Raw genomic sequence first — 56,917 nt, forward strand, 5'->3', positions numbered from 1 at the left:
CGGCCGGCACGCTCGCGTAATCGAAATGCCACATGGCCGTCGCGCCGAGCGGCAGCATCAGGCACAGGCCGAACAGGTGCGTGTACGCGCAGATGTCGATCGGCGCGAGCGTTTGCGTGAGGCGGCGCGACAGGATCACGTAGATCGATTCGCAGCACACCGCGCCGAGGATCAGCAGGTTGCCGGTCAGCGACGACGTGCCGTGCCCGGCCGCGCTGCCGTTCGCGAGGTTGATCGTCACGACGCCGGCGATCGCGAGTGCGATCGATACCAGCGCCCGACCGTTCGGTTTTTCACGCAGGATCAGCCACGCGAACAACGCGACGATCGCCGGGATCGTGCTGGTGATCACGCCGGCCGCGACCGCGCTCGTGCGCTGCACGCCGTTCAGCATCAGCAGCGTGAACATGAAGGTGCCGAAGAACGCCTGCAGGAACAGGTTCAGCCATTCGCCGCGCTTGACCGTGCGCATTTTCACCGGGCTGAACAGCGGCCACAGCACGGCGATCGCGATCACGAAGCGCAGCGTGGCGAGGATGGCGACGGGAACGAAGACGACGATCGATTTACCGATACCGACATTGCTGCCGACGAACAGCATCGACAGCACGAGAAAGAAAGCGTAGCGATTCAAGCTGGAATCCGGAAGGCGAGTTCAGTTAGGATTGTAGGGTCGCGCTCGTTACAGCGTAAAGCTGCACGCGGGCGCCGCCCGAAGGGCGAAACGGCCGTGCCGCGTAAGTGACGGGTAAGTTCGAGCGCTTATCGTGGAAACTGTCGGGTCGCCCGGTCGCCATCGTGTGACGTGGTGCGGCGCAGCATCGCGCAGCGGCCTTCGGGCCGTGCGCGGGTGGTGGGTAGGAGACAGCGGCGCGCTTGCGCCGGCCAAGACGCGCGGCGCGCACGATCGCGCCGCCATGCAGAGGATTCATGTTCACCAAGGGGTAGTCGATGTCTGCGATTGAATCGGTTCTTCACGAAACCCGTCAGTTTGCGCCGCCCGCGGCGCTCGAACAGGCGGCGACCATTTCCGGCATGCCGGCCTATCGTGCGCTCGCCGCCGAAGCCGAAAACGATTACGAAGGATTCTGGGCGCGGCTCGCGCGCGAGGGTCTGGCGTGGCACAAGCCGTTCACGAAAGTGCTCGACGAGTCCAACGCGCCGTTCTACAAGTGGTTCGACGACGGCGAGCTGAACGCGTCGTACAACTGCCTCGACCGCCACGTCGAAGCCGGCAACGGCGAGCGCGTCGCGGTGATCTTCGAAGCCGACGACGGCACCGTCACGCGCGTCACCTATGCGGATCTCCTCGCACGCGTATCGCGGTTCGCGAATGCGCTGAAGAAGCGCGGGATCGGCAAGGGCGACCGCGTCGTCATCTATATCCCGATGTCGATCGAAGGCATCGTCGCGATGCAGGCCTGCGCGCGCATCGGCGCGACGCACTCGGTCGTGTTCGGCGGCTTCTCCGCGAAGTCGCTGAACGAGCGGCTCGTCGACGTCGGCGCGACGGCGCTCGTCACGGCCGACGAGCAGGCGCGCGGCGGCAAGACGCTGCCGCTGAAGAGCATCGCGGACGAAGCGATCGCGCTGGGCGGCTGCGAGGCCGTGAAGAGCGTGATCGTCTATCGCCGCACCGGCGGCAAGATCGACTGGCATGCCGGGCGCGACCTGTGGATGCACGAACTGACGGCCGGCGAATCCGACCAGTGCGAGCCGGAATGGGTCGGCGCAGAGCATCCGCTGTTCATCCTGTATACGTCGGGCTCGACCGGCAAGCCGAAGGGCGTGCAGCACAGCACGGGCGGCTACCTGTTGTGGGCCGCGCAGACGATGAAGTGGACCTTCGACTGGAAGCCCACCGACGTGTTCTGGTGCACGGCCGACATCGGCTGGGTCACCGGCCACACGTACATCACGTACGGCCCGCTCGCCTGCGGCGGCACGCAGGTCGTGTTCGAAGGCGTGCCGACCTATCCGGACGCCGGGCGTTTCTGGAAGATGATCGGCGACCACAAGGTCACCGTGTTCTACACCGCGCCGACCGCGATCCGTTCGCTGATCAAGGCGGCCGAGGCCGACGACAAGGTCCATCCGAAAAGCTACGACCTGTCGAGCCTGCGCATCATCGGCACCGTCGGCGAGCCGATCAATCCGGAAGCATGGATGTGGTATCACAAGCACGTCGGCCAGGAACGCTGCCCGATCGTCGACACGTGGTGGCAGACCGAGACGGGCGGCCACATGATCACGCCGCTGCCGGGCGCGACGCCGACCGTGCCCGGTTCGTGCACGCTGCCGCTGCCGGGCATCATGGCCGCGGTGGTCGACGAAACCGGCCAGGACGTGCCGAACGGGCAGGGCGGCATCCTCGTCGTCAAGCGCCCGTGGCCCGCGATGATCCGCACGATCTGGGGCGACCCGGAGCGTTTCAAGAAGAGCTACTACCCCGAGGAACTCGGCGGGCGCCTGTATCTGGCCGGTGACGGCACCGTGCGCGACAAGGACACCGGCTACTTCACGATCATGGGCCGGATCGACGACGTGCTGAACGTGTCGGGCCACCGGCTCGGCACGATGGAAATCGAATCGGCGCTCGTCTCGCACGAACTCGTGGCCGAGGCGGCCGTGGTCGGCCGTCCGGACGATACGACGGGCGAGGCGGTGGTTGCGTTCGTGGTGCTGAAGCGTTCGCGTCCGGAAGGCGAGGAAGCGGCGGCGCTGGCGAAGACGCTGCGTGACTGGGTCGGCAAGCAGATCGGGCCGATCGCGAAGCCGAAGGACATCCGCTTCGGCGACAACCTGCCGAAGACGCGCTCGGGCAAGATCATGCGGCGCCTGCTGCGTTCGCTCGCGAAGGGCGAGGCGATCACGCAGGACACGTCCACGCTCGAGAATCCGGCCATCCTCGAGCAGCTCGCCGAAGTGCGCTGATCGGGTACCGGTTGCGCATCACGCGCACGAGCCCCTGCGCGGCAATCCCGATTGCCCGCGCAGGGGCTTTTTGTTACATAACGGCATGACCGTTCCAACCCGTCCCGCGCCTGCCGCGCCGCCCCCCGTTCCCGAGCCGCTCGCGCGTGCCCACGCGCGCTACTGGCGCTTCAACGTCGCGCTGATCGCGGTGCTGATGGTGATCGGCTTTGCCGTATCGTTCATCGTGCCGTTCTTCGGGCCCGCGCTCGCAGGGATTCGTTTCGCCGGGTTCAGCCTGCCGTTCTACGTCGGCGCGCAGGGCGCGATTCTCGTGTACCTCGTGCTGATCGTCGTCTACATCGGGCTGATGCAACGCGCGGACCGCACGCTGCGCCGTGCGTACGACGATCATGCGGCACACGCCGGCTACGCGAACGGTGGACGCTGATCCATGCTGACGCATCGACTGATCCGCGCCTACGCGCTCTACACGCTGGGGTTTCTCGGGTTCGTGCTGCTGATGTGGCGGATCGAGCAGGCCACCGGCTCCGGCGTCTGGATCGGCTACGTGTTCCTGTTCGTGCCGATTGCCGTATATGCGGTGATCGGGCTGCTGTCGCGTACGTCCGATCTCGTCGAATACTACGTGGCCGGGCGGCGCGTGCCGTCTGCCTTCAACGGGATGGCGACCGCGGCCGACTGGCTGTCGGCCGCATCGTTCATCGGCCTGGCCGGATCGCTCTACGCGACCGGCTACGATGCGCTCGCCTACGTGATGGGCTGGACGGGCGGGTTCTGCCTCGTCGCGTTCCTGCTCGCGCCGTATGTGCGCAAGCTCGCGCGCTACACCATTCCCGATTTCCTCGGTACGCGCTTTTCGAGCACGGCCGTGCGCGCGCTGGCGGCCGGTGCGGCGATCCTGTGTTCGTTCGTGTATCTGGTCGCGCAGATCCAGGGGATCGGCCTGATCGCGACGCGCTTCATCGGCGTCGATTTCGCGATCGGGATTTTCTGCGGGCTTGCGGGCATCCTCGTGTGCTCGTTTCTCGGCGGGATGCGCGCGGTCACGTGGACGCAGGTTGCGCAATACATCATCCTGATCAGCGCGATCCTGATTCCGGTGTCGCTGATCGCGATGAAGAACGGGCTCGGCCCCGTGCCGCAGTTCAATTACGGCAAACTGATGGAGCGCGTCGCGGCGCGCGAGGCGCAGGTGCGCGATGCGTTCGACGAGCAGCGGGTGCGCGACGCGTACCGCCGGCAAGCCGCGGATATCCAGACGCGCCTCGACCGGCTGCCGGCATCCTATGCGGACGCCCGGCGGCATCTCGCCGACCAACTGGCCGACCTGCGGCGTCACAACGGGCCGCTGCGTGAGATCAGCCTGCGCGAGCGGGAACTGGCCGACTTCCCGCGCGATCCGGCGGCGGCGCGCGTCGCGTGGACGCAGGCGCGCGACGACCTGCTGGCCCGTGCCGAGCCGCCCGTGCCGATGCACGAGCCGTTTCCCGCCGCGAGCGAAGACGAACGCAAGCCGCGCGAGCGGAATTTCCTTGCACTGCTGCTGTGCCTGTCGCTCGGCACCGCGAGTCTGCCGCACATCCTGACGCGCTACAACACGACCACGTCGGTCGCGTCCGCACGGCGCTCGGTCGGGTGGACGTTGTTCTTCATCGCGCTGTTCTACCTGAGCGTGCCGGTGCTCGCGGTGCTGATCAAATACGAGATCCTCGCGAACCTCGTCGGGCGGCCGTTCGCCGAATTGCCCGCGTGGGTCACGCAATGGCATCACTTCGAACCCGACCTGATCAGTGTCGTCGAAGTGATTCGCGACGGCATCGTGCACTGGTCGGAAATCCAGATGCAGCCGGACATGGTCGTGCTGGCCGCGCCGGAGATCGCCGGGCTGCCGTATGTCGTGTCGGGGCTGATCGCGGCCGGTGCGCTGGCCGCGGCGCTGTCGACCGCGGACGGGCTGCTGCTGACGATCGCGAACGCGCTGTCGCACGACGTCTATTACTGCATGGTCGCGCCCGACGCGTCGAGCCAGCGGCGCGTGACGATCTCGAAGGTGCTGCTGCTCGGCGTCGCGCTGTTCGCGTCGTATGTCGCGTCGCTCAATACCGGGAAGATCCTGTTTCTCGTCGGTGCTGCGTTTTCGCTGGCGGCCTCGAGCTTCTTTCCGGTGCTCGTGCTCGGCGTGTTCTGGAAGCGCACGACGACGCGTGGCGCGATCGCCGGGATGGTGACCGGGCTCGCCGTGTGCGTGTACTACATCGTGTCGACCTATCCGTACTTCACGCAGCTGACGGGGTTTGCGGGGAGCACGTGGTTCGGGATCGAGCCGATTAGCTCGGGGGTGTTCGGGGTGCCGGCGGGTTTTGCCGTGGCGATCGTGGTGAGTTTGTGCGATCGAAAGCCGGATGAATATACGCGGGCGCTGGTGGATTACATCCGGCATCCGTGACGCAAGTGTCGTTCGGCATTGCTCAAATGCCGGGCCGCGTCCGTATTGGCGCCGTGACTCGCGGATCAGAGCGCTGAAATGCCGAGCTCGGCTCCCTTGGTCGTCTGCACCCGGCTGAAATCACAGCTTCCATCCGTCACGCCTTTCGCGTTCGGGATGGCGACGCAGACATAGGCACGGATGCCATGCGGCAAGGCCACATGGCGGAACTCGCCAACCTTGATCGTCGCGACCCGATCGACGGAAAATCGATCGTTGATCGGTGTCACGCCGGACGGGATCGACATGGTCACGTCCGACGTGGCGTTCCCGGCTTGCGATGTCAGCGTCTGGCTGCTGCCGATTTCTCCATTGACCGAGAAGCGTATCGCTGCCTGTCCTTCCGACACGCGCTGGACCGTGACCGCGAGCGTCGGCTTGGCAATTCCCGCCGCGCATTTGCCGGCGGCGCATTCGCGAACGGAAAGAAGCGTGCGAAATGGGGAGGCGGGCTGACCGATGACCGACAGGTCGGTCGACGAGCCGCCGTCTCGCAGCGATTTTTCGAGCGATGGGGGAGCGGTCACCGCGATGGTGGTGCTGATCGACGCGGGCGAAAATGCCGTCGCGCAAGCTGACAGCATCGTCGCAGCAATAGCCATCATGGCGAACCGTGGACTCAATCGCATGGAGCTGACTCGCGGTGATGAAACCCTGGATATCGTCAGGAGAATACACATCTTTAGCGTGCGGTGTTCGGGAGTTGCGGTGCGCCGCACGCTCAGATCAAGCAGGGAAGCGGGCCGGCTGCGCACGGCCCGAGCCGCTTCCTGGTGATCAGTTTGAACCGAATTTGTCGATCGGCAGATTAACTGCGCTCAGCTTCCAGGACCAGAGGCCGTCACGCTTGAGGATGAATGTCACCTCGTCGTCCGTTCCTTTTCGCGCAGTTGCGGTGACGGTCGACCAGTTCTTGTAGCCGGCCGAATAGTCGGCTTTCGGCTTGCTGCTCGTTGTTTGCGGCGCGGTGCCGCCGTCGGACCCCGATTGGGCCGTTTCCGATGGTTCGGGAGAGGAGGCCTGCACGCTGGAGCGTGCGGGCTTGGCTGCGCCCTGGGCCATCATGGTCATGACGCCCGCCGGCGTAACCATCGTGTCGATGGCTTGATTCACGAAACCCATCGCCATCACCATTCCCAGATCGGCGAATGGATTGCCGTTCATCTCGGGGGAATTCGCCATTTTCGCCTGCATCATGGTTATGAGTTGCGCACGCAGGCTTTCTCGCACCGATGGAAAATCGACATAGGAAGAAAACGAGTCGGCATCGTTGTCGGCCAAAGCCGATCGCATCTGATACAGGGTGATATACGGGCTCGCATAACTGGACGCCACGCCCGCGGCTATTGCGATTCCGGCGATCGCCAGCAGTTTCTTATTTTTCATGGTCTCTACACGCGTTCATATTGTTTATCGGGACGTTATTTTAACGGTCACATACCGGGAACTTGAGTGGCCGACAATCCGCGATGCGAATTTACGATCGTTATTCAATTTCGAATGACGGACTGAATGGGCGTCGTCTGGTCGAAAAAAGGCAATGCGGCGACGAGAAGCGCGTTGAATTGCCTGGCCGTCGCCCGCGCTTGATGCCTGATGACGAAATCGAGGTGAAGCGCCTGATGGCGAGCGTGTCTGCGTAGCGCGCATCGGGGGCGCGGCCAATGGTCGCCGCACTGACGATCGGCGGGCGCTTCAGCGTGCAGAAATGGAAAACGGGCCGAGCGGCCCGTTTTTGCGGATGTCCGGGGGGATGCGCCCACACGAGCGCGGGCCGCGGATTCGCTTGCAGGCGAATCCCTTCGAATCCCCCCGTGCGCGCCGACCTGTCGGCTGGCTTCTCTCCGGAAATGAAAATGCCCGCTGGCGCGGGCATTTTTGAATACTGGCGGAGAGAGGGGGAGTCTGGCCGGAAAAAGTAAAACCTATTAAAAACAACAACTTACGATTCAATCGCGAAGGCTATTTGTACCTAGGCAGAGCCAACATTGTGTACCACCGAAGCAATGTCGGCAAGCATCGTGGGCTGACTCTTGCCCAATGCGTTGTTGAATCCCGCTATCAGGCATCCGGACCTATGTTTACCTAATCGTCAAGGATGGCAATTCGCGCGCCGATGTCTTCCTTCGACAGCTACAGTAGCTTGCTTCGGCTGCCTACCAATCGATGCCTGTCTGGCATGCCGAGAGTCACCGGTGGGGTCGGTCCTAAATTGTTACAATATGTTAGCTACCGGAGGCCTCCTTGCAGCAGACTTACTAACACTAAAATCGTGTGGCGCTATTCAAGCAAAGGCGTATTTTTGTCGTTACGCGGCACACGTTTAGCAAGACTAGCTTTCCACTTAACCACCGTGCGAATATGGCAGCGAGAGAATTGGCAGAAATAGGTGATACAGAATTCGAGAACCTTACGTTTGACTTGATGGTCGCCCATGGCATGGTAAACGTGACTTGGCGAACACCGGGCGCTGATGGCGGGCGAGACATCGAAGGCAATATTATTCACAATGATTTTTCGCTGTCCCAGACCACGCAGAAATGGTACGTCGAGTGCAAGCGCTATACAGGCTCCGTTGATTGGCCCACGATATACAAGAAATTGGCATTTGCTGAATCGAATTCAGCGGATGTATTATTATTGTGCACCACCGCGAAATTCACCCCCACCGCAATAACTGAAGTTACAAAATGGAATAACTTAAAAAAGGGAGTCATAATTCGGCTGTGGCCAGGGCATCAAATCGAGATTCTTCTTAGCAAATATCAAGACGTCGCGTGGAAATACGGGCTTGAAAATGCGCCAACCCCAATAACCGGCTCCACCCTTGACTTAACTCTTGCGCTCAGCAAGTGCGTGAGTAGCCACCATTCAGAACTTTCTGTAAACGATGTGGAAATTTCCCCCATGCTGAAAGCCGCTCAGGCGCTTTCCGCACTATTGCAGATGAAAATGGAGAGCATTCAAGGCACCGGGAGATTTCAGATTATATCTTATGAACCAAGCCAATATCATTATTCCGGGCTTGCTCTCTCGGATGCAATAAAGAGTGTCGACGGTCCATCAATGAACGCTTTTCTTGGCTATCTGGCTGCTTTGCGAGTGGACTTAAAATCGGTGGACGCTTCTCCGCAGTGCACATGTTCGATTGCTTGTGGCAGTGAAATTACCCAAATTTTTGCGCGTTACAGAAAGACCTTCGACGCAATTGCTTTATGGGGCGATTTTGAATACGCCATCGAGGATAAAACCATTAAGATAACGCAGAGGTAGTCGCACCATGAACGACAAATCGACCGAATCGACACCCTCCGCAGAGGGGAAAGATGTTGGCTTGCTTTTTCTCGCAAATTTTGTACACCAAGTTGTCAACCCAATTAGTGGTGTAATTGGAAACCTAGATAACGTGGTCGACAATACATATCAAGGAGAAAAGGCAAAGCAGGTTATCAACGCAAGTCGCGCCCAATTGGTGCAATGCGTATCCCTAATACGTAATTTGGCATATTTATCAGATTTTTTCTTTGAGACATCGGAAAAAGATGAATTGCGCGCGGCTCGAGAATCGGCGACTTCCATCTTGCCTCAAATAATAATTGAGGCAATTCAATTTTTTCAAAGTTCAGCGGGAAGAAAAAATATCAAGCTAGAATTAAATAACCCTAGCGAACAATACAGAATATCTGCGCGCCCCGAGCTTTTGCGTCAAATATTTATTAACCTATTTGATAATTGGATAAAATACGGCCTCCCAGACCAAACCGTCGAAATAAATGTTTCGGTTAATTCAAAAAAAGATTTATGCATCGAATTGACCGGGGCAAGCATAGGCTTCAGCAATAGCGATGCCGAGAACATATTCAAAATGGGCTTCCGAAGTCGGGAGGCGCATAATAAGGTGGCGCAAGGCTCTGGAATAGGTCTCTTTATTTGCCGAAAAATCACCGAAGAAATATTGGAGGGCGAAATTATTGCCAGCCATTCCGCGAAAACCCAAAAAACAACGTTCCGAATTGCTATACCAAAGAAATTATGGCAACTGTAAAGCTTCCCAAGACCTATTTGGCCGATACGTTTCTTATAGTCGATGACGAGCCCGAGCATATCGAATGGCTATATAATTTTATTCTTGGAAAATCAATAAAAATCGATATTGCGCACAATGTCGAAGAGGCAATAAATTTGGCAAGCGAATATCAATATAGGGCATATATTGTCGATTTAAACATACCCATGGGAAATTGGACGCCGAATCTATTTGGGGTGAATGATGTCTACGAAAAATATAAGGGATTTTATGTTTTAAAATACATTCGAAGCCAGGGAAATTTGGGTAGAAATGTTAGCGCGTACTCATCGCACCACAATCAGCAAATCATAGCGGAGACGAAACAGTTGTATTGCGGATACTCGTCAAAAGATAAAGTTCAGGAATTTAAGAGGGAAATTCTAAACATCATTTCCACGCCAATCGGGCCGCACGAGATTCTGAAGTCGACAATGGGGTAAGGCTGAGAACGAATCGAAGGTGGTATTGGCACAGAGGTTTCGCGAGCAAGCAAACAAATGGTGAATAGTTTGCCGTCAACGCCGAAGACGTGAGAGCCCTCAAGCAGAGGAACTTTATCTAGCGTATGAAAAGACCAGTACCCGAATGGTTCACCGTCGCCGAAGAGGCTAGGCCAGAAGTGATGCGGCGCGTAGCTGACGCAGTGCAGGCAAGCTCGATGACAGTACAAGTCAGGTCATCGCCGATGTTGGCACACTGGTTCGTACTCGATTCCATGCTGATTGCAAACCGTGCGAATCGCGACGGTATGCACGCGAACGCCTTGGCGTTGACGCGGCAGTGCGTCGAAGCAATTGGCGTTATCGAACTCGGCCTATGCGGCCATCCTGAGGCGGAAGCAACCATGCTGCGTTGGGACGCCGACCAACTGAGTCCCGGGAAGTTGCGCGCTTGGCTCGAAACCAGCGTGTGGCCGAAGTATGGGTGCGGTCTCTGGAGCGAACCTTGGTCTGTCTTCATGCGGGAGTTTGCGGCTGCGATTCAGCCATATGCCCACTACAGTCCGAAGCTGGCCCAATGGCAACTTCGCCTATTGCAGGGAGCCCCACAAACGTCGGGCGACCCCGCTGCGAATTCGCATCTATTCGTTGAAATTCGCCCGCGTGCGTATGATGCCCAGAAGGCGACACGCATCACTCTCTATCACGCGCTTCTGACATACACGCTCGGCCGCATCTTGATGGCGGCGCGTCCCAATGAGGGGCGTTTTGAGGCACTTATGGACCGCCTTCGGCTCGCATTGGGCAAGTCAAGGTATCTTGATGGACACGAGACTGACTGGGGTAGCCAATTTTGGGCAATGCTCTGGTCCTACGATGGTGGAACGGTTTTGGAGTAGCCCCATGCGTTCATTCACCAGAAAGCTTGGCCAGTATCACAGGCTTGACGCGTTTGCGCTCGGATTTCGACAGACGCCCCCAAGCAAGAACAAATTCGGCAAGGTCGTCATCTTCACAAAAGAAGTAGGCCGTTGGCACACGTAACGCTTGAGCCAATTTGACAGCGATGCCGAACGGCGGCTCATGTGTCCCGGTCTCGTAACGGCTCATCCGCGCGCTCGCCGTACCCTCATCGAGACCAATTTCGACTCCCAGTTGGTCCTGCGGAATGCCGGCCTGCCGCCGCGCTTCACGGAGGCGACGACCGAACACAGTGCCGGGCTCTTTCTTTGTCATCCTACGATATTCGTAGGATTTCCTTGTTGATTCTCTACGAAATTCGTAGAATCAGGAAACTGGACGAGCACGGGCGAACGAATACCCCTCGTAAGTCTGGTCAAATCAACATTAAAGAAGCCGATAATGGATAGGGTGACTAGCACCACATGGCGCAAGCACCCCGACTCTCGTTGATTAACCTACCAAAATGCTCGACATACTCAATTCGCTGTTCTTGGTCGGCACCATCGCAAGCCAAGCTATCAATATTGTTGGCTTGGCTGAATCAGATATTAAGGCTCAAGAGGGCGTACGGGTTTATTCAATTTCGATGAAGCAGCAGGCTCCGTTGTGGGTCGAAAAATGCCACTACCAAGGAGTGATGGTGCAGTACGCGCGAGATTGGGAAGAAAATCAGCCAGTCACAGGGATGGCTCTGGCTCCAGAGCCCGATACGCCGATTGGCTATGCTTTGATTCTCACGAAGGAAAAATGTCCTGGTAAGGATGAGCGAGCAATTTTCAGCGTGGGTTCGAAGTATTTTTACCCCTTTAATAAGAGCTATGTCATCCGCGAGGGGCATCGGATGGACGCGGTAGATTACGCAAGCCAACGGGAGGATGTTCGCCCGAAATGGATGCCTCAAGTCCTGAGAACGATTGAAACCGACGCTCCGCGAAACGTAGCGGCTCAGAATTTCATGGTGGAAATGAAGGCTCGCACAGAGACAGTTCGAGCCACTGAACCAGCGCAACCCAGGTCCGCCGCGTCAGCACCTGATGCCGCCAATGAAACCAGTCTCCCCAACCAGCAACATATTAACGAGTGACAAGAATGAAAAAACTGACATACTCAGTGGCGGTCGCTGCTTCCCTGTTCTGCTCGGCGGCGTATTCTCAGCAGTCGGTGCTTTCCTGTGTCGTTAAGACAGTCACCGGTAAGGGCTATCTGAGACCGACACATGAGGTGAAGGTTGGAACGGTATTGGATATTCCTGTCGATGCATTAAAGGCAAACGGGTCCAAGTATGAAGCCGACGACTTTTTCCACACCGAAATGAATGGTGAGAGCACGTCGATTACCATTGACCGTGAGACTGGTGAATTTCAATTTTCCGCTTCGAGCGGCGGACCTTTGACGCCGGGCGGCGGCACCAGTAAGAGCGCGACGGGCGTTTGTAAAACAAAAAAGCTGAAGCTTTAGGGTGACCATCGCCCGCCGGTAGCTCATCGGGCAGTTTATTCTCCCTCCGAATGAAGCTGGCGAGTTTGATGACAAATTTGTCTAAGATATGACGCTCTGGTGGACATATACGTACATGTCACACGTTGGCCGAGCACAAGCCGCCCGACGCGAGCGCCGCCCCGGCCATTGCCGGGCCTGGATGAGTGACCGCCTCGCTGGTCGGCTTGATACGGCAGCGGCGAGGGGATACCGGTCTCTGTGGGGGAAGAGTTGAGACGACCGGCACGCAGGCGAAGATAGTGCGTGGCTCGAATGACTGTCGGAATCATCGGAGCGAGGATGATGGAAGGCCCCGGGCGGTATCCGCCAGGGGCCTTCGGCTATTCCTGAGCATATATAGAAGTAAGAATATGCTCACTAAGGAAACGCTGATCAATGGACCAACTTCCGAAGTTGCAGGCGAGATGGCTTCAAATTTTCTGGATGACGAAGCGAATCGGCGCTCAATTCAGTGAATTTGGCGCGTAAGCGAGCCTCCCCTGCTCGCATTTTTCATACGCATGACGGACTGCTCCCATGGACCGATCGCAACAGATTTCGCGCAATCACCAGATTCGCCAGAGCGAACAGGCTGAACAGTTGCGCGGTGTTCTTGGCCAAGCCCTTGTATCGGGTCTTGCGATGCTGAAACAGATTCTTGACGATATGAAACGGATGCTCAACCCGCGAACGGATCTGCGCCTTGGTTCGCTCGAGCGCGATCACCAGGTCCTTCAGCGCTCCTTCTTGCATCGCCTTGATCTTTCCCCGCCTGGCAGCGACGTGCCACTTCACGGCCTTGCCCGCCATTTCCTCGCGCTTGTCGACGCCAATGTAGCCCGCGTCGGCGAACACCTGCTCTTCATGCCCGTGCAGCAGGGCATGAGCTTGCGATACATCCGACACGTTGGCCGCCGTGCCAACCACACTGTGAATCAGGCCCGAGTCGGCGTCGACGCCAATGTGGGCTTTCATGCCAAAGTGCCATTCGTTGCCCTTCTTCGTTTGATGCATTTCCGGGTCACGGCTCTTCCCGGCATTCTTGGTCGACGGCGGCGCTTCAATGATCGTCGCGTCAACCAGCGTGCCTTCCTTCATCATCAGCCCACGCTCGCACAGCGAGATGCCAATCTCGTCGAACAACTTCCGTGTCAGTTCGTGTTCGATCAGCAGGCGCCGGAACTTCAACAGCGTGGTTGCATCAGGCACGTTCTCGATCGCCAGATCGATGCCGGCGAAGGCTCGCAGCGTGATGCTGTCATACAGCGCGTCTTCCAGTCCTTCGTCCGACAGTCCGTACCACTGTTGCACGAAGTAGATTCGCAGCATCCGCTCAAGGCCAATCGGCGGGCGACCTCGCGTGCCCTTCGGATAGTGCGGTTCGATGGCCGACAGCAAGCGCTGCCACGGAACGACCTTCTCCATCTCTTCCAGGAAGCGTTGGCGCCTCGTCACTCGCTTCTTGCCTGCAATTTCCGCTTCCGCGAAGCCGATCTGCCTCTTCATCGTCGTGGGTCCGTTCCGTGAGCTGTCTTCTAAACGTCCTCGGCTACGTCTGCGATGACCGCCGAGCCGAATAAATCAGCGTTTCCCTAAAACCCAATGCATTTCCTCAGGTGAGCATATGTATCGGGTTATTCCATTGAGAAAATTCCTCAGCTGAGAATTTTCAAGCTGGAATAACCGAGACATATCCTTGCGTAAGGATGTGCTTTCCCTCAATACGCATTTCCTGACTTCAAACAACGGGCGTGCGTCTACGCATCTGTAGACCGCTGCGCGGTCGGGCAGCCAGGACGGCTGGCATGCTTGCGCGACGGTAAGACTTTTTTGCCGTGCCTGAATACGTTTTTTTCAGCCGGCTCACGTCATCGCTTTGCGGCCTGGGGTGGCGTCCCTATCTGGCTTCCCGCAGTGAAGGCGACCAGGAATCATGACGCCTGAATGGCGCTATACACACGCATCAATACCTACTTCGCGTGTGCAATGCCTCAGACGCTTTCACAACTCATCAAGCCTTACGCCATCGTTGCGGCACTCTGCATCTTGGCGAGCGTGGGCCTGCATCTCTGGTTGCCGTCGGCGCTGCTGTTTCTCGACAACTTGCTGACTGAGCATCCCATTCTCACTGGCTCATGGCTGGCGCTGTCGGCTGCCGGTGTTGATTACGCGATTACGACGGCATATCGCAAGCTCCGTTTCGCTGAAGTTGGCGCGAAATCCGCTGCACAGCTTCATATTTCTCGGAGCTGACATGCGTTCGCCGTCCAAATCGAAATCCCGCAAGGCTCAGCGCCGCACGAACCGGGGGAAGCGTGAAGAATCGCCCGCGCCATCACAGGCGCTTACCTATGCCGCCGCCCGATTCCTGGCCGTGCTGGGCCTAAGCCAGGGTCACGCCGTGCGCAAATCGACCACGGAGCACTAAATCCAATGACAGCAGCACCCAATGCGCTCAGCATTGACCGCTTTGATATTGCCCGAGGTGGCACACGTACCGATGGCTTGCGCCTGGGAGAGCGCGTCGCCGCCCTTCGTGAACGTCTGGAATCTCGTGCCGACGCCCGAGAGGCTGCCCAATTGCGGGCAGACGTGCGAGAAGCCCGCGATTTTGTACGCGGCTTTGACAGCCGGGACATTTCTATGACGACAGCGACGCGATATGCCCGCGTAGTTGCTCAAATGCGTGGAGCCGGGCAGCGTCCAGAAGATGCCGCCTGCCGGAACACCTTCGAGTTTCGACGTGCGGCTTACGTTCACGTTGCGCGGACAGAATTGAAGGGTGCGCTTCGTGACCTTGATAAGCACCGTAGAACCGGGGACGTGGTACGGGCGGCGGAAGCCTATAACCGGGTCAAGGAGGGGCTTGGTGCGCTCCGACAGTACCCGCCCACCACCGGCAGCCGAGAGGCCGACCTGACGCGCTCTAGCGCGTTTCGGGGGCCAGCGCATCCCGACCCTGAGCGCAGCAACGGCAAGCGCGGTTCGCTTACCGACTTGCCGTCCGATTGGCGTGATGCCGTCCAGCGAGAGGCGCGCGGCCCCGACCGCGCAGCCTTGGCTGCCCTTTCGCTGACGGGATGCAGACCGGCGGAGGTTCGCGGGATTCGTGTCCGCCAGGACGACGACAGTGTGACGTTGACCATCAGGGGCGCGAAAGTAGACCGAGACCGGGGTGTTGAATCCCGCTCCATCACGCTAGACCGCGATGAACTGAACGGCACGCAGGCAGGCCGCGACCTTGCGGCATGGCTTGGTGCGCGCGAGCAGCGCACGATTGCGTATCCGGGCAGCGTTGAAGCTTTCCGTGAGCGCGTCAGCCGCGCAGCAGACCGCGCTGGACTGGCGCAGGTATCTACGTACACCTACCGCCACGCCGCTGCCCGCGAACTCAAAACGGCGGGAGCGAGTCACGCCGAAATCGCACACCGCTTGGGTCACCGGAGCGAGCGTTCGCAATCTGTTTACGGGTAAAGAAAGCATGGCAACGATTCTGGTAGACACCGCAGAACTTCGTCGCCGGGGACTGCGCAATGAGGCCGAGGCCGTTGAAGCGGTAGAGGAATCCGGCAGCAGCAGCCCGCCGCCGAGTATGCCCCCGGCCATCATCACCGGCGACGACCACAGCAGCGTGCACGGGCGCGGCGGCACAGCGTCTGAAGGCGCACCGACCAACGCCGCAAGCGGCGGTTCGGCTCCCGCTGCATCGGGACCGGATGCAGGCCAGAGCGCCGCCGACTCTGGCGGCTCGTCGGCGGGTCACTCCGCCGCAAGCACCGGCCCCTCTTTGTCCGCCCAGGGCGGGGACGCGCAGGAATCTGCGCAGGAGACGAAAGCGGATGCGCACGGGAAGTCGCCGCAGGCAGAACACACGTCGCCGGGGCAGCGCGATATTGACCCCGATAACCCGCTATCCGGGTTGCGCTCCGATAGGCTGCGGGACTCACTTGAGCGCGAAGCGTTCCGCAGCGCGGATAGTATCGCGCAGGATTCCGCCATCGCAGCACGCGCTCGGACATTTGCCGAGCGCGTTGATAGCGGCGCGCATGAACCCTTGGCAATCGACATTTCGAGAGCCGCGCAAGATGCTCGCATCGCCGCTCTGAATGGCGAGGTTCCAGCCTGGGTGCGCGGCAATCCGGAGCTTGACCCTGCGATACTCAAGGCTGCTGAGCAAGCATCCGTGCGAGCGCCTATGCATGCTCCCGAGCAGTCGCCTTTCCATGCGCCGGACTGTGCCCCCGCGCAGTCGCATCAGCAATCGCCGGACCGTGCTCCGACGCAGACGCACGTATCGGCTCCCTCTCGTATGTCTGGCCGGGAGTTCGACCGGTAGCCCACCAGTCGCCTCCCGAGTCGCCTTCCCGTGCTCCCGCGTAGTCGCCCTTGCAGGCGACATATCAGCCGCTCTCCGAGCGTCTGAGGGCTGCCGCTGACGCGGCCCGGCGCGCGCCCTCCGGGCGCTGATGCGCCGTCGCCCTGGGGATGCCTCCGGCACCCCGCCTTGTCCCATATCGGGCTTTGCCCGCTACGCGACAAGGCTTGTCTTGCGCGGGGTTTTTCAACTTCGGCAACCGATGTTCGCCAGGACACCCGCCGCCGAAAACCCCTGGCGGTGCACACGGCATCCGTGCAAGCAGGCGGCTAGGTGTACGCGGCATGCGTGCTACGTCGCGCTATACGAGAGTGTGAGCGCCTTCGTGCGCGCCTCTCGGAGCCTCCATGCAATCCGCCATTCGTGACCACGCCGCAACCTGTGCCGCTCTACATTGCTGCACCACCCCGGCATATGCCGCAACCGCGTTGAATTGTTCGCCGGACACCGCTGCCGCCGCTCTGCGCCATGCCGCTTCTGCGGGCTTGTTCCGCCGCGTCCTACTGTCTGGGTTGGGGCGCGTCGCGTGCTACCAACCAACGCCCAAAGCGGCAGGAATTGGCTCGCGTAGCGCGGCGAAATTTCTGCGCGCTGGCGTCTCCGCCGCCGCGATTTGGCGCGGGCTACTGCGCGGCGGCGCAGTCTTTACATTGCACGGCAAGGAATGGTTGACGGTTGATGCGCAAGCCGTCCTGCGCGAGCAGCACGGCATTCCACATGCGGGCCATGCGGACCCGCTCGTTGCTCTCGACGGCGCCCCGCATCATCACATCTATGTGCCGGTGCCACCTGTCCAGGCCGGTCAATCTGCAAGCATCATTGCCAACGCCGCCGCCCGCTGGCTGCCGCTGCTCGAACAAGGCACGGCGCACCTGCACTTCATTGCCGCTGCGGGTCGTTCGGCAGACGCTGTGAATGCTGCGCTCGCAGAGCTTGCACCGGACACCCAGGGCGATGCAACCCGCGAACTCGCGGAACTGGATGCTCGCATCGAGGCAGACAAGACGGGGCTTGCACGTCTACAGCTTGCCCGCCGACGTGCGGAGCTTGCCGCCGCGCTGGCCTCTGTCCAAGCCGACATGATTGCCGGTACGTTCCCGTGGCTCGCTCAAAAAGTGGTAGAGGTGCAGCTATGACACGTTGCTTGCGCGGCCTGTTCTATCGAGAGTTTGCGAGCCGCAATCGAGACATCGTTATCCGTGGTCCGCGCCCCTGGTTCAGCGCGTTGCTGGCACTGTACACACACGCTCGGTAACAATGCTGCTGCAGGAATATTCCCCCCGCGAACGTACCGCAGTCTATGTCGCCCATAGACTGCGGGCGGTCGTGCTGCACCAACTGGCATGGCTTCTGCCGCTTTGCGCGTTCGTCGGCTACAGTGCTGCCGCCGGTATCCTGACGGCTCCATATCTCCCCGGAGAATTCGTGCGCCGGCTGGTCTCACTTCTGCCGCTCGCACTCACAGCCGGAGTGCTTGCGGGGCTGGGCGTGCGCGCCTATTGGGGGCAGGTCGGGACGCGCGTGCGACTACTTCTGGACAGCTACCCTCAGGCGCCCGCAGCCATCGCCGCCGGGTATCGACTCCCTTTGCCTCCAGTGTTCGACGAGCCGGGCATTGTGTTGGGCGAGGTGCATCCCACACGCCAGTACGACGCGAGCGGGGATTACACGCTGGTCTACGACACCAAGGAGGGGTACAGCCCCACGCCCCAGCTTGCCTGTCTGCCCGCGAAATCGCTCGTAACTGGTTTGCTTGTTCTGGGAAGCATCGGCAGCGGGAAGACGGCGTATGTGCTTCGGCCTGCGGTCTTCCAGCTATTCCACCATGCGAGCCGCCCAGGTGGGCTCGTTATGGATTCCAAGGCCGCGCTCGTTGAACCGTTACGCATCGAGATGGAGGCAGCAGGGCGCGGCGCGGACTTGCTTCCTGTCGGCCCAGGTCAGCCAACACGCTGGAACCCCTTGCACATGCCGCTGTCGTCTCCGGCTACTGTTGCAAATGCGTTGCTTACCGCGTTGGAGAACGTGAATGGTGCGCCTTTCGGGGCGGACACCCGTTGGATTCGCGCAGGCGCGGCGCACTTGGCCGAAGGCGCGATTGGGCTGCTGCGTTTGCTTTCCGGGTACGTCACTGCGAGTGCGGTTCGGCACTTTCTCAGTGACCTGCTGCAAATCACGTCCGGTAGCGATACGCCCGGCGCGGCCGCATCGCAATACATCGAAACGCTGTTCAGTGGCTCCCCTGCGAAGGCTGACAGATATGAAGACTTCATGTTCTATTCGCGCCTCATCATCGACCGTCTCGGCGAAGACGAGAAATTTCGCGCCATTTATGTTGCCGAACTGTTCAACCTGCTGATTCCGCTGACCGCGCCCGGCGTGGCACACCTGTACAACGCGCCGGAAGCCGAGCTTGACATGCCAGACTGGGCGGAATGCATCAATCGTGGACTAGTTGTCGTGCTCGACTGCAATAGCCGTGAAGTTCCCGGACTAGCGGTGATTCTCGGCATGCTGCTGAAGCTCTCTTACGAAGACGCGATGCTGGCCCGCCTCGCTTGGGCGCGCGCTGGCCTTTGCAATGCGGACCGCTATATGGCGCTGGTCATTGACGAGTACCAAGACTACGCGAGCCCAAGCGACGCGGAGTATCAAGCGCTGTGCCGGGAGTCGAAGTCCATCACGGTACTGTTGACGCAGGGACACGCCTCAATTGTTCAGCGCGTGGGCGAGGAGCGCGCGAAAGTCCTGCTTCAATCGCTGCGCAATCGGCTTGTACTGAACCAAACAGTGCCGGAGTTTGCGGCGGATTTGCTGGGCCAGCACGAAACCGAAGCCGTGGACCGCAATATTGCGGAGAACGTCGCCGGGGCCGCACTGACCGCAAGCGGGCAGTTTGGAGGCGAATCGACGGTCTCACAATCGTATTCCGTCCGGCAGAAACGCGAATATGTCGTACCGCCCGAGGCATTGGCAAATCTGCCTTTGGGGCAAGGCATTTTGCAGTCCCACGACGGAAACCGCAGCGTTCCGCTTCACCGTGTGTACCTGCGACCGTACTTTGCACCGCCCGGTGCGCGTCATGCAGATTTGGAGGGGTAATGAGTACGCTTAAAATCTGGGGGTTTTTCATTCTCGCGGTTGCCGCCATGCTGTTTGGAAGCTATGCCTATACAAACTACGTTGCCCAGATGCCGCAGGTCGTTTGGCGGTTCTCGGCCACGATTTGGGCAGCCTGGGCAGGATGGCACACCTTCCGCTTGTTTGGTCGATAAACCCACTGACGCGCCGCTCCGTATGGACATGTCGGCTTCGCCGACACCGCATGGACAGGCCGTGGACAAGCCAGGAATAACGATGAAGCTGTTATTCCAAACTTGCCCACAGCCTGCCCACGCTTGCCCACACTGCGCAGCTTGCCCGAGCGACGATTGATAATAAGTTAAAGCCCAAATTACAAGAATCGTGCAGTTAGGAACGCCTACAAAACATCCCTTTTTCGCGCTATACGAGCTTGACGAAATGGCTATTCCTCGGCATTCCACTTATAAACTGTGTGTGAACAATTGACCGGGTTTCCTATTTTTTACACCATGGCGAATCCCTTGACATGGAGATTCAAAGTGGAAAATCAACCGCAATTCGAAATCATCGAGGAATTTGAGTCAGATTCCGTGTGGGTTAGGCTTCGTCGTCAGTTGGATTACAAGCCATCGCGCTATACGTCCGGCCCCTATTGGCTAGATTTGCGCGCGGGCGGTTTACACCGGCCCCACTATTGTGTATCAGAAAACATCGCACGTGAGGCGGCGATTCGTTTTCTGGCTGAGCACGAGATGCATCTTGCACCCATTCGACACTAAAATCGAACCACGCTCGCCGCATGGCATCTACCGGGAGACGTTTTCAACCTCCCGGCAGCGCCGAGGGCACATCTATCCGTGGAGTCTCAAGGGGCGGGGCCTTGCCCCTGTCGCGCTCATCCAGTCTGGCGCTTTGTGGCGGCAGCGGCCTCCGCGTGGCTCCCTTGACTCTGCCGACGTTGGAGTGTGCGTACCTGCACCGGAACCGGTATGGGAAGCTCTACACCGTAGTCCAATTTGGCGAGGCGCGCGGCCATTTCTGACAGAGGAATCAACACAGTTTCGTCTTCATACCCGTCGGCGACGGTGTTGTCTGACGATTCTTTATGTCCGCTGATGCAGCGTAGACCAACACCTTTCTTTCTGCCGTAGGTCAACAGGGTGTGCCTGAACGAGTGCGAACCTCGTACTGCATTGCCCAACTCATTCTCGACCCCGTGTAGACCGATGCTACGCATGTAGTTCGCTACGAACTTGCCAGGTGCTGCGCCAGCGTTGCCTCCTGTCGGCGCCCATTGCGGAAATAGCCGTCGCGCCCCGATACATCTCATTTGTTCGAGGTAGTCCGGAAGACCAAGCCGAACCAGTTCGGCATGCATTGGAATCGTGCGCGGCTTACCGGTCTTCACCGATTTCGTAACGTCTTGGTCGGGACTATCGCCGGGCTCGTTCGTGAACCGAAGCCACCAGATGCCATCCTGACAGCCCCAATCGTACTGCGGGTTAATCTGGCAGATTTCCCGAACACGTGCGCCAGTGTATAGCTCTATCGCCAACAGCCAAAACTTATGCACCTGGGCGGGGCTGGCTACGATTTCCTTCATCCGTTCATTGAAAAAAATCAGGCCAATCTCGTCGGGACGGAGCGCACGCTGCTTGCGTTCAGTCTTTGTGCGCGAACCGTGGAAGGGAATATTCGTCGTCAACGTTGTCGGGAACCCCACATCTTGCCAATCGGCGACAGCACGCTCAATGAACGTGCGCAGTGACGCGAGATACGAACCCTCGTATGTTTTGAGGGCCAACGTTTGGTCCCATTTCTGGCCCGCTAAATCCCGGATATTCTGGCCGCCTTTTCGGCGTAGCTCCGACCAGCGCGGGGGTAGCATTTGGACAGTAAGAAGAAAATCCTTAACGTGCGACTGACGTAACTCGGTGATAGGCATGTCTCCCACGACCTCGAGAAAAGCCGGGAGGATAAAGCCATGCTTTTTGTTCATTGGCTCCTGCGAGGGCGGAAGATGCTCAAGGAACTCCTTGATAGCCGCAGACAGCATCATCACATTCGCGGTGCCGACGACCGCCCCTGGTTCTCCCACTGACCTTTTTAGCGGAGCGGCAGGGACGACAACCGACGGGTCTTCGCCGTTATAGCGAGCCTGTACAACGCCAATGCCCGCCAGGTGCGCACGCACGAAAGCAAGCAGAAGCCTTCCTTCGTCCACGGTGCCAATGAGCTTATCCGCGAGCCGGTACCCGTTCAGGTACAGCGTCTGATGCGTAACTTGCTGGAATGCACTGCAATCGCCCGTAGCCAGCGCTTGCCTCAACAGCCTCTCGGACTCGGAGTGGGCTTCCCGTGCCTCGCCCATTTCAAGCCCAGGCTGTTGCCCCACGGCGGCAGCTTCACGCCGCTGAATGTCAGCGATTTCGGTTGTGGCGAACACCGTAGAGTAGAACCGCTGCGCAACATCCGGGGTGACTTCATTGATTACTTCGAGGTCGTCCCAGACGTGGAACCCGTTCTTGCGAAGTCGCTGCAACCCGTTGCGAGCGGCAGCAATCCGTTCTGTCGTCTCATGCGCTAGGCGGTCTCGTTCGCGGCAAGCCGCTCGGTAGTCCCCGCTGAGCTTTTCCTTGAACTCTCGCTTGCCGATAGTCTGCCGAACGTCTTCCGGCACGCCGCGACGAAAGAGGTACCCGGTACCGGTCCGGGTCTTGAACATGAATTGAGGCATACGGTCGTCTTCGGCCGTACCCCCTTGCTGCCTGCTGCCTTGTACCTGTTTTTGTACCGTCTTTTGTACCATACAAAAAACAAAACCCCTTGAGAGACCGGCATATTTTGGCGATTCAAGGGGTTAGAGGCAACTTGGCGGAGAGAGGGGGATTCGAACCCCCGATAGGCGATTAACCTATACACGCTTTCCAGGCGTGCGACTTAAACCACTCATCCATCTCTCCGGAAGACCGAGAGTATAGCAAACTCTGGGGGCAGTCCGCCACTCCGTCCGACGATCCATGCAAATCGGACGGCGTGCGAGGTCGGCGGCCCGCCAGACAACCGTCGAGCGGGCGGTCGCGCCATCATGCGATCATGCTCAGTCCGCCGGCAGTTTCCAGCCCTTCGTTCAACAGGAACGCTCCACCATGTCGCTGTCCGCCTTGCTCGCTTTTGCCCTGATCCTGTCCGTCGGCGTCGCGACGCCCGGCCCGACGGTGTTGCTCGCGATGAGCAACGGCTCGCGATACGGGTTGCGTCACGCGATGGTCGGCATGCTGGGCGCTGTCACGGCCGATGTCGTGCTCGTTGCGCTGGTCGGGTGCGGTCTCGGGGTGCTGCTCGACGCGTCGGAAACGGCCTTCGTCACGCTGAAGCTGGCCGGTGCGGCGTGGCTCGCCTACGTCGGCGTGCGGATGCTGCTGTCATCCGGCGGTTCTACCGCTGCGCAGGCGCTCGATCACGCGATGCCCGATCGCCGGACCGCGTTCCTGAAGAGCTTTTTCGTCGCGATGAGCAACCCGAAGTACTACCTGTTCATGTCCGCACTGCTGCCGCAGTTCGTCGACCGGTCGCACGCGATCGCGCCGCAGTACGCGATCCTCGCGGCGACGATCGTCGCGATCGACGTTATCGGGATGACCGGCTATGCACTGCTCGGCGTGCATTCGGTGCGCGTATGGAAGGCCGCGGGGGAGAAGTGGCTGAACCGCGTTAGCGGGTCGCTGCTACTGATGCTCGCGGGCTACGTCGCGCTGTATCGCAAGGCCGCGAACTGACGCGGCGATGCTTCGGGAACATATCTCTCGCCAACTGGCCCGGCGATGAAGCCGATCGAGCGCTTCACGCTCGAAACGCACGACGGTCCGTATGAAGCGTGGCCATCGCGCACGCATGTGCTCGTGAACGGCCAACGTTGCGGCCTCACCGTTTCCGGCTATGTGCTGCTTCGCCAGTTCGAGACGCCGGACGCCTATCTGCTCGTCACCGACTACGACTGCCTGTTCGAGGAGGCCGTCACGTTCACGCTCGTGTCGAAGGACCCGTTGAAGGAACTCGCGCGGCGCACGGTCGGCGCGATGTACGCGTCGTGCCATCTGGACGACCTGACGTGGGCCGACGACCGGCATTTCAGCGCGACGTTCGCGGACATCGAAGGGCGGTGGGATTTCACGATTCGTGACCGATCGGTGCCGTTCGTGTTGCCACGGTTAGGCATGCGGCAAGTGCCGGCCGGCGCTACACCATGACGACGATCGGGCGTTGCCGGACGAGATGTGGTCAATTCGAAAGATTGTGAAATTTTAAATCTGGTTAGAAGCGTTACACAAAGGGCTCTAAAACCTTTCAAAATTTCGTCACTCGCCTGACAAATTTGATATGCTCGCGAAAAAACAGGCGGGCGGCACTCCCAGGACGGACCAGCGGGCGTGATTGCCCGGTGAACAACGAAGTAAAACAAAATCCTGAGAGTCACGCTGTGAATACAGCCGAATTGCTACGTACATTTGCGTCCGGGGTGGTCGATCAGAACAATCGGCCGGTTTGCATGAACTGGGGGCCGGCTCAGAAGACGCTCGAGCACGTGCTCGCGCTTCAGTATGCCGATATCCGGGAAGGGTTGATGACGGGCATCGAGGGGCATCTGACCTGCGTGTCCGCGCGGGCCGATCTCCCGATCCGCAGCTTCATCGGGCTACCGGTTTCCGTCGAAATGACGACCGATCGCGGGCGTCTCCATACCATCAACGGCATCGTCACCGACGTCCGCACCGGACAGTCGGACGGTTCGCTCACCTGCTACCAGTTGACGATTCGCGACGTGTTGTCGGTAATGGAGCGGCGAACCAATTCGCGACTGTTCCGCACCAAGAACCTGCCCGACATCCTCGCCGTGCTGCTCCAGGAGTGGCGCCAGCGCAGTTCGGCGCTGGCGGGCGCATTCGAATTCGACCTGTCCGGCCTGCAAGGCGAACGTTACCCGGCGCGTGAACTCACGCGGCAGGTCAACGAGTCGGACGCGCACTTCATCCGGCGGCTGCTGCGGCGCGACGGCGCGACCGTCTTCGTCAAGGCAGGCAAGGCCGGCGAGCGGGCGAACGGCAACGCGAACGACACGCCGGTTCATACGCTGGTCTTTGCCGACGATTCGATGAAGTTGCCCGAGACGGTTGCCGGGACCGTTCGCTATCACCGTGATGCCGCCACCGAAGAGCGCGACTCGATCACGCTGTGGGCGACGAGCCGCAGCCTGATTCCGGGCAAGATCGTCCGGCCGACATGGGATTACAAGACCGGCCGGATGTCGCAAACCGAACAGGCGACGATCGTCGACCAGGGCGACGGCGGCAACGATCTCGGGCATTTGCTGGCCGACAGCGTCATCGATATTCCGCACGCGGGAAATTCGTCGGCCGATCTCGACCGGATCGGCAAGGACCGCATGCTTGCGCACGAACTGCGCGCGGAATCCGTCGACGGCGTGAGCAATGTGCGCGACCTGGCCGTCGGCCATTGGTTTGCGCTTGCCGAGCATCCGCAGCTCGACACATTGCCGGCCGAGCAGCGGCAGTTCGTCGTCACGTCGCTTCATCACCGTGTACGGAACAACTTGCCGAAGGAACTGAACGAGCGCGCGCAGTCGCTGTTCGCGGCAAGCCGCGTGCTGTTCAACGCGGTGCCGACCGACGTGAGCAGCAAGCCAGGCGATGAAAACGACCGGCGCTACGAGAACACGTTCTCGTGCGTGCGGCGCGGCGTGCCGCTGACCCCGGCCTACGATCCCCATGTCGACCTGCCGGCCGTGCATCCGATGACGGCCGTCGTCGTCGGACCCCACGGGGAAGAAGTGTTCTGCGATGAAATGGGCCGCATCCGGGTGCAGATCCAGGGGCTGAACGCGGACGATCACGCGCATGCGCAGGGCGCCGGCACGAGCGGCACGCCGACCGACAGCGCGCCGGTGCGAGTCGCCTGCGCGCTCGCCGGGCCGAGCTTTGGCGCGAATACCTTGCCGCGCGTCGGCATGGAGGTGCTGATCGGCCATATCGGCGGCGATCCGGACCGGCTCGTCGTGATGGGTGTGCTGGCCAACGGGCCTAACATGCCGGCGACCTTCAGCCACACGGGCGCGCTGCCGGGCAACCGTTACCTGTCCGGCACGAAGACGAAGGAAATCAAGGGGCAGCGGTACAACCAGATCCGCTTCGACGATACGCCGGGGCAGATCAGCAGCCAGCTGGCGAGCGAGCATGCGCATAGCCAACTGAACCTCGGCTATCTGACGCAGCCGCGCGACAACGGCCAGGGTGCGGCGCGCGGCGAGGGCGCCGAGTTGCGCAGCGATGCGCACGTGGCGATTCGCAGCGGCAAGGCGATGCTGATCTCGGCCTGGGAACGGCTGCGCGCGAGCGACGGCCACCTGGCGCGGGACGAGTACCTGCAACTGATGCAGGAATGCGTCGAGCTGTTCAAGAGTCTCGGCGACTATGCGGGCCAGCATCAGGGCGTGGCGCCCGATACGCAGCCGCACGACGTGCTGATGACGACGGTGAAAGGCTGGCCGAACGGGGAAGCCGCCGGTGGCGGCGAATCGTCGGGCGCGTCGATGGCGGCGATCGGCATCACCGCGCCGGCCGGGATCAGCATCGCGACGCCGAAGACTGTCACGACCCATGCGGGCGGCAACGTCGATATCGTCGCGCAGAATCACCTGCAGTACACGAGCGGACAGCGGATCAACCTGCAGGCCGGCCACGGCGTGGCGATGTTCGCGCACAGCGAAGGGGTCTCGGCGATCGCCAACCAGGGGAAGGTGGCGCTGCAGAGCCAGAACGACGATACGCAGATCGATTCCGCGAAAAACATCCAGATGACGGCGGGGGGCGGAAAGCTCGCGGGCATGGCCAGCGAGCAGGTCGTGTTCGTGACGTCGGGCGGCGCGTATCTGAAGCTGCAGGGCGGAGATATCGAGCTCGGGTGTCCGGGGAGTTTCACCGTCAAGTCCGCGTCGCATACGTGGGCCGGGCCGGCGAGCATGAGCACCGATTTCCCGAAGTTCGACCAGGGTTCGCTGGGGCGGGTGCCGAAGCTGGTTCGGGCGACCGACGGGCAGCCGGTCGAAGGGATGGAAGCCGAGGTGCGCAAGGCATCGGGCGAGTTGATCAAGGGGAAGACCGACGCGCAAGGCAAGCTGGCGCCGGTCAGCAGCGATCAGTTCGAACAATTGGCGGTGCGCTTCTTCAAGTCGAGAACCTGAGCTGAGTCTTCAAGAAAAACAACATGTTCAACTACAACTTTTCGCAGAACCCGGACGACCCGTCGAAGATGGCGGTGGGTGGTGGAGCGGGGACGACGCTGTTCAATCGGAACGACCTCCAATGCGTGATGCAGATGCCGCTGCCGGGCGTCGTCATTTTCGTCCACGGGGTGAATTCGGAGGGCGAATGGTTCAAGGACGCCGAGGAAGGGCTATGCGCTGGATTGAACCGGCGCATGGGGCGGTATGACGATCAACTGTTCCATTGTGGGCCGGTGGCCGGGCAGATGACGCCGGTCAGTTATATCGACAGCCTGACACCTGACGGATTTCTGAATCCGGAAATGTCCTCGCAGACGTACATCAAGTCCGATCCGTCTTTTTCGCCTGTCATTCACTTCCGGTGGGGCTACTCCGCGAATGCTGACGAGCTGAAGAAGTATGGCGACAAGATCATGCTCAACGAGAACAATTATTGGGGCGGCGGGCCGTTCGCGGGCGGGTGTTCGAGTCTGCCGGATCTGTGGAATGACGGGTTGCACGACCGGCTTTTTTTGTGGCTGACCGTCCAGCACATGAATTCGATCGGCAATCGCAAGATCTATTCGACACCGCCGCGCACTTATGGCGTGCTGGGTGCACTGCGACTTGCGCGCCTGGTCGAATGGATCCGCAAGCGGCAGGCCGACGTGCCGATCACGATCGTGTGCCACAGCCAGGGAAACATGATCGGGCTCGCCGCTGCATTCCTTGGCGACCGGTTGCCCGAGGTGACGGATCAGTGGGGCAAGACAGGACGCTGCGTCGCGGACACTTATGTTCTCGCCAATCCGCCGTACAGCCTCGTGGAGAGCAACTTCACCGACACCTGGGCACAGCGCGGGGTACGCGACAAGAACGGACACGTGGGGCGCGAGACCTATGTCGCACGCAAGGAAACGCTGAGGGAGTACTTCGATATCCTGCGCGCTCGAGCCGATCTGGAGATGCCTGCAGAGGATCTCGATCGGGCAATGGAAAACGCAAGACCGTCGAAGAACGGGGGTAAGCCGTATAGCGCTGCCAAGGACCGGGAGGCGCACGGGTTGTACGGGACAAACACCTACGGAAGAGTGACCCTGTACTGCTGCCCGCATGATCAGGTCATTTCAGCCCTGACCGTTCAAGGGATCGGCTGGCGCGGCATGAGTATCGAAGAGATCAGTGCGACGAATGCGTGGGGTGTTTTCTCGCAACGCGTGTTCGCGTCGAATTTCGAAGTCGGCGGTGACAACAAGCTATACCGGTATTGGGAGGATGACTGGCGTAGCAGCAAGAACAAAACGGAGGGCTTTTGGTATCCGCCATCACCGCCCGCGCGGTATGGGTTTGCGCGAGGCATGCATTCCAATGAAGGGTGGATCGCGAAGTTTTTCACGTTTGTAACGAGCCCGGCCGTTTACCTGTTCAACTTGTCGGACATGGAGGTCAATGCCCTGCCTCCGGAAAAATGGGAAATCCCGATTACCGCACCGATGCTCGACAAGGAAACGCGCTTCTTTCCAAAGGCGTTGCGCTATGGCGAGCCATCGGGTGCGCACGATGCGAACGGGAAACAGCTCGAAGGAGGAGACTTCAACGAGGGCTACGATCCGCCGTCGGCTGGGCTCGATGCAAACAAGAAGAACAAGCGGGATGACGATCCGTACGACAACTTCGACAAACAGTCGGAAAAATTCGCCACTCCTGAGGGAGACGCGCTGAAAGCGAAGGGCAACGCAGCATCCGAGGCTGCGCAGCGATACGAGGATCATTCCATTCTCCGGATGGAAGCGCGAAGATCAGGGAACCGCCGCTGGGTCAACGAGGCAGGAAAAGTGATCGGAGAGGACAATCCGGACGCAGCGAGCGCTGATTACACCGAATGGAGAAACAAGGAGATCTTCGCGATCCTGAACGGAGGGGACAAGAACAACCCCACCAACCATTCGACCATCATGACCAACAAGGACCATGCTGAGAGGGCACTGGCCTATGATGTGGCGATTGGCCTTTGTTATCTGACAGAAGATGACTTTGAGAATGCAAGACTTCAGGCCGACTGGCGATTCGCCAGCGAAGTAATGAAGGGTGATCCAAATTTTAAGTTGGCTGATTATATAAACACTGGAAAGTATGGAGATTTATTTTTGCATGATTGGGCAAAGAAAGATGAGCATGCAAAGATGCCGCCAAAGATACATGACGAGAGAGATGGCGGATTTTTCCTGAAGTTGGGAGGGATTTTATGAGAGCGGTCATTGCCACTTGGCCGCGTCGGGTCGGGGTTGCTGGTCTTGCATTGTTCCTTGCTTCAGGGGCATCGTTTTTGATATTGATTTCGTCCGGCAAGCCGGCGGGAGAGTTATTGAGTATGGGTAATCTGATGAAACGACTGGTGCTGGTCCCTGGCCTCGTGGCAGTCATGGTGTTTGCATTTGCAACGGTGATTGCAACTCCACGCGCAGTCGCTGCATCGTCGGCCGATACGGCAACTCCGATTGCTGGAACTGGTTCATCCAAACCCTTCGTTGCTCAGGTCGTAGGGCTTGGCTGGATGAATCCGCTTCAACGCAGGGATTACCCTACCGAGTGGCAAATATTGTGGACACTCGGCCTGGTCAAACCGAACGTCAACGATGACATGGTTCGAACGAATCCGAGTAAATATTCGACTTTGCAGCCAATTTCCATTGTTGCGGATGGCCGTCACGGGCGCGAATCTTTTTCTGGTTTTTATGAGAAATATGTCGATAAACTGCTGATACTCTTCCGTGTGCCGTATTTTACTGGCGAAGGTTATTTTTATACAGTCAGCCCGAGCGAGCAACGAAAGTGGCGAGAGTTGGCAGGCATGCATGTCGAGCTGGCAGTTCCTTCTGGCCGAGTTGATCCTGCGTCGGCTGGCTCCTATCTGCGCGACCGCATCGTTACCATCTTCGAAATCGGTAATCCGTCCGCGAAAAATCTTTGGACCCGTGATACGCCGCCCGATGTACACGTGACGGCAGGACAAGGGAATGCGGGTTTTACGTCATTGAACGCAGCGCTGGACTATCTGGCTGCACATCCGGACAAAAGCGCGTGGGTAATGAATTGGGATGCGCCGAACTTTCCGCCGCAAGATGGACAGATCAACGAGAACATGGTGGTGCTGTTTCTGGCTGGCCCGGATATGAAGACCGAGCGTGAGCCGCTTGCCTGGATCGGCAAGGCTGCACGAGGCAACGTCAAGGATTTCGAGGCGAAGCAAGGCGCGAGCCGCGCGGTACAGGCATGGAAGTCGACGATCGATACGGCGGCGAGCAATGCGGGTGTGCCCGTGTCGTCGTTGAATTTCGTCGTGCACGACGCAGGAAAGGGCAGCGATGCTGCATCGACGCGGATCGCCTCGCTGTCGCAAACGCTGACGGAAGTGTTGCCGGAATACGACTTCCGTACGCAGACTTTCAACACATCAGCGTTGCTCGGCGATATGGGCGCTGGCGCGGCGCTGACGGATGTCGTACTCGCGATCGGCCGAGCGAATCACCTCGGCGGAAACGTGCTCGTTGCAGGAACGACCGACAGCGAGCACCCGACCGCGGTGGTTGTCGTCGCCCCTTCGAAATTGACGCCGATCGACACCAGCAAGAACTGGTTCCGCGCACGTGGCGGAAACAGTGCGTACCTGCCTTGGTGGGGGCGCCGTCACGATTCGGGCCCGACGACACAAGGCTATTCAGAATAAGGAGCGCGCATGCGCGGAATCATTCGGGTCGGCGACGCGACGAGCCATGGCGGCCAGGTCGTGACCGGCAGCGCGGTCAGTGAAGTGATGGGGCGGCCGGTCGCCCGGCTCGGCGACACGTGCGTCTGCCCGATCTCGGGGCATCAGGCCTGCTTTATCGCCGAAGGCGATCCGCAGGTGATCGTCGACGGAAAACCCGCGGCGTTCGATGGTCACAAGACTTCGTGTGGCGCGACGCTGATTTCGAGTCTGGCGTCGTCCGGGCGGGAATGAGTCGTTGGGGCGATTGTCACGACGTACTCGCCATTGGGAGTGAAGACGGGGGGTCCGGTTCCGGCCGGGCTCCGGTGCCTGCCGGTCGACAGCCAACGCATTGCTGACCGGCTTGATTAGGAATATTCATGTCCCGTCTCACTCTTGTCAGACACGTCGAATCCGTTGTGATCGCGGCAGCGACAATCCTGTTGGTCTTGCCGGTGCGTGCGGAGATGAACGCCGCATCGACGCAAGCCGTCGAGGGTGCATCCGCAGTGCCGTTCGTGGCCCAGGTCGTCGGACTTGCATGGCTCAATCCGCTGCAACGGCGTGACTATCCGACAGAGTGGCAACTGCTGTGGACGCTCGGGCTGGTCAAGCCAAATAGCAACGACGATATGGTGCGGACCAAGCCCGCGAAATACACGACCTTGCAACCGATATCCATCGTCGCGGATGGTAGCCGGGGCCGTGAGTCGTTTTCCGGGTTCTATGAAAAGTATGTCAACGAACTCCTGGTACTTTTTCGCATTCGCTATTTCGTGAACAGCGACTACTTCTATACCGTCAGCTCGCGCTGGCGGTGGAATTGGAGAGAGCTGGCTGGCATACACGTCGAGCTGGCCATTCCCGGCGATCGACTGAATCCCAAGCGGGCAGCGTCATATTTGCGCGGCGAGATTGCAAGCATGTTCGAAATCGGCAACCCGTCCGCAAAAGATCTGTGGAGCCACGATACGCCACCCGATGTCCACGTGACGTCAGGTCAAGGCAACGCCGGCTTCACGTCGCTGAACGCCGCACTGGATTATCTGGCCGCTCACCCCGACAAAAGCGTCTGGGTGATGAACTGGGACGCGCCGAGCTTTCCGCCGCAGGACGAACAGATCAACGAGAACATGGTGCTGCTGTTCCTCGCCGGCCCGAATCTGAAGACCGAGCGCGAACCACTGGCCTGGATCGGCAAGGCCGCACGAAGCAACATCGACGATTTCGAGACGAAGCAACGCACGAGCCGCGTGGTGCAGGCATGGGCATCGACGATCGACGCGGCGGCGAGCAACGCAGGCGTCACGGTCTCGTCACTGAATTACGTCATTCACGACGCAGGCAAGGGCAGCGATGCCGCATCGACAAGGGCCGCCGTGTTGTCGCGATCACTGACCGAGGTGCGGCCGGGATACGACCTTCACACGCAGACCTTCAATACGTCGGCATTGCTCGGTGACATGGGTGCCGGCGCGGCATTGACCGATGTCGCGTTGGCGATCGGCCGAGCGAAGCACCTCGGCGGAAACGTGCTCGTGGCGGGAACGACCGACACCGAGCATCCGACGGCAGTGGTGGTGGTCGCACCGTCGAAGCTGACGCCGATCGACACCAGCAAGAACTGGTTCCGTGCACGCGGTGAAAACAACGCGTACTTGCCGTGGTGGGGCCGTCGTCATGATGCACGTCCGGCGTCGCAGGGCTATTCGGAGTAAAGCCCGCCACAGGACGATTGCCTCAATGTATCGCGTGTCTGCATGACGGGATTCGGCGGAATCACCGCCGCCCGATGCATCGCGACAATGGTCCTCGCCGTATTAAGCAATCTGTAACAATCAGTGGAATGGCCAGAGGTAGATTCTTTCACAATACTTTCTATTATTCGCTACCTACGTTTCCCGAGAATTGCCGGTCCTCGCAACATCAAGGCATTTGTCCTCACGTCACCGGGAGCCGTATCGAGACTTCCAGCGTATACCTTACAAAGCGTATGGTTATTGAAAGATTCGCATCTCTTGACGCACCGCGTCGTCGCCCTTTATTGTCCGTCTGCCGCACGTGAGAGAGCACGGCGGCAATCGCGGATGCGCGCCTTGCGCGCATGACAACACGCAGCAGAAAGCAGAAAAGGAAACGTGGTAGCCACATGAAGCCGCTCTTCGACGACAAGAACTCCGATGCGGTCAGCGATCGTCCTTTCACCCCGTCTTCGTCACCCGCCGTCATGCCCGCCGCCGCCGTTGCCGTGCCGGCTGCACGCCCGGCGGAGAACGTCCGCCTGATCACCGTCGACGAGATCGACCAGCTCGGCGCGACGCAGGGCACGCGCATCGCGGCCTTCTCCCAGCAGATTCTCGCGAGCGTCCGCGCGTCGGATGCCGACCAGTTCGGCGACAAGCTCAACGAACTGATCGCAACCGCGAAGGGGCTCGACCCGCGCGGCGCCGACAAGGGCGGGCTGCTCACACAGGTCACGCGGCTGTTCCGCTCGACCAAGGAGAAGCTGCTGTCGCAATACGAGTCGGTGAGCAAGCGGATGGACACGCTCGTCGTCGAGCTCGAGAACCATGCGCAGCGCCAGAAGGCCGGCATCGACGAGCTCGAGCGGATGTACAACGACAACTACGCGCTGCACCAGGAGCTCGCGCAGTCGAAGGCGCACGGCGAAACGGCGCTCGCGGCACTGCGGGCGCATCTCGCGGCCGGCCAGCAGCCGGTGGACGACGCGTTCGCCGCACAGCGCCTGCTCGACGTGAAGCGCAAGGTCGACGCGCTCGAAAGCAAGCTCGACGACCTCGACCGCGCGATGCTGATGTCGAAGCAGCTCGCACCGCAGATCCGGATGGAGCAGGACCAGAAACGCACGCTGACGTCGAAGTTCATGACGATCAAGACCGTGCTGATCCCCGCGTGGACCAACGCGTTCGCGCTCTACCTCGAGCAGCTCAGCACGAAGCGCGCGGCGGCGCTCGCCAATGCGACGTACGATGCGGCCGACGAGGCGATCCGCGCGCAGGCCGACCTGAACCGCCAGAACGCGCAGGAAGTCGCGAAGCTGAGCCAGCGCCCGGTGATCTCGACCGACACGTTCGAATACGCGCAGCAGCAGCTGTTCGGCGCATTCGACGACATCACGCAGATCATCGCCGACGGCCGTCGCCAGCGTGAGCAGGACGCACCGCGCCTGCGCCAGCTCGAACAGGACCTGATCACCCGATTCGCTCCGAAGCACAACTGATAGAACCGAGAGAACACCGCATGATTACGCTTGAGAAACGCGCGGCGAAGGTCGCGATCGTCCTCGAAAAACGCCAGATCCTGAAGCCGCCCGTCGTGCGCGTCGGCGCGGCACTGGACATCTCCGGCTCCGCGAAGCCGCTGTACCAGTCGGGCGTGATCCAGGACACGCACGACCGGATCCTCGGCATCGCACTGAAGTTCGACGACAACGGCGAAGTCGATACGTGGACCTTCACCGAAGGCTACGACCGCCTGCCGACCGCGACGCCGGACAACTACGGCTCGTATATCTCCGACCACGTGCTCAACGCGCGGATCGACAAGTGGGGCGGCACGCAGTACGCGCCGGTGATGAACGACATCGTCGACTTCTTCTTCCGTGCGCCGGAGCCGTCGCCGAAGCGCGAAGAGAAGCGCGGCTTCCTGAGCCGGCTGTTCGGCGCAGCGGACGAGACGCCCGCGCCGGCCGCCACCGCGCCGGTGAACGGCCACCTGCCCGCATGGGTGCTGTTCGTCACTGACGGCCAGAACCCGAAGAACGACCGCAAGCGCGTGCGCCAGCTGCTCGCCGAGTCGCAGCACTATCCGCTGTACTGGTCGCTCGTCGGCGTCGGCGATCCGAGCGAATTCGGCTTCCTCGCGGAAGTCGCGGACGAGATGCCGAACGTCGGCTTCCTGCATCTCGAATCGCTCGACGTCAGCGACGAACAGATCTACGACCAGCTGATCACGCAGGAATTCTGCGACTGGGTGCGCGCGAAGTAAGCGCAGCTCCCACGCCTTTTATCCCGAACTCGATTACCCCCCCCATCATGTTGAAAGACTTCAAGATCCCGTTGTCGCTCACGGTGCTCGCGCTGATCGCGGCCTATCTCATCGGCGGCGTGAAGGACATGCTGATCGTCGCGGTCCTGTCGGTGCTCGAAATCTCGTTGTCGCTCGACAACGCGGTCGTCAACGCCTCGGTGCTCAAGAACTGGTCGGAGAAGTGGCGCAACCGCTTCATGGTGTTCGGCCTGCCGGTCGCGGTGTTCGGCATGCGGCTCGTGTTCCCGCTGCTGATCGTCGCGGTGATCGGCCACATCGGCATGTGGGACGCGCTGAAGCTCGCGATCGAGTCGCCGGAGCAGTACGCATCGATCCTCACGTCCGCGCATCACCAGGTCTCCGCATTCGGCGGCGCGTTCCTGCTGATGGTGTTCTTCAAGTTCATGCTCGACACCGAGAAGGACGAACACTGGATCGGCTTCCTGGAAGGCCCGATGAGTCACCTCGGCCGCATCACGGCGCTGGAAGTGGCGCTGACGCTCGCCATCATCATCGTCGCGTCGCTCTACGTGCCGGCAGCCGAGCAGGTGGCTTTCCTGCTCGCGGGGGCGTTCGGCGTGATCAGCTTCGTGATCGCGCACGGCATCGGCGACCTGATCGGCGGCGAGGAGACGGGCACGCGTGTGGTGCGCGAAGGCGTCGCGGGTTTCATGTATCTCGAAGTGCTCGATTCGTCGTTCAGCTTCGACGGCGTGATCGGCGCATTCGCGCTGTCGAACAACATCTTCCTGATCGCGCTGGGCCTCGGCGTCGGTGCGGCCTATATCCGGGAGATGACGCTCGTGCTGCTGAAGAAGGGCACGCTCGCGCAATACCGTTACCTCGAACACGGCGCGTTCTGGGCAATCGGTGCGCTCGCAACGATCATGTTCCTCGGCGTGAAGTTCGAGGTGCCCGAGGTCATCACCGGCCTGGTCGGTGCGGCGATGATCGCGGCGGCCGTGTGGTCGTCGATCGTCGTGCAGCGCAAGGAAGACCGCACGGCTGTAGCGGGCGAGTGACCCCGCGTCACGCGCGGGTCGAACATCATCAACGAGGGGCCGCGCAGGGCGGCCCGGCATTGCCGCCGGCACAACGGCGGTTCCAGCAGAAGAGGTTCAGATGATCAATTTGTCGAAAGGCGGTCGCGTCAACCTGTCGAAGGAAGCGCCCGGCACGCAGAAGTTCCGCATCGGTCTCGGTTGGGATGCGAACGCGACGGACACGGGTACGGACTTCGATCTCGACGTGTCGGTGTTCCTATGCAAGTACGACGCGCAAAGCAATCCGAAGCTGATCTCGGATCAGCACTTCGTGTTCTACAACAGCGAAGTGCGCACGATGGAGCGCAAGGACACGTTCATCCAGCCGGGCGACGATTTCCCGAAGCGCGGGATGCCCGCGTCGAAGTGCCTGGGTGTCGTGCATAGCGGCGACAACCGCACGGGCAGCGGCGACGGCGACGACGAGGTGATCTTCATCGACATGACGAAGCTCGCGGCCGACGTCGAGGAAATCTCGGTGGTCGTGACGATCGACCAGGCCGAAGCGCGTCGCCAGAATTTCGGCCAGGTGCGCAACAGCTACATCCAGATCGCCGACGAAGTGTCGGGCGCGGTGATCGCGAAGTACGCGCTCGAGGAAGACTTCTCGATGGAGACGTCGGTGCAGGTCGGCAGCTTCTATCGCCGCGACGGCCACTTCATGTTCAAGGCGGTCGGCGCCGGCTACAACCGTGGCCTGGGCGACTTCGTGCGCGCGTACGGCGGCGCGGTCTGACTGGCGGCAGCCCGGCCGGCGGGATACCGCCGAGCCGGGCAGGAAGCAGCGATGACGAATCCGTCCGACGAGCCGAAGCGGCTCGAGTTCGATACGACGCCCGAGCGCACGCCCGGGCGTCTTGCGTTCGATGCGCCGCCGGTGGCCGCGGCGCCGGTTGCGCGCGGGCCCGAGCGGCCGGCGCCGCAGGCGCTCGACTTCGGGCCTGAGCCGATGCCGGCGTCCGGCCAGGCCGTGCGCACGGCGCCGGCCGAGGCGGTCGGCCGCGCGGTGTTCGGTGAATCGAACCATCCGCAACTCGAAGCGTGCTTCCGCGCCGCGCAGGCCAGTTTCCCGAATCTCTATCCCGACTACGCGCCGCGCATCGAGCGGCACATCCGGCAACTGGTGCCGCTCAAGCTCGCGACGGTCGCGACGATCGGCGACGGCGCACTGGAAGCGGCGGGCAACCTCGTCGAAGCCGTGGCGGCCACGACGCGTGAATTCAACGAACTTGGCGCGGCCGACATGATGGCCGGCATGCTTGCGCAGGCGACACGCAAGGCCGGCATGTTCGAACGCTGGTTCGGCGCGGCGACGGGCCATGTCGACTACCGTGCGGCGATCGGGGCGCTCAAGCAGTCGCTCGGCTTCTTCCCGCGCCGCACCGAAGCACTCGCCGCGAAGGTCCGCCATGCGGAAGAAAACCTCGTGGTCGTGCTCGCGGCGCTGAGCGCGGTGTCGGACGTCGTGCGCGCGCCGGACGATGCAGGTGTCGAGCGCACGCTGTTCGACCGCCGCAACATCGTCGGGCAGGCGGTGCAGCAGATCCGCATGCAACCCGCGCAATTGCGCGGGCTCGACGAGCGCGTGACCGATCTGCTGTCGCGCGCCGATCATCTGATGAACGTCGTGCTGCCGGCGGCGTTGGCGGCGCGGCCGCAGCGCTAAGGGCGCGGCACGAAGGGAACGAAGCGCATGAACCCGCGCGCTGGGACGCGCGGGTTCGCTGCGCAGGCCGTGCCGCATCACGCCATTTCACGTGCACCGGCGCGAGTCTGCTATCTTCCCGGGCATCTCATCGCTTTCCCGCCGATTCTCCATGACTGACCGCATCGTTGCCGCATTCGATTTCGACGGCACCATCACGACGACCGACAGCTTTCGCCATTTCGTCCGCTATGCGGTCGGCACGCCACGCTTCGCCTGGGCCGGATTGCGTGCGTTGCCGTGGATCATTGCGATGAAGGCCGGGCTGCTGTCGCGTGGCGATGCGAAAGCGAAGTTCGCGTCGTTCGCGTTCGGGCCGGTGCGCGAGGATACGCTCGATGCGCAGGCGCGCACGTTCGTCGATACCTATTTGCCGAGCCTCGTGCGCCCTGAAATGCTCGAACGCATCCGCGAGCATCGGGCACGCGGGCACGAAGTTGTGCTGGTGAGCGCGTCGCCGTCGCTGTATCTGGAGAAGTGGGCGAAGACGGCCGGCTTCGATGCGGTGCTCGCGACGCGGCTGGCGTTCGAGCGTGGCGCCTTCGCCGGTCGGCTCGACGGCGAAAACTGCTGGGGGCCGCAGAAGGTCGTGCGGCTGCGCGGGTGGTGGGGCGACCGGCCGCCGAAACAGTTGTTCGCGTACGGCGACAGCCGTGGCGACAAGGAAATGGCCGAACTCGCGAACTGGTCGTGGATCCGCGGGCAAGGGCCGATGCCTCCGATCGGCGGTTGAGGCGGTGCGTTACGCGTCGGCCTGAGCCTGGCGCGTCGCGCGCGCCGGACGATAACCGCCCCAGCGATTCGCCCGCGCGAACGTGCCGACGTCGTTGAAGCGCACGCCGACTTCACGCAGCGCCGCATGCGCGGTGCGTGCGGTCAGCTGGCGGATGTAGAACGGGTCGCGCACCACGAAGTGATGGATCGCATGCGTGCTGCCGAAGTTGAAGCAGAACAGCTGGAACGGCACCATCCACCACGGGTTGAGCACCTGCGTCTGCTGGATCACGTTGCGCGAGTCGATGTCGCCGAAGTAGTGCATGTTCGAGCTGACGAAGTTGATGCAGAAGCTGCGCACGAAGTTCGGCCCGAGCCACACTACGGCCAGGAAATCGACGACGCTCATCACGCGCTCGACCATGGCCGGCACCGTCACCGCGTAGCCGAACGCGTGCAGCGCGAACAGGCCGACGTGATAGACGATGAACGCGTGCCACAGCACGTAATACACGTGACCGACCGGCATGTAGGACGACACCTGCTCGACGCGCAACTGCAGGCGCTCGGACGGATCCTGCACCGGCTGCGCGGCCACATACTGCTTCACCTTGCGGCGCATCGCGGTGGGCCGCAGCACGACGGCGAGCATGCCGTCCGCGATCATCAGCAGCCGCTTCACGCCCCAGCGCTCGCCGTTGGTGATGCCGAATTCCTCGAGATCCGATTCGCCGCCCGACACCTTGTGGTGATGCAGGTGCATGCGCCGCCGCGTCCACGGGTTGATCGTGCCGGGCCGCGTGAGCCAGCACAGCGCCATCATCAGGTGATAGGCCCACGGCGTCTTCTTGAAATACATCAGGTGGATCAGGTCGTGCTCGAGCTCGTGGATCAGCGACGTGACGAACGCGGCGAGCGGCAGCGCGACGTACCACGCGATCGATCCGCGCGCATACAGCCACGCGATCGCGAGCATCGCGCTCACGGAGACGGCCATCACGGTCGCGCCGACGAGGTTCTGGTTGTCGAGCAGCGGAAAGCGCGCGCGGATCGCGTCGCTCGCGGCATTGACCTCGCGGCGGACGTACGCGACCTTGTCCGCGTCGTGGCGAAAGGCGGTTCGTGCGGGTTGGCTCATCGACCGGGATTCCTGCGGAAAGAGTGGGGCGCAATGCCGATGTGACAAGCATAGGCGCGCACCGGACCGCGCGCGAGGGCCGCGGGTGCCAATGGTGGTGTCATTTCGGGCCACGATGGCCGGCCGGCGCGGCTAGAGTCACGCCCCGGTGTCATTGCGGGCCAGCGACGCTACAATCCGCCGAAACCGCTCCGGAGTCCGCCGCATGGTCCTGTCCGTCCCGGATGCCGCGCGCCAGCTGAACAAGGCGACGGTGTCGTCCGCGTATGCGCTGTTCATGCTGATGCTGGCCGAGGAGCGCGGCATCGACGGCGCTCGCGTGCTGGCCGGCTCGGGCGTCGAGCGCGACCGGCTCGCGCAGCCCGATGCGCGCATCACGCCGCTGCAGCAGGCGGCGATCGTGTTCAACCTGCTCGACGCGACGGACGACCCGTCGATCGCGATCGAGATCGGCCTGCGCAGCAGCCTGACGAAAGCGGGGCTGATCGGCTTCGGGCTGATGAGCTGCGCGACGCTCGGCGAGGCGATCTCGCTCGGCATCCGCTACCTGCCGACGCGCGTGCCGTTCTTCTCGGTGCGGCTCGCGCAACTCGACGGAATCGTCGATATCGACGTGCTCGAGGCGTTTCCGCTCGGCCGGCTGCGCCAGTTCGCGGTCGAGAACTTCCTGGTCGAGACGGCGATCCTGTTCAACTCGCTGCTGCATCCGGTGCCGGGGCGCACGCTGCAGTCGCGTGCCGAACTCCATTTCGAATGGCCGGAGCCGCCGTGGTTCGAGCGTTATCGCGCGCGGCTGCCGCGCTGTCATTTCGACGCGAGCGCGAACCGCATCCGCTGCGACGCCGCGTTGCTCGACGAGCCTATCGGCACCGCGAACGCGCATACCGCGCAGATGATCGTGCAGCAGTGCGAGGCCGAGCTCGCGCGGCTCGGCTATGCGGAAAGCATCGTCGAGCGCGTGCGCAACCTGCTGATCTGCGGCGAAGGCGGCTATCCGTCGGTCGACGACGTCGCGCGCGAGCTGCATGTGTCGGCGCGCACGCTCAAGCGCAAGCTCGCCGAGTACGGCGCGACCTATTCGACGCTGCTCGACGAGATCCGGTTGCGTGATGCGCTGCGGCTGCTCGAAGGCACGCGGCTGCCGGTCGACGAGATCGCCGCGCGCGTCGGCTATACGGATCGCGCCAATTTCACGCGCGCGTTCAAGCGCTGGACGGGCGTCGCGCCGAGCGAGCGGCGCTGAACGCGGTTATGCACCGGCCTGCGTGGCGGGCCTGTCGCGTCATGCGCCGCGTGTCACGGCTTCAGACGATCGCGACCCAGTTCGCCCCGCGTCCGCCCGGCACGCGTGCGTGCGGCGACAGTGCGCCGTCGTCCGGCGCGATCGCATACACCGACACGAATTCAGACTGTTCGCCGCAGGCGACGAGCCAGCGTCCCGACGGGTCGATCGCGAACCCGCGCGGCTGCGTTTCGGTGGCGGTCGCGTGCGCGGGTTCGAACGTGCCGTCTTCGCTGCGGCGATAGCAGAGCAGGCGGCTCGACGTGCGTTCGCTGACGTAGGCGAAACGCTCGTCGGGCGTCAGGTGCAGGTCGGCGGCCCAGACGGACGGTTCGGTGGGTGCGGGCGGCCGCGCATGGCCTTGCGCGAGATCGGCGATGGCCGGATGGCGCACGCTCACATGCGCATCGCCGAGCCGGCCGGTTTCAGGGTCGCGCGCGAACGTCGCGAGCGTGGCCTGGAATTCGCTGACGACGACGAGCCCGCGGCCGTCATCCGCGAATTGCAGGTGACGCGGGCCGAACCCGGCCGGCACGCGCGTTTCGCCGTGTTCGCGTGCGTGCAGGCCGGCCGCGTCCTCGACGAGCGCGAAGCTGAACACGCGATCCGAGCCGAGCGAGCTGACGTACGCGAAACGGTTGTCCGGCGACACGATCACCGCGTGCGCGTTCGCGATGCCGCTCGTGACCTGTAGCGGCGTGCCGTCGCCGTCGCGCACGCGCGCGGCGTCGTAGAGGCTTAGCGAATTCCCGCCGTACGACGCGCCGAGCAGCCAGCGGCCGCTGCGGTCGAGCGACAGGTACGCATGGCTGGCATCGATCGCAGTGGTGCCGATGCGCACGAGCGCGCCGGTGGCCGGCACGACGCGGAACGCGACGATCGTCGGCTGTTCGCCGCGCGTCGCGACGTAGAGCCGCGCACGGTCGGCCGGCACGGCGATCGGCATCGCGACGTCGGCCGCGGGATAACGGGTGAGCGGCGCAAGCGTGCCGTCGGCCGCGAGCGAGAAGGTGGCGAGGTCGCCGTCGGCGGCATTCGAGACGACGACGGTCAGGCGGTCAGTGTTCGGCATGGCGGAGCATCGAGGCGTTCGTGAAGGACGCGTCGGCCGGCAGGCCGCGCGGCGGATCGCTGCGCCGGTGGGTGCGCGCGAACAGCGCGGCGACCGCGGCGACGAGCGAAGCGATCGCAAGCGCATACAGGCCGCCCGTGATCGAACCCGTATGTTGCTTCAGATAGCCGAAGGCCGTCGGTGCGACGAAGCCGCCGAGGTTGCCGACCGAGTTGATCAGCGCGATCACGGCCGCGGCCACCCGCGTGTCGAGATAGCCCTGCGGGATCGGCCAGAACAGCGACGACGCGGCCTTGAAGCCGAGCGCGGCGAAGCAGATCGACGCGAACGACCATACCGGGTCGTGCGACGTCGACGCGAACAGCCCGCATGCGGCGAGCACCAGCGCGACCGCGAGCCAGCGCTGCGGATGCTTCCATTTCGACGACAGCACCGCGAAGCCGTACATCGCGCCGATCGCGATCATCCACGGAATCGTGTTGTACAGGCCGACCTGGAAATCGGTGAGCCCGCCCATCTTGCGGATGATCGTCGGCAGCCAGAACGTGGCCGCGTAGATCGTCAGCTGGATCGAGAAATACAGGAAGCAGAACAGCATGATCTGCGGATCGCGCAGCAGCGCGGTGGCGCGCACCGGCACGTTCGAGCGGACGTCGCGCGTCGCGCGCTCGTCATCGAGCGCGTTCTGCAGCGCCGTGCGTTCTTCGGCCGTGAGCCACGTCGCGTCGCGGATGTGCGATTTGAGCAGCAGCCAGCTCGCGCCGCACAGCGCGACCGAGAACAGCCCTTCGATCAGGAACATCCATTGCCAGCCTTCGAGGCCGAAGCCGCGGATCGACAGCAGCGCGCCGGTGACGGGCCCGGACAGCACGGACGCGAACGCGGAACCGCCGAGGAAGATCGCCATCGCCTTGCCGCGCTCCTGGGGCGGCAGCCATTGCGACAGGTACAGCACGACGCCGGGGAAGAAGCCGGCCTCGGCCGCGCCGAGCAGGAAGCGCAGCGCATAGAACGACGTGTCGTTCCACACGAACGCCATCGCGGCCGCAACGATGCCCCACGTCGCCATGATCCGGGCCAGCCAGATGCGTGCGCCGTAGCGCTGCATCAGCAGGTTCGACGGCACCTCGAACAGTGCGTAGCCGACGAAGAACAGCCCGGCGCCGAGGCCGTACGCGGCCGCGCCGATGCCGATCGACGCCTCGAGGTGGCGATCGACGAAGCCGACGTTCACGCGGTCGATGTAGTTCGCGATGAACATGATCAGCACGAGCGGCAGCACGTGCCACTTCACTTTCGAGACAGCGGACGCGAGCGGGTCGCGTCCGGGCAGGGCGGGCGAGGGCGGGTTCAAGCGTGTCTCCGGTCGGGGGGCGGCGGACGGGGCGGTGGCCCGCGTCGGCATCCGGGTGGCGGTTTGTGTAGTATGTCGTCGTATGACATGGTACGCCTGAGCGCCGATGAAGACGTCGCGGGTTTACCCGGAAATTACCCGAATACTGGGAATTTCATGACGCATGTCGGTTATTCATTCATGTCTGATGACGTATGACATGGGATGGGCAGGTGCCAATTGCTGCGTCTTCGGTCGCGGCCCCGCACTGCGCGCGGGGGCATCGGTGAGGCAGCCCGTCCCGCGGCTGCCGGCGCCGCGACTACGCCATCGACACGACGCTGTTGAGCAGCGTCTTCACGAGCACGGCCTGCCGCGTCGCGCCCGTCTTCGCGAAGATGCCGCGCAGGTGCGCGCGGGCGGTGTTCTTCGTGATGCCGGTCGCGGCGGCCGCTTCGTCGAGCGTCAGCCCGTCGACGAGCAGTAGCGCGATTTCGGTTTCCATCGGCGTGAGGCGGAACAACCGGTGCAGCATGTCGCGCGACGTCTGCGGCGATGACGCCGGATCGCGGACGAACACGGCGACGGCCGGCCGGTGCCGGCGGTCCTCGGCGCCGCGGTAGGGCGCGAGCGGGCGCAGCAGCACGCTCAGCGGCATCGCGCCGCCGGGGCGTGACAGCGTGGTGGCTTCGATGCGCGCGAGCGCGCCCGCACGGAAATGCTCGAGCGCGGCCTGCAGCGCTTTCTGCAGCCGGCGCTCGTCGAGCGGGCACGATGCGTGGAGCCGCTCCTGGCGCACGCACAGCCCGTCCTTCTGCTCGATCAGCCGCTCGGCGATGCGGTTGCGCTTGATCACGCGGCCGTCCTCGTCGACGATCGCGGTGCCGACGTCGAGCCGGTCGACGGTACCCGCATACAGCGCGCGCTCGGCATCGAGCACGTCGAACGCCGCGTGCAGTTCGACCGCCCGCTGCAGGTGCGGCAGCAGCGTCGCGACCTGCGCGCGCTCGGCCGCGTCGAAATCGCGGCCGCCATGCGCGCGACTCACGAAGAACGCGCATTCGACGCCACGTTCGCCGCGCAGGTTCGCGCCGAGGATGTAGCGCAGGTCGAGCGGCTGCAGGTACTGCCGGTAGAAATCGTGCGCGCGCCACGCGGTTTCGCCGAACAGCCGATCGGCCGTGAAGACCTGGCCGGGCGGCTGGTCGAGAAACGGGCACAGCGCGTAGAACTGCTCCCTGTACGACGGCTCGCCGGGCAGCAGCGGGCCGTGTGCCGACGCGTTGATGATGAGCCCGTGCCGTGCGCCGCCCGGGTTGCGCAGCACCAGCGTCGTGAAGCGCGCGTCGAGCCGCGCGCGAGCCGCTTCGAGGAAGCCGGCCCACGGGGTCGGCTCCGACGGGCCCTGATAGACGAGCCCGAGCCACGCGCTGAGTTCGCGCGCCGTCCACGCCGCGTCGTCGAAACCGTCGTGCGCGGCCGGGTCGCCGGGCGCCAGCGCGATGGGCATGCTCGTGTTCTCCTGGTCGGGATGAAGGATTCCCGGACCAGCATACCGGCCGCCCGGCGGCCCGCGTCACCCGAACGGAGTAGGCGACGCGGGCAGGCCGGCAGCCGCCGGGCTGCCCGCTTGCCGCGCTTATGCCGTGCGCTCGCGCAGCAGGTACGCGACGATGCGATCGGCCGCTTCTTCCGGCGACTCGGCGACCGTGTCGACGCGCAGTTCGGGCTGCGCGGGCGGTTCGTACGGCGAATCGATGCCCGTAAAGTGCTTCAGCTCGCCGCGCCGCGCCTTCTTGTACAGCCCCTTCGGATCGCGCTCCTCGGCCACCGCGAGCGGTGTGTCGACGAATACCTCGACGAACTCGTCGGGGCCGGCCATCGCGCGCGCCATGTCGCGCTCCGAGCGGAACGGCGAGATGAACGACACGAGCGTGATGAGCCCCGCGTCGAGCATCAGCCGCGCGACTTCGGCGACGCGCCGGATGTTCTCCACGCGATCGGCCTCGGTGAAGCCGAGATCGCGATTGAGCCCGTGCCGCACGTTGTCGCCGTCGAGCAGGTACGTGTGCTTGCCGAGTGCATGCAGCCGCTTCTCGACGAGATTCGCGATCGTCGACTTGCCGGCGCCCGACAGGCCCGTCAGCCACACGATGCGCGGCGTCTGCGCCTTCTGCGCGGCACGCGCGGCGCGGTCGACGTCGACGGCCTGCCAGTGCACGTTGTGCGCGCGGCGCAGCGCGAAGTGCAGCATCCCTGCGCCGACCGTGTCGTGGGTGACGCGGTCGATCACGATGAAGCCGCCCGTGTGGCGGTTGCGGTCGTACGGATCGAACGCGACGGGCCGGTCGAAGCTCAGGTTGCACACGCCGATCTCGTTGAGCGCGAGCGTGCGCGCCGCGAGATGCTCGCGCGTGTTCACGTCGATCTTGTACTTCGGCGTCGCGCAGGTTGCGCCGGCCGTCTGCGTGCCGAGCTTCACGAGATACGGGCGGCCGGGCAGCAGCGGCGCGTCGTGCATCCACACGAGCGTCGCCTCGAACTGATCGGCGACTTCCGGCGGCGCGTCCGCGCGCGCAATCATGTCGCCGCGGCTGATGTCGATCTCGTCGGCGAGCGTGAGCGTCACCGCGTCGCCGGCGCGCGCGATGTCGCTTTCGCCGCGTTGCGTGATCACCGACGCGACGCGGCTTTCCTTGCCGGACGGCAGCACGCGCACGCGCTCGCCGATGCGGATCTCGCCCGATGCGATGCTGCCCGCGTAACCGCGGAAGTTCAGGTGCGGGCGGTTGACCCACTGCACCGGCAGCCGGAACGGCTCGTCGCGCGTCACGCGCACGGCGAGCGGCAGCGTGTCGAGATGCTGCATCAGCGTCGGGCCCCCGTACCACGGCATCCGTGCGCTCGGCGCGATCACGTTGTCGCCGCGCAGCGCCGACATCGGGATGCTGACGATCTCCGCCAGCCCGAGCTCGGCGGCGAACGCGCGATAGTCGGCGTCGATGCGCTCGAACACGGCGCGGTCGTAGTCGACGAGATCCATCTTGTTGATCGCGAGCACCACGCGCTTGATGCCGATCAGCGCGACGAGATGGCTGTGGCGGCGCGTCTGCGTGAGCATGCCCTTGCGCGCATCGATCAGGATCACGGCAAGATCGGCGGTCGACGCGCCGGTGATCATGTTGCGCGTGTACTGCTCGTGGCCGGGCGTGTCGGCGACGATGAACTTGCGTCGCGCGGTCGCGAAGAAGCGGTACGCGACGTCGATCGTGATCCCTTGCTCGCGCTCGGCCGACAGGCCGTCGACGAGCAGTGCGAAATCGAGTTCGCCGCCTTGCGTGCCGACCTTTTTCGAATCGGCCTCGAGCTGCGTGAGCTGGTCGTCGAACAGCAGGTTCGATTCGTAGAGCAGGCGGCCGATCAGCGTGCTCTTGCCGTCGTCGACGCTGCCGCACGTGATGAAGCGCAGCAGGTCCTGGGTTGGCGTATGCGCTTCGCCGGAAGCGCGTGCATCGGGTGCGTGGCGCGCGAGCGTGTCGGGCGCGGTGAGAACGTGTGCCATCAGAAATAGCCCTCCTGTTTCTTCTTTTCCATCGAACCGGCCGAATCGCTGTCGATCAGTCGTCCTTGCCGTTCGGACGTGCGCGTCTCGCGCATCTCCCGCAGGATGTCGTCGAGCGACGTCGCATCGCTGTCGATCGCGCCCGTCAGCGGATAGCAGCCGAGCGTGCGAAAGCGCACCTTGCGCATCTGCGGCACTTCGCCTTCGCGCAGCGGCAGGCGTTCGTCGTCGACCATGATCAGCGCGCCGTCGCGTTCGACCACGGGCCGCTCCTTCGCGAAGTAAAGCGGCACGATCGGGATGTCGTGAAGCTGGATGTACTGCCAGATGTCGAGCTCGGTCCAGTTCGAGATCGGGAACACGCGCAGGCTTTCGCCCTTGCGCTTGCGCGCGTTGTACAGCGACCAGAGCTCGGGGCGCTGGCGTTTCGGGTCCCAGCGGTGCTGTTCCGAGCGCAGCGACACGATGCGCTCCTTCGCGCGCGATTTCTCCTCGTCGCGGCGGGCGCCACCGAACGCGGCGTCGAAGCCGTAGTGATCGAGCGCCTGCTTGAGCCCCTGCGTCTTCCACACGTCGGTGTGCAAGGCCGAGCCGTGCGTGAACGGATCGATGCCGTTCGCGACGCCGTCAGGGTTGATGTGCACGCGCAGGTCGAGGCCGAGGCGCGTGGCCGTCTCGTCGCGAAACGCGATCATCTCGCGGAATTTCCAGGTCGTATCGACGTGCAGCAGCGGAAAGGGCGGCTTCGCCGGGTAGAACGCCTTCATCGCGAGATGCAGCATGACCGAGCTGTCCTTGCCGATCGAATACAGCATCACCGGGCTCTCGCTCTCGGCGACCACCTCGCGCATGATGTGGATGCTTTCGGCCTCCAGCCGCTCCAAGTGGGTCAACATCGTTCGTCTCCTTGTTTCATGCCGGCGCCGCGCGACATGTGCGGCGTTTCGTGCATGACACCGACGGTATCGAGCGAGCGGCATGCCGCTCTTCGTCCGGGTGGACTAAATCGCGACACGGCGGTGGCGCGGATCTTTCCTTAGTCCACCCGGACGAAGTGGCGCGCGACGGCGACGCTTAAGGTGAGCGCTCGACCATCGGCGGAGAGAACACATGACGGACGACACACGTGCCACGCAATTGCTTTCGGGCCAGACCTGGGCCGATTTCTGCGACACCCTGAAACGCAGCGGAGAACAGATCCTGCGCGCCGAGGCGCCGGACGATCCGCTGACGCGCGCGGAAGGATTCCGCTACCTGAGCCGGTTGATGCGCATCGCGCTCGAGATGCACGTCGAGTTCGCGGACGGTGCATGGCCCGGCTTCTTCTCGCCGTCGCACGAGACCGCGAAGATCGGTGCCGACAATCCCGACAACCTGTACCAGTACGCACGGCTCGACGGCCGCTGCGAATATCGCGTGACGGGGCGGCGCGGTACGGTCGCGTACCTGAGCTTCGGCACGCAGAAGGGCGGCTACGAGACCGACGGCAAGATGCTGCAGACGGGCTTTCTCGACGCGAAGCAGCTCGAGATCGCGCCGGACGGCAGCTTCGAGATCGTGCTGAGCGAAACGCCGCGCGCGGGTAACTGGGTGCGCATGGAGCCGGGCACGAATGCGTTGCTGGTGCGCCAGACCTTCCTCGACCGGCGCGCGGAAACGCCGGCACAACTGAAGATCGAGCGCATCGGCGCCGACGATCGGCCGGCGCCGCTCGACCCGCTCGTGCTGCAGGGTGGCCTCACGCGCGCCGCGCAGTTCGTCGAGCAGACGTCGAAGCTGTTCGCGGACTGGGCCGCGAGCTACCGGCCGCACGTGAATGCGCTGCCGCCCGCCGACCAGGCGCTGTGCCAGTCGGTCGGCGGCGATCCGAACATCTACTACTACCACTCGTGCTGGTCGCTGGCCGACGACGAAGCGCTCGTGATCGACGTCGATACGGTGCCTGACTGCGATTTCTGGAACGTGCAGCTCAACAACTACTGGATGGAATCGCTCGATTACCGGCACTTCGATATCTGCGTGAACAAGCACAGTGCGCGGCTGAATGCGGACGGCGGCGTGACGGTGGTCGTCGCGGCCGTGCGGCCCGGCAATGCGAACTGGCTCGATACGGCCGGACATCGCACCGGCACGATCTGCTGGCGCTGGGTGGGCGCCGCGCAGCCGGTGCATCCGCGCACGCGGGTGGTGAAGCTCGCCACGCTGAAGGAGGCCGCATGAACGCGCCGCTGGATCGAACCCGCACGCTGCTCGCGCCCGACGGATTGATCGCCGAAGCCGTGTCGCGCACCGGCGGGCTCACCGCGTTCGGTGACGGGCCGTATCGGGAAGCCCTCGACGTGATGTGCGCGTCGCTGATCGACGAAGCGAAGCTGTCCGCGCGCGGCGCGGCGATGATGCGCGAGAAGCTCGTCGGCCAGCTCGTGAACCGGCTCGTCATCGAGGATTACTTCCGGCGTCATCCGGAAATCGCGGAGATCGCGATCGACGATCCGCTCGTGATCGTCGGCCTGCCGCGCACCGGAACGACGCTGTTGCAGCGCCTGCTGGCCGTCGACCCGCGCTTCCATGCGGCCGCGTGGTGGGAAACCCGCTACCCGGCGCCGCTCGCGGGCGAGACGCTCGCCGAGCCGACGGTGCGCATTGCACGTGCGCAGGCCGAGGTCGCGACGATGATCGACTGCATTCCGCAGATCCTGACGATCCACCCGCTCGATGCGATGCTCGCCGACGAGGAGTTCATGCTGATGGAGCATGCGTTCGTGTGCGCGATGGATTCGTATGCGAACGTGCCGCGCTACACCGCGTGGCTCGCGCGGCAGGATCTCACACCGGTCTATACGTACCTGAAGCGGATGCTGCAGTTCCTGCAATGGCAGAAGTCGCAGCGCGGCGTCGCGCCGGCCGCGCGCTGGCTGCTGAAGACGCCGCAGCACCTGCATGCGCTCGACGTGCTGTGCCACGTGTTTCCGCGCGCGCAGGTCGTGCTCACGCACCGCGATCCGGCGCAGACGATTCCATCGATGGCGAGCATGGCGCACACGTTGTGGCAGATGTATGCGGACGATCCCGATCCGCTCGCCGTCGGCGCGCAGTGGAATGCGGGGATGGCGCGCGCGATCGGCGCGGCGATGGCCGCGCGCGACGCGCTGCCGGCGGACCGCTTCCTCGACGTGCGCTTCGAGGACACCGTGTCGAATCCGCTCGGTGTGGCCGAAGCCGTGTACGCGTTCGCCGGGATGCCGCTCGATGCGCGGCAGCGTGCGGCGATGACGGACTGGATGGCGCGCAACGGCCGCGACAAGCGTGCCCCGCACGACTATTCGATCGCGCGCTTCGGCTTCACCGATGCGCAGCTCGCGCGCGACTTCGCCGGGTATCGCGCGCGGCACCTGCGGGCGGCCGGCTGACGCCCGTTGCTCGCGAGATCCACGATAACCAGGAGACAACCATGTTGCTGAAGGACAAGATCGTCGTGATTTCCGGAATCGGGCCGGGGCTCGGTGTGAAGCTCGCCGTCGAGGCCGCACGCGAGGGCGCGCGCGGCGTGGTCGTCGCGGCGCGCACGGTCGAAAAGCTTGACGATGCCGAAGCGCGAATCCACGCACTCGGCGTCGATTGCGCCGTGCTGAAGGTGCAGACCGACATCACCGACCGTGCACAATGCCGGCAGCTCGCGACGCAGGCCGTCGAGCGCTTCGGCCGGATCGACGCGCTCGTGAACAGCGCATTCGTGCACGGCACGTTTCCGGAACCGGTGGAGGCAGCCGACCTCGACAGCTGGCGCGCGGTGTTCGACACCAACGTGTTCGGCACGATGGCGCTCACGCAGGAAGTCGTGCCGCACATGAAGCGGCGGCAGCGCGGCGCGATCGTGATGATCAACACGCAGGCGACCCGCAAGCCGTTTGCAGGGGAAGGCGGCTACGCTGTATCGAAGGGGGCGCTCGCGGTTGCGGCAAAATACCTGGCGCGCGAACTCGGCGTGCACGGCATTCGTGCGAACAGCATCCACATGGGGTGGATGTGGGGCGTGCCGACCCAGACGTATTTCCGGCAGGCGGCTGCCGAGTACGGCATGACGGAACAGCAGATCATCGCGCCGATCGCGTCGAGCATCGCGCTCGCGAAGCTGCCGACCGACGACGACTGCGCGCGCGCTGCGCTGTTCCTCGCGTCGGACTATGCGAATGCGGTGACGGGCGCGACGCTCGACGCGAATGGCGGCGATTTCATGCCCTGACGATGGAGCAAGGGAACATGCAGGACAACCACGACACACGACACTTCTTTGCATTCAACGGCGACGCGGACGGGCTGTGCGCGCTTCAGCAACTGCGGCTTGCGGAGGGCGTGCACGGCACGCTCGTGACCGGCGTGAAACGCGACATCAAGCTGCTCGAGCGGATCGACGCGCGGGCGGGCGACATCGTCACCGTGCTCGACGTGTCGCACGACCAGAATCGCGACGCGTGCGCGCGGCTGCTGCGCGACGGCGCGACGGTCCGCTATTTCGACCATCACTTCGCGGGCGAACTGCCCGACGATCCGCGCTTCGACGCGCACATCGACACGGCGGCCGACGTCTGCACGAGCGCGATCGTGAACCGCTATCTCGACGGCCGGCACGTGCGCTGGGCGATCGTTGCGGCGTTCGGCGACGAGTTGCCGGCGCTCGGCCGCGCGCTTGCAAGTGAGCATCGGATTGGCGACGCCGAGCGCGACACGCTCGCCGAACTCGGGCTCTACCTGAACTACAACGCGTACGGCGAGTGTGTCGGCGATCTGCATTTCGACCCGGCCGCGCTTGCCGATGCGATGCTGCCGTGCGTCGACCCGCTCGATTTCGTGCGCGCGACAACCGTGTTCGCCGCGCTGCGCGACGGCTACCGCGACGACATGGCGCGCGCGTGCGCACTCGCGCCGCTGCGCGAGGTGCCCGGTGCTACGTTGGTCCGGATGCCTGATCATCCGTGGGCGCGGCGCGCGACCGGCATGCTCGCGAACGAGCGGATGCGCAATGCGCCGCATGCGGCGCTCGCGGTGCTGTCGCCGCGCGCGGACGGCGGCCTCGTCGTCAGCGTGCGCGTGCCCGATGGCCGGCCGCTCGGCGCCGACGAATTCTGTCGCGGCTTTCCGACCGGCGGCGGGCGCAAGCGCGCGGGCGGCATCAACCATCTGCCGGAAACGGAATTCGACACGTTCGCCGAGCGATTCGAGGCCGCGTTCCGGCTCGATTGATTCAAGCGGCGATCCGAACTGCGTGCGCCGTGCAACCCTCGCACGGCGCGCGCATCGCGATGGATCAACCGGTCGCGCCCGCCAGCACGGCCGGCACGTTGTGACCGTAGCAGCGCTCCTCGACGCGCTCGGCGATGCGCCAACCCTGCGCGGTGCGCACGAACCGGTCGACGTACCACAGCCCGAGAAACATCACCTGCGTGCCGCCGTCCGGCAGCGCGACTTCCATCGGATTGAAGCAGATCGTGCGGCTGCGCGCGGCGTCGCCGTCGAGCCGGATCGACAGGTTGCCGACCATGTGCTGATACTGCGGAAACTGCGGCAGCACGGTGCGCAGCCACGCCTTCACCTCCGGATAGCGGCCGGCGATGCCGCCCATCGCGCGATAGTCGATCGCGGCATCGGGTGTGAACACCGCGTCGAGCGCGTCGAAGTCGCGCGTGTCGATCGCAGTCGAATACGCGACGATCAGCTCGCGGATGTCGTGATGGTCGGACAGCGTTTGCAGGTCGGGCATCGGCGGCTCCCGGTCATGCGCCGTTGCGCCGGCGTGCCGCGTGGAGCGCCTCGGCGCGCTGCTTCACGTCGCGCGCGCACTGGTCGAAACCCTGTTTCACCCAAGCGCCGTGGTGCTGCATGATCGCATCCGCGTTGACGCCGAGGAACTGGTCGGTCGTGAAATAGCGGCAGCGCTCCGCACCGATCGCGTCGATGTACTGGTCGCGGCGCGCGGCGTCCTTGTTGTCGTCGGTCGGGCGCTGCTCCCACGACAGCAGGCGTTCGGGTTCGTACGCGACGAGGATCTCGTTGACGGGAATCACGGTCTGCGTGCCCGGGATGCGCACCTGCATGTGCACGAAATCGCCGATCCTGCCGGTCGTTTCGAAGCCGACGCAGAACGTGTTCCATTCGCCGTAGCGCGGGAAGTCGGTCAGCACTTCCCAGACGACGGAGGCCGGTGCGTCGATGTCGACGGTGATCGAGGTGACGAGATTCGAGGGTTTGGTCATGACGATGTATCGGATCGGATGAAACCGCGCCTACCCGGGTGGCGGGACGCTTCGCGGCGGTCGGAAGGAGCCGCGCCGGTATTGGTCGGCGCGCGTGACGGGTGGGGCTCGGGACGTGCGGGGCGTTTTCGCCGGCACGTGCCGCGCAGCGCACCCGACATCGAGCGTAGGCCGGCGCACGCGGCGAAGAATCGTCGGAATGGACTAAGGCGTTTCACCGGGGCGGCGGGGTGGTGCGATTGTCGCGACGGTCGGCGGCAGGGGCGCGCCGGCGCATCATGCGCGCAGACCGTCGACACCACGCAGCGCAGCCGCGACAATACGCGTCTCTTTCCGCTTTCGTCATCGAGGTGCCTGTGTCCGCCAAGCCGTCCGTTGCTCCCGCGATCGTCTGGTTCCGCGACGATCTCCGCGTGACCGACCAGCCCGCGCTCACACGCGCGGTGGAATCGGGCCGGCCGCTCATCTGCGTGTTCGTCGACGACACGGGCGACGGCGCCGGGCGGGCGCTCGGCGGCGCGGCGCGCTGGTGGCTGCACGGGTCGCTGGCCGGGCTCGACGCGGCGCTCGCGCGTCATGGCGGGCGCCTGCTGCTGTTGCGCGGCGACGCGCCGCGCGAGATCGACCGCATCGTGCACGACACGGGCGCGCAAGCCGTGTACTGGAACCGCCGCTACGCGCAACCGCAGCGCGACGCCGACGCGGCGCTGAAGGCGTCGCTCAAGGCGCGCGGTGTCACGGTCGAGAGCAGCAACGGCAGCCTGCTGAACGAGCCGTGGGAGGTGCTGACGGGCGGCGGCACCCCGTATCAGGTGTTCACTGCGTACTGGCGTGCGGCGCGACGGGATCGCACGGTCGCTGCGCCGCTGCCGGAACCCGAGCGGATCGCGTTTCATCCGTGGTCGAAAGCCGTGCGCGACCGCGCGCTGGCGCTCGACGCGCTTGCGTTGCGGCCGCATTCGCCGGATTGGGCCGGCGGCCTGCGCGATGCGTGGCCCATGCCCGACGAAGCCGGCGCGCACGCGCAGCTCGACGCGTTCCTGACGACTTCGCTCGCCGGCTATGCGGACGCGCGCGATCTGCCCGACCGTCCCGCGACGAGCCGCCTTTCGCCGTTCCTGCGCTTTGGCAACGTGTCGCCGCGACAGGTGTGGCACGCGGTGCAGGGGGCCGCGAGCGCAGGCGGCGCGGCGCTTGCCGCGGATGCCGACAAATTCCTGAGCGAACTCGGCTGGCGCGAATTCAGCTACACGCTGCTGTATCACTTCCCGGCGCTCGCGACCGACAACTTCCGCGCGCAGTTCGACGCGATGCCGTGGCGCGACGATCCCGCCGCGCTGCACGCATGGCAGCGCGGGCTGACCGGCTATCCGCTCGTCGATGCGGGCCTGCGCGAACTGTGGACGACCGGCTGGATGCACAACCGCGTGCGGATGGTCGTCGCGTCGTTCCTGATCAAGCATCTGCTGATCGACTGGCGCGCGGGCGAAGCATGGTTCTGGGACACGCTGGTCGACGCCGATCCCGCGAACAACGCGGCGAGCTGGCAGTGGGTGGCCGGGTGCGGTGCCGACGCCGCGCCGTATTTCCGCATCTTCAATCCGGTCGCGCAGGGGCAGAAGTTCGATCCGGACGGCGCGTACGTGCGGCGCTGGGTGCCCGAGCTTGCCGGTCTCGACAACGCCTCGATCCACGCGCCGTGGGAAGCGTCGCCGCTGGAGCTCGACGCGGCCGGTGTGCGGCTCGGTGTCGACTATCCGGCGCCGCTCGTCGAGCATGCGGCCGCGCGTGCCCGCGCGCTCGATGCGCTGGCGGCATTGCCGAAGCGCCGCTGACCGCACGCTTCGGATTACCGCATCAATTGCAGAACGCGACGTGTTCGAGCAGCGCGTACGCGACGCCCGAACTGAAATAGGCCGCGCCGCACCACGCGACGAACGCGAGCGTGCCGGCGGCCAGCGCCGCGCGGATCATGCCCATGCCGCGTTGCCCGATGCCGGGCGTGCGACGCGCGCATCGTTGATCGGCAGGTGCAGCAACGCCGCGAGCACGCCGAGCGCGATCGAGCCGATCCACAGCGGCAGGTACGAATGCGTCGCGTCGTACACCACCGCGCCGAGCCAGACGCCGAAGAAGCTGCCGAGCTGGTGTCCGAAGAACACGAAGCCGAAGAGCGTCGCGATGTAGCGCACGCCGAACACCTGCGAGATCACGCCGTTCGTCAGCGGCACGGTGCCGAGCCACGTGAATCCCATTACGGCCGCGAACACGTAGACGCTCGCGGGCGACAGCGGCGCCGCGACGAACACGGCCATCGTAAGGGCCCGCACGAGGTACAGCACCGACAGCACGTACTTGCGCCGCAGCAGCCCGCCGAGATGGCCGCACGCATAGGTGCCGGCCACGTTGGTCAGCGCGATCAGCGCAAGCGCGACGCTCGCGTGGCGTGCCGGCAGCCCGTGGTCGAGCAGGTACGCGGGAAGATGCGTCGCGACGAACGCGAGCTGGAAGCCGCATGCGAAGAAACCCGCGTTCAGCAGCCAGAAGCCGCGATGCGCGAACGCCTCGCGCACGGCTTCGCCGATCGACTGGTCGGGGCCGGCGGCGGCAGCCTGCGCGGGGCGGTCGCGTAGCAGCACCGCGAGCGGTGCAAGCAGCGCCGCGACGAGGGCCAGCGCGATGAACGCGTGCCGCCAGCCGATGCCGCCGATCAGCGTCTGCGCGACGGGCACCATGCAGAACTGGCCGAGCCCGCCGATCGCGCCCGCAACGCCGAGCGCCCAGCCGCGCCGGTCCGGTGGAAACAGGCGGCTCAGCGCGCCATAGATCGACGCGAACGCCGAGCCCGACAGCGCGATGCCGATCACGAGCCCGGTGCCGACCGTGAACATGCCGGTTGACGCCGCATGCGCCATCGTGACGAGCCCGGCCGCATACAGCAGCATCCCGGCGACGATCACGCGCAGCGAGCCGAAGCGATCGGCGACCATCCCCGTGAACGGCTGCGCGACGCCCCAGATCAGGTTCTGCAGCGCGAGGGCGAGCCCGAACGCTTCGCGCGACCAGCCGTGGTCGAGCGACACCGGCGCGAGGAACAGGCCCTGCACGTGGCGGATGCCGAGCGCGGCGCCCATGATCAGGCCGCCGGCCAGGACGGGCAGCCAGCGGCGGCGGACTTCCTGCTCGATCGGGGTCATGCGTGTCTCCGGATGAAGGCGCGCGGCAAGAGGGCCGCGCTCGATCCGATTAGACGATCGGGCCCGTCGTCGCTCAAGCGATCATTCGGTCAGGTTGGCATGCTTGGCAGGAATGCGATGAGGCGCACGCGGGGGGAGGGGCGGGCGTGCCCGGCAGCGGTCAGGCCGGTACGCAAAGGCCGCGCCGGCTTACGCCGACACCGCGCCGTGCGCACGCATCGCGGTATCGCATTCGGCCGCTTCGGCGAGCATCCAGTCGCGCACGTCGGCGACTTCGCGGCGCGGGGCCGGATCGTGCTGGAACAGCCAGTAGCCGTAAGCATCCGACAGCGCCTGCGTGTGCGTCCCGAGCACCGCGAGCCGCCCGTCCGCGAGCATCGGCGCGACGAGCGCGAGCCGGCCGAGCGCGACGCCCTGGCCCGCGATCGCCGCCTGGATCACCTGGTCGTACTGGTTGAAGCGCAGCACGCCTTTCGGGCGCGCGTCGCCGAGCCCGGCCGCGTGCAGGTGCGTGCGCCACTGCAATTGCGGCTGCGGCGGCCCGTCGAATTCGAGCAGCACATGGTCGGCGATCGCCGCCGCGTTCGTGACCGGCCGCGCGGCGAGCGCCGGATGGGCGACCGGCACGACGATCTCGTCGAACAGGCGCAGCGCGCCGGCCGGCGCGCGGTCGCGCGGACAATAGCGGATCCCGAGGTCGATGCCTTCGGC

Annotated in this window: 52 protein-coding genes and 1 tRNA gene (2 of these 53 running past the window's edge); 35 read left to right on the forward strand and 18 right to left on the reverse strand. The window is 63.3% G+C overall.

Going from position 1 to position 56,917, the window contains the following annotated elements:
- Positions 1–634 carry the 5' portion of a DMT family transporter gene (locus CFB34_RS29240; protein ID WP_071333524.1) on the reverse strand. Its footprint begins 260 nt before the window's first position, so only the first 634 of its 894 coding nucleotides appear in the window; its start codon is at positions 632–634; its stop codon lies off the left edge, out of view.
- 317 nt (positions 635–951) lie between these two features.
- Here CFB34_RS29240 and acs point away from each other — a divergent pair, with 317 nt between their 5' ends.
- The 3 genes from acs to CFB34_RS29255 all read left to right on the forward strand — a co-directional run bounded on the left by acs (position 952) and on the right by CFB34_RS29255 (position 5,383).
- A complete protein-coding gene (gene acs / locus CFB34_RS29245) occupies positions 952–2,934 on the forward strand; it encodes an acetate--CoA ligase (RefSeq protein ID WP_089440622.1) in 1,983 nt (660 codons plus the stop codon).
- An 85-nt stretch (positions 2,935–3,019) separates the two neighbouring features.
- The gene (locus CFB34_RS29250; RefSeq protein ID WP_089440621.1) at positions 3,020–3,364 is read left to right on the forward strand and encodes a DUF4212 domain-containing protein; all 345 of its coding nucleotides are present in this window, start codon (positions 3,020–3,022) and stop codon (positions 3,362–3,364) included.
- 3 nt (positions 3,365–3,367) lie between these two features.
- Entirely contained in the window at positions 3,368–5,383 is a 2,016-nt protein-coding gene (locus CFB34_RS29255; protein WP_089440620.1) for a sodium:solute symporter family protein, read from the forward strand.
- A gap of 65 nt (positions 5,384–5,448) precedes the next feature.
- Here the strand turns inward: CFB34_RS29255 and CFB34_RS29260 are convergent, their stop codons facing one another.
- Both CFB34_RS29260 and CFB34_RS29265 read right to left on the reverse strand, forming a co-directional pair.
- Positions 5,449–6,051, reverse strand: coding sequence for a hypothetical protein (locus CFB34_RS29260; RefSeq protein WP_089440619.1), 603 nt, complete (start codon positions 6,049–6,051; stop codon positions 5,449–5,451).
- Positions 6,052–6,199: 148 nt separating this feature from the next.
- A complete protein-coding gene (locus tag CFB34_RS29265) occupies positions 6,200–6,808 on the reverse strand; it encodes a DUF2939 domain-containing protein (RefSeq protein WP_089440618.1) in 609 nt (202 codons plus the stop codon).
- Between the two features lie 83 nt (positions 6,809–6,891).
- On the opposite strand from CFB34_RS29265, the gene CFB34_RS29270 reads away from it, so the two are divergent.
- The 5 genes from CFB34_RS29270 to CFB34_RS29290 all read left to right on the forward strand — a co-directional run bounded on the left by CFB34_RS29270 (position 6,892) and on the right by CFB34_RS29290 (position 10,830).
- Positions 6,892–7,065, forward strand: coding sequence for a hypothetical protein (locus CFB34_RS29270; protein WP_179243646.1), 174 nt, complete (start codon positions 6,892–6,894; stop codon positions 7,063–7,065).
- Between the two features lie 718 nt (positions 7,066–7,783).
- Positions 7,784–8,695 (forward strand): restriction endonuclease, encoded by a 912-nt coding sequence (locus CFB34_RS29275; protein ID WP_089440617.1) that lies wholly within the window; start codon positions 7,784–7,786, stop codon positions 8,693–8,695.
- 7 nt (positions 8,696–8,702) lie between these two features.
- Positions 8,703–9,467 carry a HAMP domain-containing sensor histidine kinase gene (locus CFB34_RS29280; protein WP_089440616.1) on the forward strand — a complete coding sequence of 255 codons (765 nt, stop codon included), beginning with the start codon at positions 8,703–8,705 and terminating at the stop codon, positions 9,465–9,467.
- Positions 9,455–9,931, forward strand: a complete 477-nt coding sequence (locus CFB34_RS29285; RefSeq protein WP_143329458.1) for a response regulator — start codon at positions 9,455–9,457, stop codon at positions 9,929–9,931. Before CFB34_RS29280 ends, CFB34_RS29285 begins: the two co-directional genes overlap by 13 nt.
- A gap of 218 nt (positions 9,932–10,149) precedes the next feature.
- Positions 10,150–10,830 carry a hypothetical protein gene (locus CFB34_RS29290; protein WP_143329457.1) on the forward strand — a complete coding sequence of 227 codons (681 nt, stop codon included), beginning with the start codon at positions 10,150–10,152 and terminating at the stop codon, positions 10,828–10,830.
- Between the two features lie 10 nt (positions 10,831–10,840).
- Here CFB34_RS29290 and CFB34_RS29295 read toward each other — a convergent pair whose 3' ends face one another.
- Positions 10,841–11,167: a helix-turn-helix transcriptional regulator gene (locus CFB34_RS29295; RefSeq protein ID WP_089440614.1), complete on the reverse strand. Its 327-nt coding sequence runs from the start codon at positions 11,165–11,167 to the stop codon at positions 10,841–10,843.
- Between the two features lie 190 nt (positions 11,168–11,357).
- Between CFB34_RS29295 and CFB34_RS29300 the strand changes: the two genes are divergently transcribed.
- A complete protein-coding gene (locus CFB34_RS29300) occupies positions 11,358–11,978 on the forward strand; it encodes a hypothetical protein (protein WP_143329456.1) in 621 nt (206 codons plus the stop codon).
- A gap of 5 nt (positions 11,979–11,983) precedes the next feature.
- Positions 11,984–12,352: a hypothetical protein gene (locus CFB34_RS29305; RefSeq protein ID WP_143329455.1), complete on the forward strand. Its 369-nt coding sequence runs from the start codon at positions 11,984–11,986 to the stop codon at positions 12,350–12,352.
- Positions 12,353–12,886: 534 nt separating this feature from the next.
- Here the strand turns inward: CFB34_RS29305 and CFB34_RS29310 are convergent.
- On the reverse strand, positions 12,887–13,879 hold the full coding sequence (locus tag CFB34_RS29310; protein WP_006412423.1) for an IS5-like element ISBmu2 family transposase: 993 nt from the start codon (positions 13,877–13,879) through the stop codon (positions 12,887–12,889).
- Positions 13,880–14,317: 438 nt separating this feature from the next.
- Here CFB34_RS29310 and CFB34_RS29315 point away from each other — a divergent pair, with 438 nt between their 5' ends.
- From CFB34_RS29315 to CFB34_RS29340, 6 genes are all read left to right on the forward strand, one after another.
- Positions 14,318–14,626 (forward strand): hypothetical protein, encoded by a 309-nt coding sequence (locus CFB34_RS29315; protein ID WP_089440613.1) that lies wholly within the window; start codon positions 14,318–14,320, stop codon positions 14,624–14,626.
- 180 nt (positions 14,627–14,806) lie between these two features.
- A complete protein-coding gene (locus tag CFB34_RS29320) occupies positions 14,807–15,847 on the forward strand; it encodes a site-specific integrase (RefSeq protein WP_089440612.1) in 1,041 nt (346 codons plus the stop codon).
- Between the two features lie 7 nt (positions 15,848–15,854).
- A complete protein-coding gene (locus CFB34_RS29325; RefSeq protein ID WP_143329453.1) occupies positions 15,855–16,709 on the forward strand; it encodes a hypothetical protein in 855 nt (284 codons plus the stop codon).
- A gap of 386 nt (positions 16,710–17,095) precedes the next feature.
- Positions 17,096–17,884, forward strand: a complete 789-nt coding sequence (locus CFB34_RS29330; RefSeq protein WP_143329452.1) for a hypothetical protein — start codon at positions 17,096–17,098, stop codon at positions 17,882–17,884.
- A 121-nt stretch (positions 17,885–18,005) separates the two neighbouring features.
- Entirely contained in the window at positions 18,006–19,850 is a 1,845-nt protein-coding gene (locus CFB34_RS29335; RefSeq protein ID WP_089440609.1) for a TraM recognition domain-containing protein, read from the forward strand.
- Entirely contained in the window at positions 19,850–20,023 is a 174-nt protein-coding gene (locus tag CFB34_RS29340) for a hypothetical protein (protein ID WP_179243645.1), read from the forward strand. The genes CFB34_RS29335 and CFB34_RS29340 overlap by 1 nt, the downstream gene beginning before the upstream one ends.
- A gap of 704 nt (positions 20,024–20,727) precedes the next feature.
- Here CFB34_RS29340 and CFB34_RS29345 read toward each other — a convergent pair.
- Both CFB34_RS29345 and CFB34_RS29350 read right to left on the reverse strand, forming a co-directional pair.
- Complete coding sequence (locus tag CFB34_RS29345; protein ID WP_242808709.1) at positions 20,728–22,569, reverse strand: DUF6538 domain-containing protein; 1,842 nt, start codon at positions 22,567–22,569, stop codon at positions 20,728–20,730.
- 135 nt (positions 22,570–22,704) lie between these two features.
- Positions 22,705–22,795 (reverse strand) — tRNA-Ser (locus tag CFB34_RS29350).
- Between the two features lie 186 nt (positions 22,796–22,981).
- On the opposite strand from CFB34_RS29350, the gene CFB34_RS29355 reads away from it, so the two are divergent.
- The 13 genes from CFB34_RS29355 (at position 22,982) to CFB34_RS29415 (ending at position 38,390) form a co-directional block, all read left to right on the forward strand.
- On the forward strand, positions 22,982–23,611 hold the full coding sequence (locus tag CFB34_RS29355; protein WP_089440607.1) for a LysE family translocator: 630 nt from the start codon (positions 22,982–22,984) through the stop codon (positions 23,609–23,611).
- Between the two features lie 45 nt (positions 23,612–23,656).
- The gene (locus CFB34_RS29360) at positions 23,657–24,082 is read left to right on the forward strand and encodes a hypothetical protein (RefSeq protein WP_089440606.1); all 426 of its coding nucleotides are present in this window, start codon (positions 23,657–23,659) and stop codon (positions 24,080–24,082) included.
- 230 nt (positions 24,083–24,312) lie between these two features.
- Positions 24,313–27,090: a type VI secretion system tip protein VgrG gene (locus tag CFB34_RS29365; protein WP_089440605.1), complete on the forward strand. Its 2,778-nt coding sequence runs from the start codon at positions 24,313–24,315 to the stop codon at positions 27,088–27,090.
- 23 nt (positions 27,091–27,113) lie between these two features.
- Positions 27,114–29,360, forward strand: a complete 2,247-nt coding sequence (locus CFB34_RS29370; protein WP_089440604.1) for a hypothetical protein — start codon at positions 27,114–27,116, stop codon at positions 29,358–29,360.
- Positions 29,357–30,838 carry a virulence factor gene (locus tag CFB34_RS29375; protein WP_089440603.1) on the forward strand — a complete coding sequence of 494 codons (1,482 nt, stop codon included), beginning with the start codon at positions 29,357–29,359 and terminating at the stop codon, positions 30,836–30,838. The genes CFB34_RS29370 and CFB34_RS29375 overlap by 4 nt, the downstream gene beginning before the upstream one ends.
- 9 nt (positions 30,839–30,847) lie before the next feature.
- Positions 30,848–31,111 carry a PAAR domain-containing protein gene (locus CFB34_RS29380; RefSeq protein ID WP_011352637.1) on the forward strand — a complete coding sequence of 88 codons (264 nt, stop codon included), beginning with the start codon at positions 30,848–30,850 and terminating at the stop codon, positions 31,109–31,111.
- Positions 31,112–31,239: 128 nt separating this feature from the next.
- On the forward strand, positions 31,240–32,577 hold the full coding sequence (locus CFB34_RS29385) for a virulence factor (RefSeq protein WP_089440602.1): 1,338 nt from the start codon (positions 31,240–31,242) through the stop codon (positions 32,575–32,577).
- Positions 32,578–33,008: 431 nt separating this feature from the next.
- A complete protein-coding gene (locus tag CFB34_RS29390) occupies positions 33,009–34,100 on the forward strand; it encodes a toxic anion resistance protein (RefSeq protein WP_089440601.1) in 1,092 nt (363 codons plus the stop codon).
- A gap of 20 nt (positions 34,101–34,120) precedes the next feature.
- Entirely contained in the window at positions 34,121–34,867 is a 747-nt protein-coding gene (locus tag CFB34_RS29395; RefSeq protein WP_089440600.1) for a VWA domain-containing protein, read from the forward strand.
- 47 nt (positions 34,868–34,914) lie between these two features.
- Complete coding sequence (locus CFB34_RS29400; protein ID WP_089440599.1) at positions 34,915–35,931, forward strand: DUF475 domain-containing protein; 1,017 nt, start codon at positions 34,915–34,917, stop codon at positions 35,929–35,931.
- 100 nt (positions 35,932–36,031) lie between these two features.
- Positions 36,032–36,688 carry a TerD family protein gene (locus CFB34_RS29405; protein ID WP_039369378.1) on the forward strand — a complete coding sequence of 219 codons (657 nt, stop codon included), beginning with the start codon at positions 36,032–36,034 and terminating at the stop codon, positions 36,686–36,688.
- Positions 36,689–36,739: 51 nt separating this feature from the next.
- Positions 36,740–37,618: a hypothetical protein gene (locus tag CFB34_RS29410; protein ID WP_089440598.1), complete on the forward strand. Its 879-nt coding sequence runs from the start codon at positions 36,740–36,742 to the stop codon at positions 37,616–37,618.
- 151 nt (positions 37,619–37,769) lie between these two features.
- Positions 37,770–38,390 carry an HAD family hydrolase gene (locus CFB34_RS29415; RefSeq protein WP_089440597.1) on the forward strand — a complete coding sequence of 207 codons (621 nt, stop codon included), beginning with the start codon at positions 37,770–37,772 and terminating at the stop codon, positions 38,388–38,390.
- 9 nt (positions 38,391–38,399) lie between these two features.
- On the opposite strand, the gene CFB34_RS29420 is transcribed toward CFB34_RS29415, so the two are convergent.
- Complete coding sequence (locus CFB34_RS29420) at positions 38,400–39,509, reverse strand: fatty acid desaturase (RefSeq protein ID WP_089440596.1); 1,110 nt, start codon at positions 39,507–39,509, stop codon at positions 38,400–38,402.
- A gap of 205 nt (positions 39,510–39,714) precedes the next feature.
- Between CFB34_RS29420 and CFB34_RS29425 the strand changes: the two genes are divergently transcribed.
- Positions 39,715–40,752, forward strand: coding sequence for an AraC family transcriptional regulator (locus CFB34_RS29425; RefSeq protein ID WP_089440595.1), 1,038 nt, complete (start codon positions 39,715–39,717; stop codon positions 40,750–40,752).
- A 61-nt stretch (positions 40,753–40,813) separates the two neighbouring features.
- Here the strand turns inward: CFB34_RS29425 and CFB34_RS29430 are convergent, their stop codons facing one another.
- From CFB34_RS29430 to cysD, 5 genes are all read right to left on the reverse strand, one after another.
- On the reverse strand, positions 40,814–41,863 hold the full coding sequence (locus CFB34_RS29430) for a beta-propeller fold lactonase family protein (RefSeq protein WP_089440594.1): 1,050 nt from the start codon (positions 41,861–41,863) through the stop codon (positions 40,814–40,816).
- Positions 41,850–43,217, reverse strand: a complete 1,368-nt coding sequence (locus CFB34_RS29435; RefSeq protein ID WP_071333537.1) for an MFS transporter — start codon at positions 43,215–43,217, stop codon at positions 41,850–41,852. Before CFB34_RS29435 ends, CFB34_RS29430 begins: the two co-directional genes overlap by 14 nt.
- Positions 43,218–43,518: 301 nt before the next feature.
- Positions 43,519–44,706 (reverse strand): helix-turn-helix transcriptional regulator, encoded by a 1,188-nt coding sequence (locus CFB34_RS29440; protein ID WP_089440592.1) that lies wholly within the window; start codon positions 44,704–44,706, stop codon positions 43,519–43,521.
- A 129-nt stretch (positions 44,707–44,835) separates the two neighbouring features.
- The gene (cysN, locus tag CFB34_RS29445; RefSeq protein WP_089440591.1) at positions 44,836–46,758 is read right to left on the reverse strand and encodes a sulfate adenylyltransferase subunit CysN; all 1,923 of its coding nucleotides are present in this window, start codon (positions 46,756–46,758) and stop codon (positions 44,836–44,838) included.
- Entirely contained in the window at positions 46,758–47,738 is a 981-nt protein-coding gene (gene cysD, locus CFB34_RS29450) for a sulfate adenylyltransferase subunit CysD (RefSeq protein ID WP_256979861.1), read from the reverse strand. Before cysD ends, cysN begins: the two co-directional genes overlap by 1 nt.
- Before the next feature lie 130 nt (positions 47,739–47,868).
- Here cysD and CFB34_RS29455 point away from each other — a divergent pair, with 130 nt between their 5' ends.
- The 4 genes from CFB34_RS29455 to CFB34_RS29470 are packed head-to-tail and all read left to right on the forward strand — an operon-like array spanning position 47,869 to position 51,999.
- A complete protein-coding gene (locus CFB34_RS29455; RefSeq protein ID WP_089440589.1) occupies positions 47,869–48,978 on the forward strand; it encodes a DUF1214 domain-containing protein in 1,110 nt (369 codons plus the stop codon).
- Positions 48,975–50,168, forward strand: a complete 1,194-nt coding sequence (locus CFB34_RS29460) for a sulfotransferase (RefSeq protein WP_089440588.1) — start codon at positions 48,975–48,977, stop codon at positions 50,166–50,168. The genes CFB34_RS29455 and CFB34_RS29460 overlap by 4 nt, the downstream gene beginning before the upstream one ends.
- Before the next feature lie 41 nt (positions 50,169–50,209).
- Positions 50,210–51,001 (forward strand): SDR family oxidoreductase, encoded by a 792-nt coding sequence (locus CFB34_RS29465; protein WP_089440587.1) that lies wholly within the window; start codon positions 50,210–50,212, stop codon positions 50,999–51,001.
- Between the two features lie 17 nt (positions 51,002–51,018).
- On the forward strand, positions 51,019–51,999 hold the full coding sequence (locus tag CFB34_RS29470; RefSeq protein ID WP_089440586.1) for an acetyltransferase: 981 nt from the start codon (positions 51,019–51,021) through the stop codon (positions 51,997–51,999).
- Positions 52,000–52,063: 64 nt separating this feature from the next.
- Here CFB34_RS29470 and CFB34_RS29475 read toward each other — a convergent pair whose 3' ends face one another.
- Positions 52,064–52,516, reverse strand: coding sequence for a nuclear transport factor 2 family protein (locus CFB34_RS29475; protein WP_089440585.1), 453 nt, complete (start codon positions 52,514–52,516; stop codon positions 52,064–52,066).
- A 13-nt stretch (positions 52,517–52,529) separates the two neighbouring features.
- Positions 52,530–53,009: an SRPBCC domain-containing protein gene (locus tag CFB34_RS29480; protein ID WP_089440584.1), complete on the reverse strand. Its 480-nt coding sequence runs from the start codon at positions 53,007–53,009 to the stop codon at positions 52,530–52,532.
- Positions 53,010–53,365: 356 nt separating this feature from the next.
- On the opposite strand from CFB34_RS29480, the gene CFB34_RS29485 reads away from it, so the two are divergent.
- Positions 53,366–54,844 carry a deoxyribodipyrimidine photo-lyase gene (locus CFB34_RS29485; protein WP_089440583.1) on the forward strand — a complete coding sequence of 493 codons (1,479 nt, stop codon included), beginning with the start codon at positions 53,366–53,368 and terminating at the stop codon, positions 54,842–54,844.
- A gap of 22 nt (positions 54,845–54,866) precedes the next feature.
- Here CFB34_RS29485 and CFB34_RS39105 read toward each other — a convergent pair whose 3' ends face one another.
- From CFB34_RS39105 to CFB34_RS29495, 3 genes are all read right to left on the reverse strand, one after another.
- Positions 54,867–54,989: a hypothetical protein gene (locus CFB34_RS39105; RefSeq protein WP_041492896.1), complete on the reverse strand. Its 123-nt coding sequence runs from the start codon at positions 54,987–54,989 to the stop codon at positions 54,867–54,869.
- Positions 54,980–56,206 (reverse strand): MFS transporter, encoded by a 1,227-nt coding sequence (locus CFB34_RS29490; RefSeq protein ID WP_089440582.1) that lies wholly within the window; start codon positions 56,204–56,206, stop codon positions 54,980–54,982. Before CFB34_RS29490 ends, CFB34_RS39105 begins: the two co-directional genes overlap by 10 nt.
- Positions 56,207–56,395: 189 nt before the next feature.
- Positions 56,396–56,917: the 3' portion of a LysR substrate-binding domain-containing protein gene (locus tag CFB34_RS29495; RefSeq protein ID WP_089440581.1), read on the reverse strand. 420 nt of this gene lie beyond the right edge of the window; 522 of the gene's 942 nt are visible here — the last part of the coding sequence; its start codon lies beyond the right edge, outside the window; the stop codon is at positions 56,396–56,398.

Origin of the sequence: Burkholderia sp. HI4860 (genome assembly GCF_002223045.2) — a bacterium.
Classification (GTDB): domain Bacteria; phylum Pseudomonadota; class Gammaproteobacteria; order Burkholderiales; family Burkholderiaceae; genus Burkholderia.

Bases quoted from the DNA above. Each gene is read 5' to 3' on its own strand.
- acs (WP_089440622.1), top strand. From the start codon at position 952: ATGTCTGCGATTGAATCGGTTCTTCACGAAACCCGTCAGTTTGCGCCG.
- CFB34_RS29250 (WP_089440621.1), top strand. From the start codon at position 3,020: ATGACCGTTCCAACCCGTCCCGCGCCTGCCGCGCCGCCCCCCGTTCCC.
- CFB34_RS29255 (WP_089440620.1), top strand. From the start codon at position 3,368: ATGCTGACGCATCGACTGATCCGCGCCTACGCGCTCTACACGCTGGGG.
- CFB34_RS29260 (WP_089440619.1), bottom strand. From the start codon at position 6,051: ATGCGATTGAGTCCACGGTTCGCCATGATGGCTATTGCTGCGACGATG.
- CFB34_RS29265 (WP_089440618.1), bottom strand. From the start codon at position 6,808: ATGAAAAATAAGAAACTGCTGGCGATCGCCGGAATCGCAATAGCCGCG.
- CFB34_RS29270 (WP_179243646.1), top strand. From the start codon at position 6,892: ATGCGAATTTACGATCGTTATTCAATTTCGAATGACGGACTGAATGGG.
- CFB34_RS29275 (WP_089440617.1), top strand. From the start codon at position 7,784: ATGGCAGCGAGAGAATTGGCAGAAATAGGTGATACAGAATTCGAGAAC.
- CFB34_RS29280 (WP_089440616.1), top strand. From the start codon at position 8,703: ATGAACGACAAATCGACCGAATCGACACCCTCCGCAGAGGGGAAAGAT.
- CFB34_RS29285 (WP_143329458.1), top strand. From the start codon at position 9,455: ATGGCAACTGTAAAGCTTCCCAAGACCTATTTGGCCGATACGTTTCTT.
- CFB34_RS29290 (WP_143329457.1), top strand. From the start codon at position 10,150: ATGACAGTACAAGTCAGGTCATCGCCGATGTTGGCACACTGGTTCGTA.
- CFB34_RS29295 (WP_089440614.1), bottom strand. From the start codon at position 11,167: ATGACAAAGAAAGAGCCCGGCACTGTGTTCGGTCGTCGCCTCCGTGAA.
- CFB34_RS29300 (WP_143329456.1), top strand. From the start codon at position 11,358: ATGCTCGACATACTCAATTCGCTGTTCTTGGTCGGCACCATCGCAAGC.
- CFB34_RS29305 (WP_143329455.1), top strand. From the start codon at position 11,984: ATGAAAAAACTGACATACTCAGTGGCGGTCGCTGCTTCCCTGTTCTGC.
- CFB34_RS29310 (WP_006412423.1), bottom strand. From the start codon at position 13,879: ATGAAGAGGCAGATCGGCTTCGCGGAAGCGGAAATTGCAGGCAAGAAG.
- CFB34_RS29315 (WP_089440613.1), top strand. From the start codon at position 14,318: ATGGCGCTATACACACGCATCAATACCTACTTCGCGTGTGCAATGCCT.
- CFB34_RS29320 (WP_089440612.1), top strand. From the start codon at position 14,807: ATGACAGCAGCACCCAATGCGCTCAGCATTGACCGCTTTGATATTGCC.
- CFB34_RS29325 (WP_143329453.1), top strand. From the start codon at position 15,855: ATGGCAACGATTCTGGTAGACACCGCAGAACTTCGTCGCCGGGGACTG.
- CFB34_RS29330 (WP_143329452.1), top strand. From the start codon at position 17,096: ATGCAATCCGCCATTCGTGACCACGCCGCAACCTGTGCCGCTCTACAT.
- CFB34_RS29335 (WP_089440609.1), top strand. From the start codon at position 18,006: ATGCTGCTGCAGGAATATTCCCCCCGCGAACGTACCGCAGTCTATGTC.
- CFB34_RS29340 (WP_179243645.1), top strand. From the start codon at position 19,850: ATGAGTACGCTTAAAATCTGGGGGTTTTTCATTCTCGCGGTTGCCGCC.
- CFB34_RS29345 (WP_242808709.1), bottom strand. From the start codon at position 22,569: ATGCCTCAATTCATGTTCAAGACCCGGACCGGTACCGGGTACCTCTTT.
- CFB34_RS29355 (WP_089440607.1), top strand. From the start codon at position 22,982: ATGTCGCTGTCCGCCTTGCTCGCTTTTGCCCTGATCCTGTCCGTCGGC.
- CFB34_RS29360 (WP_089440606.1), top strand. From the start codon at position 23,657: ATGAAGCCGATCGAGCGCTTCACGCTCGAAACGCACGACGGTCCGTAT.
- CFB34_RS29370 (WP_089440604.1), top strand. From the start codon at position 27,114: ATGTTCAACTACAACTTTTCGCAGAACCCGGACGACCCGTCGAAGATG.
- CFB34_RS29375 (WP_089440603.1), top strand. From the start codon at position 29,357: ATGAGAGCGGTCATTGCCACTTGGCCGCGTCGGGTCGGGGTTGCTGGT.
- CFB34_RS29380 (WP_011352637.1), top strand. From the start codon at position 30,848: ATGCGCGGAATCATTCGGGTCGGCGACGCGACGAGCCATGGCGGCCAG.
- CFB34_RS29385 (WP_089440602.1), top strand. From the start codon at position 31,240: ATGTCCCGTCTCACTCTTGTCAGACACGTCGAATCCGTTGTGATCGCG.
- CFB34_RS29390 (WP_089440601.1), top strand. From the start codon at position 33,009: ATGAAGCCGCTCTTCGACGACAAGAACTCCGATGCGGTCAGCGATCGT.
- CFB34_RS29395 (WP_089440600.1), top strand. From the start codon at position 34,121: ATGATTACGCTTGAGAAACGCGCGGCGAAGGTCGCGATCGTCCTCGAA.
- CFB34_RS29400 (WP_089440599.1), top strand. From the start codon at position 34,915: ATGTTGAAAGACTTCAAGATCCCGTTGTCGCTCACGGTGCTCGCGCTG.
- CFB34_RS29405 (WP_039369378.1), top strand. From the start codon at position 36,032: ATGATCAATTTGTCGAAAGGCGGTCGCGTCAACCTGTCGAAGGAAGCG.
- CFB34_RS29410 (WP_089440598.1), top strand. From the start codon at position 36,740: ATGACGAATCCGTCCGACGAGCCGAAGCGGCTCGAGTTCGATACGACG.
- CFB34_RS29415 (WP_089440597.1), top strand. From the start codon at position 37,770: ATGACTGACCGCATCGTTGCCGCATTCGATTTCGACGGCACCATCACG.
- CFB34_RS29420 (WP_089440596.1), bottom strand. From the start codon at position 39,509: ATGAGCCAACCCGCACGAACCGCCTTTCGCCACGACGCGGACAAGGTC.
- CFB34_RS29425 (WP_089440595.1), top strand. From the start codon at position 39,715: ATGGTCCTGTCCGTCCCGGATGCCGCGCGCCAGCTGAACAAGGCGACG.
- CFB34_RS29430 (WP_089440594.1), bottom strand. From the start codon at position 41,863: ATGCCGAACACTGACCGCCTGACCGTCGTCGTCTCGAATGCCGCCGAC.
- CFB34_RS29440 (WP_089440592.1), bottom strand. From the start codon at position 44,706: ATGCCCATCGCGCTGGCGCCCGGCGACCCGGCCGCGCACGACGGTTTC.
- cysN (WP_089440591.1), bottom strand. From the start codon at position 46,758: ATGGCACACGTTCTCACCGCGCCCGACACGCTCGCGCGCCACGCACCC.
- cysD (WP_256979861.1), bottom strand. From the start codon at position 47,738: ATGCCGCTCGCTCGATACCGTCGGTGTCATGCACGAAACGCCGCACAT.
- CFB34_RS29455 (WP_089440589.1), top strand. From the start codon at position 47,869: ATGACGGACGACACACGTGCCACGCAATTGCTTTCGGGCCAGACCTGG.
- CFB34_RS29460 (WP_089440588.1), top strand. From the start codon at position 48,975: ATGAACGCGCCGCTGGATCGAACCCGCACGCTGCTCGCGCCCGACGGA.
- CFB34_RS29465 (WP_089440587.1), top strand. From the start codon at position 50,210: ATGTTGCTGAAGGACAAGATCGTCGTGATTTCCGGAATCGGGCCGGGG.
- CFB34_RS29470 (WP_089440586.1), top strand. From the start codon at position 51,019: ATGCAGGACAACCACGACACACGACACTTCTTTGCATTCAACGGCGAC.
- CFB34_RS29475 (WP_089440585.1), bottom strand. From the start codon at position 52,516: ATGCCCGACCTGCAAACGCTGTCCGACCATCACGACATCCGCGAGCTG.
- CFB34_RS29480 (WP_089440584.1), bottom strand. From the start codon at position 53,009: ATGACCAAACCCTCGAATCTCGTCACCTCGATCACCGTCGACATCGAC.
- CFB34_RS39105 (WP_041492896.1), bottom strand. From the start codon at position 54,989: ATGGGCATGATCCGCGCGGCGCTGGCCGCCGGCACGCTCGCGTTCGTC.
- CFB34_RS29490 (WP_089440582.1), bottom strand. From the start codon at position 56,206: ATGACCCCGATCGAGCAGGAAGTCCGCCGCCGCTGGCTGCCCGTCCTG.